Origin of the sequence: Massilia sp. IC2-477 (genome assembly GCF_020707265.1) — a bacterium.
GTDB lineage: Bacteria > Pseudomonadota > Gammaproteobacteria > Burkholderiales > Burkholderiaceae_D > Telluria.
This window is the reverse complement of sequence record NZ_JAJFEQ010000011.1, coordinates 1-57,310: the sequence shown is the minus strand read 5'-3', so window position 1 is coordinate 57,310 and position 57,310 is coordinate 1. Positions and strand designations below refer to the sequence as shown.

Annotated in this window: 48 protein-coding genes and 2 rRNA genes (1 of these 50 cut by a window edge); 17 read left to right on the top strand and 33 right to left on the bottom strand. The window is 65.3% G+C overall.

Going from position 1 to position 57,310, the window contains the following annotated elements; genetic code table 11:
• From LK542_RS20205 to LK542_RS20160, 10 genes are all read right to left on the bottom strand, one after another.
• A protein-coding gene (locus LK542_RS20205) for an NAD-glutamate dehydrogenase domain-containing protein (RefSeq protein WP_227813348.1) crosses the window boundary here: on the bottom strand, positions 1-3,609 show its 5' portion. 1,098 nt of this gene lie to the left of the window's left edge; only the first 3,609 of its 4,707 coding nucleotides appear in the window; the start codon lies at positions 3,607-3,609; the stop codon falls past the left edge of the window.
• A gap of 188 nt (positions 3,610-3,797) precedes the next feature.
• Positions 3,798-5,141 carry an N-succinylarginine dihydrolase gene (gene astB, locus LK542_RS20200; protein ID WP_227813347.1) on the bottom strand — a complete coding sequence of 448 codons (1,344 nt, stop codon included), beginning with the start codon at positions 5,139-5,141 and terminating at the stop codon, positions 3,798-3,800.
• A 3-nt stretch (positions 5,142-5,144) separates the two neighbouring features.
• Positions 5,145-6,626: a succinylglutamate-semialdehyde dehydrogenase gene (gene astD, locus LK542_RS20195; RefSeq protein ID WP_227813346.1), complete on the bottom strand. Its 1,482-nt coding sequence runs from the start codon at positions 6,624-6,626 to the stop codon at positions 5,145-5,147.
• The gene (gene astA, locus LK542_RS20190) at positions 6,619-7,653 is read right to left on the bottom strand and encodes an arginine N-succinyltransferase (RefSeq protein WP_227803469.1); all 1,035 of its coding nucleotides are present in this window, start codon (positions 7,651-7,653) and stop codon (positions 6,619-6,621) included. Before astA ends, astD begins: the two co-directional genes overlap by 8 nt.
• A gap of 11 nt (positions 7,654-7,664) precedes the next feature.
• Positions 7,665-8,693 (bottom strand): arginine N-succinyltransferase, encoded by a 1,029-nt coding sequence (locus LK542_RS20185; RefSeq protein ID WP_227803470.1) that lies wholly within the window; start codon positions 8,691-8,693, stop codon positions 7,665-7,667.
• A 91-nt stretch (positions 8,694-8,784) separates the two neighbouring features.
• The gene (gene astC / locus LK542_RS20180; RefSeq protein ID WP_227813345.1) at positions 8,785-10,026 is read right to left on the bottom strand and encodes an acetylornithine/succinylornithine family transaminase; all 1,242 of its coding nucleotides are present in this window, start codon (positions 10,024-10,026) and stop codon (positions 8,785-8,787) included.
• Positions 10,027-10,260: 234 nt separating this feature from the next.
• Complete coding sequence (locus tag LK542_RS20175; RefSeq protein WP_227813344.1) at positions 10,261-11,841, bottom strand: methyl-accepting chemotaxis protein; 1,581 nt, start codon at positions 11,839-11,841, stop codon at positions 10,261-10,263.
• A 76-nt stretch (positions 11,842-11,917) separates the two neighbouring features.
• The gene (locus LK542_RS20170) at positions 11,918-12,325 is read right to left on the bottom strand and encodes a hypothetical protein (protein ID WP_227813343.1); all 408 of its coding nucleotides are present in this window, start codon (positions 12,323-12,325) and stop codon (positions 11,918-11,920) included.
• A gap of 10 nt (positions 12,326-12,335) precedes the next feature.
• On the bottom strand, positions 12,336-13,574 hold the full coding sequence (locus LK542_RS20165; RefSeq protein ID WP_227813342.1) for a hypothetical protein: 1,239 nt from the start codon (positions 13,572-13,574) through the stop codon (positions 12,336-12,338).
• Between the two features lie 314 nt (positions 13,575-13,888).
• Positions 13,889-14,830, bottom strand: coding sequence for a GlxA family transcriptional regulator (locus LK542_RS20160; protein ID WP_227813341.1), 942 nt, complete (start codon positions 14,828-14,830; stop codon positions 13,889-13,891).
• A gap of 174 nt (positions 14,831-15,004) precedes the next feature.
• Between LK542_RS20160 and LK542_RS20155 the strand changes: the two genes are divergently transcribed.
• From LK542_RS20155 to LK542_RS20140, 4 genes are all read left to right on the top strand, one after another.
• A complete protein-coding gene (locus LK542_RS20155; protein ID WP_227803473.1) occupies positions 15,005-15,424 on the top strand; it encodes a MarR family winged helix-turn-helix transcriptional regulator in 420 nt (139 codons plus the stop codon).
• Positions 15,421-15,702: a hypothetical protein gene (locus LK542_RS20150; RefSeq protein WP_227813340.1), complete on the top strand. Its 282-nt coding sequence runs from the start codon at positions 15,421-15,423 to the stop codon at positions 15,700-15,702. Before LK542_RS20155 ends, LK542_RS20150 begins: the two co-directional genes overlap by 4 nt.
• 58 nt (positions 15,703-15,760) lie before the next feature.
• Positions 15,761-16,594 carry an HDOD domain-containing protein gene (locus LK542_RS20145; RefSeq protein WP_227803475.1) on the top strand — a complete coding sequence of 278 codons (834 nt, stop codon included), beginning with the start codon at positions 15,761-15,763 and terminating at the stop codon, positions 16,592-16,594.
• A 420-nt stretch (positions 16,595-17,014) separates the two neighbouring features.
• Positions 17,015-18,433, top strand: coding sequence for an FAD-binding oxidoreductase (locus tag LK542_RS20140; RefSeq protein WP_227813339.1), 1,419 nt, complete (start codon positions 17,015-17,017; stop codon positions 18,431-18,433).
• Positions 18,434-18,644: 211 nt separating this feature from the next.
• On the opposite strand, the gene secF is transcribed toward LK542_RS20140, so the two are convergent.
• The 5 genes from secF to queA all read right to left on the bottom strand — a co-directional run bounded on the left by secF (position 18,645) and on the right by queA (position 24,473).
• Positions 18,645-19,667 carry a protein translocase subunit SecF gene (gene secF / locus LK542_RS20135; protein WP_227813338.1) on the bottom strand — a complete coding sequence of 341 codons (1,023 nt, stop codon included), beginning with the start codon at positions 19,665-19,667 and terminating at the stop codon, positions 18,645-18,647.
• Positions 19,668-19,669: 2 nt separating this feature from the next.
• The gene (gene secD, locus LK542_RS20130; RefSeq protein ID WP_227813337.1) at positions 19,670-21,559 is read right to left on the bottom strand and encodes a protein translocase subunit SecD; all 1,890 of its coding nucleotides are present in this window, start codon (positions 21,557-21,559) and stop codon (positions 19,670-19,672) included.
• 60 nt (positions 21,560-21,619) lie between these two features.
• Positions 21,620-21,952, bottom strand: coding sequence for a preprotein translocase subunit YajC (gene yajC, locus LK542_RS20125; protein WP_227803478.1), 333 nt, complete (start codon positions 21,950-21,952; stop codon positions 21,620-21,622).
• Between the two features lie 349 nt (positions 21,953-22,301).
• Positions 22,302-23,441, bottom strand: coding sequence for a tRNA guanosine(34) transglycosylase Tgt (tgt, locus tag LK542_RS20120; protein ID WP_227803479.1), 1,140 nt, complete (start codon positions 23,439-23,441; stop codon positions 22,302-22,304).
• A gap of 9 nt (positions 23,442-23,450) precedes the next feature.
• A complete protein-coding gene (gene queA / locus LK542_RS20115) occupies positions 23,451-24,473 on the bottom strand; it encodes a tRNA preQ1(34) S-adenosylmethionine ribosyltransferase-isomerase QueA (protein WP_227813336.1) in 1,023 nt (340 codons plus the stop codon).
• A 105-nt stretch (positions 24,474-24,578) separates the two neighbouring features.
• Here queA and recG point away from each other — a divergent pair, with 105 nt between their 5' ends.
• The 4 genes from recG to LK542_RS20095 all read left to right on the top strand — a co-directional run bounded on the left by recG (position 24,579) and on the right by LK542_RS20095 (position 28,972).
• Positions 24,579-26,642 carry an ATP-dependent DNA helicase RecG gene (gene recG / locus LK542_RS20110; protein WP_227813335.1) on the top strand — a complete coding sequence of 688 codons (2,064 nt, stop codon included), beginning with the start codon at positions 24,579-24,581 and terminating at the stop codon, positions 26,640-26,642.
• A 115-nt stretch (positions 26,643-26,757) separates the two neighbouring features.
• A complete protein-coding gene (locus LK542_RS20105) occupies positions 26,758-27,222 on the top strand; it encodes a carboxymuconolactone decarboxylase family protein (RefSeq protein ID WP_227813333.1) in 465 nt (154 codons plus the stop codon).
• Between the two features lie 24 nt (positions 27,223-27,246).
• On the top strand, positions 27,247-28,146 hold the full coding sequence (locus tag LK542_RS20100) for an RNA polymerase sigma-70 factor (protein ID WP_227813331.1): 900 nt from the start codon (positions 27,247-27,249) through the stop codon (positions 28,144-28,146).
• 79 nt (positions 28,147-28,225) lie between these two features.
• Positions 28,226-28,972, top strand: a complete 747-nt coding sequence (locus LK542_RS20095; protein ID WP_227813329.1) for a tetratricopeptide repeat protein — start codon at positions 28,226-28,228, stop codon at positions 28,970-28,972.
• Positions 28,973-28,984: 12 nt separating this feature from the next.
• On the opposite strand, the gene LK542_RS20090 is transcribed toward LK542_RS20095, so the two are convergent.
• The 5 genes from LK542_RS20090 to pyrC form a co-directional block, all read right to left on the bottom strand.
• Positions 28,985-29,353: a glyoxalase superfamily protein gene (locus LK542_RS20090; protein ID WP_227813328.1), complete on the bottom strand. Its 369-nt coding sequence runs from the start codon at positions 29,351-29,353 to the stop codon at positions 28,985-28,987.
• Positions 29,353-29,688, bottom strand: a complete 336-nt coding sequence (locus LK542_RS20085) for a hypothetical protein (protein WP_227813326.1) — start codon at positions 29,686-29,688, stop codon at positions 29,353-29,355. Before LK542_RS20085 ends, LK542_RS20090 begins: the two co-directional genes overlap by 1 nt.
• A 65-nt stretch (positions 29,689-29,753) precedes the next feature.
• Positions 29,754-30,767, bottom strand: a complete 1,014-nt coding sequence (locus LK542_RS20080; protein WP_227813325.1) for a Gfo/Idh/MocA family protein — start codon at positions 30,765-30,767, stop codon at positions 29,754-29,756.
• 13 nt (positions 30,768-30,780) lie between these two features.
• A complete protein-coding gene (locus LK542_RS20075) occupies positions 30,781-31,572 on the bottom strand; it encodes a DUF3025 domain-containing protein (protein ID WP_227813323.1) in 792 nt (263 codons plus the stop codon).
• A gap of 8 nt (positions 31,573-31,580) precedes the next feature.
• On the bottom strand, positions 31,581-32,633 hold the full coding sequence (gene pyrC, locus LK542_RS20070) for a dihydroorotase (protein ID WP_227803490.1): 1,053 nt from the start codon (positions 32,631-32,633) through the stop codon (positions 31,581-31,583).
• A gap of 273 nt (positions 32,634-32,906) precedes the next feature.
• Here pyrC and LK542_RS20065 point away from each other — a divergent pair, with 273 nt between their 5' ends.
• The gene (locus LK542_RS20065; protein WP_227803491.1) at positions 32,907-33,971 is read left to right on the top strand and encodes an NF038122 family metalloprotease; all 1,065 of its coding nucleotides are present in this window, start codon (positions 32,907-32,909) and stop codon (positions 33,969-33,971) included.
• A gap of 50 nt (positions 33,972-34,021) precedes the next feature.
• Here the strand turns inward: LK542_RS20065 and LK542_RS20060 are convergent, their stop codons facing one another.
• Entirely contained in the window at positions 34,022-34,747 is a 726-nt protein-coding gene (locus tag LK542_RS20060) for an amino acid ABC transporter ATP-binding protein (RefSeq protein ID WP_227813322.1), read from the bottom strand.
• Positions 34,748-34,968: 221 nt separating this feature from the next.
• Here LK542_RS20060 and LK542_RS20055 point away from each other — a divergent pair, with 221 nt between their 5' ends.
• The 3 genes from LK542_RS20055 (at position 34,969) to LK542_RS20045 (ending at position 38,738) form a co-directional block, all read left to right on the top strand.
• Positions 34,969-36,231 carry a dicarboxylate/amino acid:cation symporter gene (locus LK542_RS20055; protein ID WP_227813321.1) on the top strand — a complete coding sequence of 421 codons (1,263 nt, stop codon included), beginning with the start codon at positions 34,969-34,971 and terminating at the stop codon, positions 36,229-36,231.
• Between the two features lie 80 nt (positions 36,232-36,311).
• Positions 36,312-37,598 carry an amidohydrolase family protein gene (locus LK542_RS20050; protein WP_227813319.1) on the top strand — a complete coding sequence of 429 codons (1,287 nt, stop codon included), beginning with the start codon at positions 36,312-36,314 and terminating at the stop codon, positions 37,596-37,598.
• Between the two features lie 60 nt (positions 37,599-37,658).
• A complete protein-coding gene (locus LK542_RS20045) occupies positions 37,659-38,738 on the top strand; it encodes a type II asparaginase (protein WP_227813318.1) in 1,080 nt (359 codons plus the stop codon).
• A 111-nt stretch (positions 38,739-38,849) separates the two neighbouring features.
• Here LK542_RS20045 and LK542_RS20040 read toward each other — a convergent pair whose 3' ends face one another.
• Positions 38,850-40,697: an ABC transporter ATP-binding protein/permease gene (locus LK542_RS20040; protein WP_227813317.1), complete on the bottom strand. Its 1,848-nt coding sequence runs from the start codon at positions 40,695-40,697 to the stop codon at positions 38,850-38,852.
• 62 nt (positions 40,698-40,759) lie between these two features.
• Between LK542_RS20040 and LK542_RS20035 the strand changes: the two genes are divergently transcribed.
• Positions 40,760-41,209: an acyl-CoA thioesterase gene (locus tag LK542_RS20035; RefSeq protein ID WP_227803497.1), complete on the top strand. Its 450-nt coding sequence runs from the start codon at positions 40,760-40,762 to the stop codon at positions 41,207-41,209.
• 2 nt (positions 41,210-41,211) lie between these two features.
• Positions 41,212-42,789, top strand: coding sequence for an alkaline phosphatase (locus tag LK542_RS20030; RefSeq protein WP_227813316.1), 1,578 nt, complete (start codon positions 41,212-41,214; stop codon positions 42,787-42,789).
• Positions 42,790-42,793: 4 nt separating this feature from the next.
• Here LK542_RS20030 and LK542_RS20025 read toward each other — a convergent pair whose 3' ends face one another.
• The 4 genes from LK542_RS20025 to LK542_RS20010 all read right to left on the bottom strand — a co-directional run bounded on the left by LK542_RS20025 (position 42,794) and on the right by LK542_RS20010 (position 49,633).
• Positions 42,794-44,476 (bottom strand): long-chain-fatty-acid--CoA ligase, encoded by a 1,683-nt coding sequence (locus LK542_RS20025; RefSeq protein ID WP_227813315.1) that lies wholly within the window; start codon positions 44,474-44,476, stop codon positions 42,794-42,796.
• A gap of 108 nt (positions 44,477-44,584) precedes the next feature.
• Positions 44,585-46,273, bottom strand: a complete 1,689-nt coding sequence (locus LK542_RS20020) for a long-chain-fatty-acid--CoA ligase (RefSeq protein WP_227813313.1) — start codon at positions 46,271-46,273, stop codon at positions 44,585-44,587.
• A 143-nt stretch (positions 46,274-46,416) separates the two neighbouring features.
• Positions 46,417-47,505 (bottom strand): aminopeptidase, encoded by a 1,089-nt coding sequence (locus LK542_RS20015; RefSeq protein WP_227813421.1) that lies wholly within the window; start codon positions 47,503-47,505, stop codon positions 46,417-46,419.
• 25 nt (positions 47,506-47,530) lie between these two features.
• On the bottom strand, positions 47,531-49,633 hold the full coding sequence (locus tag LK542_RS20010; protein WP_227813312.1) for a molybdopterin-dependent oxidoreductase: 2,103 nt from the start codon (positions 49,631-49,633) through the stop codon (positions 47,531-47,533).
• A 149-nt stretch (positions 49,634-49,782) separates the two neighbouring features.
• Here LK542_RS20010 and LK542_RS20005 point away from each other — a divergent pair, with 149 nt between their 5' ends.
• A complete protein-coding gene (locus LK542_RS20005) occupies positions 49,783-50,976 on the top strand; it encodes a M20 aminoacylase family protein (RefSeq protein WP_227813310.1) in 1,194 nt (397 codons plus the stop codon).
• Between the two features lie 106 nt (positions 50,977-51,082).
• Here LK542_RS20005 and LK542_RS20000 read toward each other — a convergent pair whose 3' ends face one another.
• Entirely contained in the window at positions 51,083-51,976 is an 894-nt protein-coding gene (locus LK542_RS20000; RefSeq protein WP_227813309.1) for an NAD(P)-dependent oxidoreductase, read from the bottom strand.
• Positions 51,976-52,674 carry a suppressor of fused domain protein gene (locus tag LK542_RS19995; RefSeq protein WP_227813308.1) on the bottom strand — a complete coding sequence of 233 codons (699 nt, stop codon included), beginning with the start codon at positions 52,672-52,674 and terminating at the stop codon, positions 51,976-51,978. Before LK542_RS19995 ends, LK542_RS20000 begins: the two co-directional genes overlap by 1 nt.
• A 142-nt stretch (positions 52,675-52,816) precedes the next feature.
• On the opposite strand from LK542_RS19995, the gene LK542_RS19990 reads away from it, so the two are divergent.
• Positions 52,817-53,368: an acyloxyacyl hydrolase gene (locus LK542_RS19990; protein ID WP_227803505.1), complete on the top strand. Its 552-nt coding sequence runs from the start codon at positions 52,817-52,819 to the stop codon at positions 53,366-53,368.
• Between the two features lie 98 nt (positions 53,369-53,466).
• The gene (locus tag LK542_RS19985) at positions 53,467-54,915 is read left to right on the top strand and encodes a DHA2 family efflux MFS transporter permease subunit (protein WP_227803506.1); all 1,449 of its coding nucleotides are present in this window, start codon (positions 53,467-53,469) and stop codon (positions 54,913-54,915) included.
• Positions 54,916-54,921: 6 nt separating this feature from the next.
• Here LK542_RS19985 and LK542_RS19980 read toward each other — a convergent pair whose 3' ends face one another.
• From LK542_RS19980 to LK542_RS19960, 5 genes are all read right to left on the bottom strand, one after another.
• Complete coding sequence (locus tag LK542_RS19980; protein ID WP_227813307.1) at positions 54,922-55,926, bottom strand: retropepsin-like aspartic protease; 1,005 nt, start codon at positions 55,924-55,926, stop codon at positions 54,922-54,924.
• Positions 55,927-55,997: 71 nt separating this feature from the next.
• Positions 55,998-56,507, bottom strand: a complete 510-nt coding sequence (locus LK542_RS19975; RefSeq protein ID WP_227813306.1) for a hypothetical protein — start codon at positions 56,505-56,507, stop codon at positions 55,998-56,000.
• Between the two features lie 48 nt (positions 56,508-56,555).
• Entirely contained in the window at positions 56,556-56,843 is a 288-nt protein-coding gene (locus tag LK542_RS19970; RefSeq protein WP_227813304.1) for a hypothetical protein, read from the bottom strand.
• A 117-nt stretch (positions 56,844-56,960) separates the two neighbouring features.
• A 5S ribosomal RNA gene (gene rrf / locus LK542_RS19965) occupies positions 56,961-57,073 on the bottom strand.
• A gap of 132 nt (positions 57,074-57,205) precedes the next feature.
• A 23S ribosomal RNA gene (locus LK542_RS19960) occupies positions 57,206-57,310 on the bottom strand; the annotation flags it as partial.

Here is a 57,310-nt window from a genome sequence, read left to right as displayed (position 1 = left end):
GGCCTGCGCCTGCGCTTCGCGGGTCAGGAGGTGGGTCTGCAGCGTGTTGTCGCGCAGGACCAGGTCTTCCACCGCACCGGTCATCTCGTTCAGCACGCGGTTACGGTCGGCTTCCGGCAGTTCGCCAGCGTTGACTTCGGTGTCCAGCCAGATCTTGATGTTGACTTCGTGGTCCGAGCAGTCCACACCTGCCGAGTTGTCGATCGCATCGGTGAAGATGCGGCCGCCGGCGAGCGCGAATTCGATACGGCCGGCCTGGGTCGCGCCCAGGTTGCCGCCTTCCGCCACCACCTTGCAGCGCAGTTCGTTGCCGTTGACGCGGATGCGGTCGTTGGCGCGGTCCTTCACCTGGGCGTGGGTCTCGTTCGAGGACTTGATGTAGGTACCGATGCCGCCGTTGTAGAACAGGTCCACCGGCGCCAGCAGGATGCGGTGCATCAGCTCTTCCGGCGACAGCGAGGTTTCCTTGATGTCCAGGGCGGCGCGGACTTCCGGGGTCAGCTCGATCGAGCGCGCGGTACGCGGGTACACGCCGCCGCCCTGCGAGATCAGACTTTTATCGTAGTCTTCCCACGACGACCTTGGAAGCGCGAACATGCGCTCGCGTTCCTTGAACGACACTGCGACATCCGGAGTCGGGTCCAGGAAGATGTGGCGGTGGTCAAAGGCTGCCACCAGCTTGAGCTGGCGCGACAGCAGCACGCCGTTGCCGAACACGTCGCCCGACATGTCGCCCACGCCGACCATGGTCACCGGGGTGCTGCTCATGTCGTGGCCCAGTTCGTAGAAGTGGCGCTTGACGGCTTCGAACGCGCCCTTGGCGGTGATGCCCATCTTCTTGTGGTCGTAGCCGTTCGAGCCGCCCGAGGCAAACGCGTCGCCCAGCCAGAAGCCGCGCTTGACGGCGATGCTGTTGGCGATGTCCGAGAAGGTCGCGGTGCCCTTGTCGGCGGCCACCACCAGGTAGGGGTCGTCCTGGTCGTGGCGCACGGTGTTCTCCGGCGGGACGATGGCGCCGCGCACGCGGTTGTCGGTCACTTCCAGCAGGCTGGCGATGAATTCGCGGTAGCAGGCTTCGCCTTCCGCCGCCACCACTTCACGCGGGGCGCCGCTCGGCATCTGCTTGCACACGAAACCGCCCTTCGAGCCGGCCGGCACGATGACGGCGTTCTTGACCATCTGCGCCTTCACCAGGCCCAGCACTTCGGTGCGGTAGTCTTCCATGCGGTCCGACCAGCGCAGGCCGCCACGGGCGACCGGGCCGCCGCGCAGGTGCACGCCTTCGAAGCGGCGCGAGAACACGTAGATCTCGCGGTACGGACGCGGCTCCGGCGCCAGCGCCAGGTTGCTGGTGTCGACCTTGAAGATGATCTTTTCGCCGTCGTTTTGGAAGTAGTTGGTGCGCACGGTGGCCAGGGCCAGGTCCACCAGGGCCGCCATGATTTCTTCGGTGTCGGCGTGGTTCACGGTCGACAGGCCGGCTTTCAATGCTGCCAGCTTGGCGGTGCCGGTGCTGTGCTCGGAGTCGCCCAGCTTCGGATCGAAGCGCAGCAGGAAGCCGGTGACGAATTCCTTCACCAGGGCCGGCTGGGTGCGCAGGGTCTCGGCCATGTAGCGCACCGAGAACTTGGAGCCGAGCTGGCGCCAGTAGCTGATGTAGGCGCGCACCAGCTGCACTTCGCGCAGCGACAGGCCGCCTTCGATGGTAAGGCCGTTCATGCGGCCGTCTTCGGCCTCGTTGTTGAACAGCGCGGTGAACAGCTCTTCGGCCACCGGGATGATGCCCGGCTTGACCAGCTTGGCGCCGCTCTCGTCGTCCACGGCCAGCGCGGTCACGTTGTGGATGCTGCCGTCCGGGTTCTTGATGCTCCAGGTCTGCTCGCGGTCGACCGCGATGCCGGCGTTCTGCAGGGCCGGCAGGATGCGCGACAGCGAAGGCACGGTCTCGCCCGAGTACATGCGGATCGAGGCGTCGATGCCGTTGGCGTCGTCGCCCGGCTCCACGCGCACGGCCACGCGGTCTTTCAGGCCGTTCTTGAGCACGGCCTGCAGGTCGCGGAAGGCGGTTTCCGGCGCGGTGTTGGTGACGAAACTGACCGGCAGGTTGGCGCCGAGTTTACGCAGGCTGCTGCGCATGCCGGCGTCTTCGATGGTGTTGGAGATGGCCGCGAAGCGGTCGTGCCAGCCATCCAGCACGGCCAGCAGCGGCTGCTGGATGTCGGTTTCCAGGTCGAGCGGGTAGCGGGCGGCCTGGGCGATCAGGTAGACACGCGCCAGCGGGCCGTCGGCCACCAGGGTCTGCACGCGCACCTCGCGTGCGCCCGAGCTGTCCTTCAGGGCGGCGGCCAGGCTGGACGCCACGGCGGCGCTGTAGCGCTCGCGCGGCAGGTAGACCAGCACGTTCAGGTGGCGCGCATACACGTCGCGGCGCGCGAACACTTTCGGGCGCGGCTGCTTGTACAGCGAGACCACCGACGAGCACACCTGGGCCAGCCATTCCGGGTCGGCTTCCAGCGCTTCGGTGCGCGGCAGCGACTCGAGGATCTCGACGAACTTCTCGGCGCGGAAGCCTTCCTGGCGCACGCCGGCGATCGACAGCACCTTGGCCACGCGGCCGCGTGCGAACGGCAGGCGCGCCAGCGGGGTCGCGGTGGCGGCGCGGGTGAACAGGCCGACGAAGCAGTGCTCGCCCAGGATCTTGCCCTGGGCATCGGTATTGCGCACGCCGATGAAGTCGAGCGGCTGGTCGCGGTGCAGGGTGCCTTCGACGTCGGCCTTCACGATCGACAGGGTGTCGGCGCGGCGCGACAGGGTTTCGAAGTCGCCCGGGATGTTGGCCAGGCAGGTGCCGTAGACCGGGTGGGTGGTGTCGGCCAGCACGCCGATGCGGCTCGGGATGTCGCGTTCGAGTTCGCGCACGCCTTCCTTCACCATGTAGTAGGCGTAGCCGAAGGGCTCGAAGCCTTCGTTCTTGGCCCACTCGAGGAAGGCGGCCACTTCCTGGCCTTCCGGAGTGCCGGCCTGGGCGGCGGCTGCAGCCACCGCGGTCATGCGGTCGGCCATCTTGACGGCGTCGCGGTGCACGGTGGCGGCGTCGTTGGCAACCATGCGGATGCGCGCGGTCAGGGCATCCAGTTCGGAGAATTCGAGCTCGTCGCTCATCAGGATCAGCACGATCGATTCCAGTGGCGCGCCGGCTTCGCCGACGGCGCTTGCCAGGCCGTTCGCGTCACGGCGCACCGGCAGCACGGCGTTCATCACGCCGCTGGCGGTCTGGCGCTCCTTGCGCAGGGCCATAACAAAGGAATCGACCAGGTAAGGCATGTCCTCGTTCAGGATCAGCAGGGCAGTCGCCATGCCGCCGCGGCCGTCCGAATAGCGCATCGTGGCGATCTGGCAGCCGGCGCCGCTGCGCTGGGCCAGTTGCGAGAATCCCTCCCACAGCACGGGCGCCAGGCTGCGCGGCGCGGTGCCGGCCAGGTCTTCGTCGTCGAGGGAACCGAGCCAGGCGCTGATCAGGCTACTCACCTGCGCATTGGCGCCGGCGGGCTGGTTTGCGTTGACCAGGGTAAGCGTCTGGTTGCGCAAATCTTGAGACATGTCGTTCATGTTACTTCTCCAAAGTTTGTGTGCCCGGGGCGCTCTAGCTTATGGCTTCGCGCCGCCCTGGCTTTATATGGACGGGGGTGTCCCGTCCGAATTCCGCGTGCGCCTTTTATTACGGGGCGCGACAATCCGTTATTAGAACATGCCCTTCGCAGCGGGTCACCCGCCATGCATGTGCGTGTGCAGCAGGCTTACGACAGGTCGTAAAGACCCGGCAGGCCGAGGATGCGTTCCAGTTCCTCGAGGGCGGCTGCGCATTCGATCGCCAGCTGCGGGTCGGCCAGGTCCTTCGGCTCGATCCGGTCGCGGTAGTGCTTCTCGACCCAGGCCACCAGCTGCGCATACAGGGTTTCGGTCATGATCACGCCGCCGTGCATGGCCTGCGCCTCGTCCTCGGTGAGGGCGACGCGCAGGCGCAGGCAGGCCGGCCCGCCGCCGTTGCGCATGCTCTGGCGCAGGTCGAACTCGATCAGCTCGTCGATCGGGCCGCTGCCCGCCACTGTCTCCGCCAGGAAGCGCGCGACTGCCGCATTCTCGCGGCATTCGTGCGGCACCACCAGCGCCATGCGGCCGTCCGGTCTGGTGAGCAGCTGGCTGTTGAACAGGTAGCTGGCCACGGCGTCGGCCACCGGCACTTCGCTCGAGGCCACCCGCACCGGCGCCAGGTCGGTGTCGACGCTGGCCATGGCGCGGCGCAGCGCATCCAGGGTCAGGGCTTCGTCGAAGAAGGCCTGCTCGTGGTAGAACAGGACGTTGCCGTTGCCGACCGCGATCACGTCGTTGTGGAACACGCCCTGGTCGATCACGTCCGGGTTCTGCGAGGCGAACACGGTGCGCGCCGGGTCCAGGCCGTGCAGGCGCGCCACCGCCTGCGAGGCTTCCAGGGTCTGGCGCGCCGGGTATTTCTTCGGGCTCGGGGCCGACGGGTCGAACTCGGCGCGGCCGTAGACGAAGAACTCGACGCCGGGGGCGCCGTGGGCGCTGGCAAAGCGCGTGTGATTGGCCGCACCCTCGTCGCCGAAGGCCGGCACCGGCGGCAGCGCGTCATGCACCACGAAGCGGCTCGAATCGGCGAAAATGGCGCGCAGGATGCGCGTGGCCTGCACGTACTCTTCCGAGCGGTGCAGCTTGTTGTTCAGGTTGGCCGGCGTGAAGTGCACGCGCGCATCCAGCGTGTCGCTCGACGGGCTGACGGTGGCCGCGTTGGCGGTCCACATCGGCGCGGCCGAATAGGCACAGGCCAGGATCACCGGCGCTTCGCGCCAGGCGCGCGCCAGCACGTCGGCATCGGTTCCGGAAAAGCCGATGCGGCGCAGCAGGCGGAAGTTGGGACGCGCCTGCGGCGGCATCACCGCCTGGGCAAAGCCGCGCGCCGCCAGCTCGCGCATCTTGGCCAGGCCCTGCAAGGCGGCCTGGCGCGGGTTGGAGGCGCTCCGCACGTTGCTGAACGAAGCGACGTTGCCGAACGAAAGGCCGGCGTAGTTGTGGGATGGGCCGACGAGGCCGTCGAAGTTGTATTCGCGAGCGATACGCATAGTTTAAAAGGTCAGGCCCGGCGACAGCTTGGCCGGCAGTTCGAGTTCCGCCGTCTCGATCGAGGCGACCGGGTAGGCGCAGTAATCGGCGGCGTAATAGGCGCTCGGGCGATGGTTGCCCGACTTGCCGACGCCGCCAAACGGGGCCGAGCTGGCCGCGCCGGTGGTCGGGCGGTTCCAGTTGACGATGCCGGCGCGAGCGCGCACCGAGAAGCGCTTCCACAGCGCTTCCGACGGCGACAGCAGCGCCGCGGCCAGGCCGTACTCGGTGGCGTTGGCTACGCGCAGGGCTTCATCGAAATCCTTTACGCGGATCACCTGCAACAGCGGGCCGAACCACTCTTCGTCCGGGATGCCTTGCGCGTCGGTGGTGTCGACGATGCCGGCCGTGACGAAGCCTGCGTTCGGGTCGAGCTGCTTCATCGGCAACAGCACCTTGCCGCCTTTCGCGGCCATGTCGGCCTGCGCCTGCACCAGGCGGGCGGCGACGGCTGCGGAGACTACAGGTCCCATGAAGGGCTGCGGCTCGGCCTTCGACGGGCCCACCTGCAGGGTCGATGCGACCTGCACCAGGCGCTCGAGGAAGGCCTGGGCCTGCGGCGAATCCTGGATGATCAGGCGGCGCGCGCAGGTGCAGCGCTGGCCGGCCGAGATAAAGGCCGACATCACGGCGTGGTGCACGGCGGCGTCGAGCAGCTTCGGATCGCTCGGGATATCCCATACCACCAGCGGGTTGTTGCCGCCCATTTCCAGCGCCAGCATCTTGCCCGGCTTGCCGCCGAACTGCTTGTGCAGGGCCATGCCGGTCTGGCTGCTGCCGGTGAACAGGATGCCGTCGATATCCGGCTGCTGGCCGAGGGCCACGCCGGTGTCGCGGCCGCCGTTGACCAGGTTCAGCACGCCCTTGGGCAGGCCGGCCTGCTCCCACAGCTGCACGGTTTTCACGGCGGTGCGCGGCGCATATTCGCTCGGCTTGAACACCACGGTGTTCCCGGCGATCAGGGCCGGCACGATGTGGCCGTTCGGCAGGTGGCCGGGGAAGTTATACGGGCCATAGACGGCGAACACGCCGTGCGGGCGGTGGCGCAGCACGGCATTGCCGTCGGCGACCTTGGAAGCAAGCTCGCCGGTGCGGGCACCATAGGACTGGACCGAGATGTCGATCTTGTTCGCCATGGTCGTCACTTCGGTACGCGCTTCCCACAGCGGCTTGCCCACTTCTTCGGCGATGATGGACGCCAGTTCCTCGCTGTGCTCCTTGAGCAGGTCGCGAAAGCGGGTGCAGATGGCGATGCGTTCTTCCAGCGGCGTCAGGGCCCAGGCTTCGAAGGCATCGCGGGCCGCCGTGGCTGCGCGCGCAACGTCTTCCTCAGTGGAGGCATTGCTGGTCCAGGTCTGCTTGCCGGTCGACGGATCGATGGTGGCCAGCTCCGGGCCGCTGCCGGCGAGCCACTCGCCGCCGATGTAGTTCGAGAGATTAGGCATTCGCGTTCTTCCTTGTGTTGAGGGGCAGCGTGCGTACTTCGTCGCCCGCCTGCACGTGCAGCTGCGACAGCTCCTGGGCCGACAGTGCGATGCGGGCGGCGCCGGGCACGCCGCGGGTCAGGATCATGCGGAAATCGGTCAGTTTGGTGTTCGACACCAGCAGGTGCTCGGTTTCGCCCTCGCCGTGTCCTTCTTCGGCGATAGCCAAGACGCTGTCGCGCACTGCGCGCAGCTCGGACACGCGGCCCTGCAGCACCGGGCCGGCGTCGAAAATGTCGACGTAGCCTTCGTAGTGCATGCCCTCGTTTTCCAACAGCTTGCGCGCCGGCTGGGTCGAGGTGTGGACCTTGCCGATCACTTCGCGCGCCGACTCCGGCAGGTAGTCGACGTACAGCGGCTGGCGCGGCATCAGTTCGGCGATGAAGGACTTCTTGCCGATCGCGGTCAGGCCGTCGACGTGGTCGAAATCCATCTTGAAGAAGTGACGGCCCAGGCCTTCATAGAAGGGCGATACGCCGTTCTCGTCCTGGAAGCCGCGCATCTCGGCGATGATCTTCTCGGTGAACAGCTGCTGGAACTGGGCGATGAACAGGAAGCGGCTCTTGGAGAGCCACTTGCCGTTGAAGCCGGCGCGGTACTGGGGCAGCAGGAACAGCGAGCACAGTTCGGAGGCACCGGTCAGGTCGTTCGACAGGTACAGGGTCTCCATGCGCGTGAACACGTTCAGTTCGCGGCTGCAGTGCACCAGGGTGCCGATGCGGTAGTTGTAGAACGGCTCGGTGAGGCCGACCGCGCCCTTGATCGCGCACACGCCGGCGATACTGCGGTCGCCCGTGTGCTCGAGCACGAACATGTAGTCGCGCTGCTCGGGCGGGATGCTTTCGTCGAACGAAGCCACCGCGGTGGCGACGCGGTCGCCCAGCATCTTGCGGTCGGGTTTCAGCGTGGTCATGCCGCTGCCGGCCTGGCGCGCCATCTCGATCAGGGCGTCCAGGTCGTCGGTTTTTACTGCACGGATTACGAGCATCGGTTCCTCTCTCAGATGCGCACGCAGGTAACGCTGTCGCCGGCGGACACGCCCAGCGCTTGCTGGGCGTCGCGCGACAGGCAGATGGCCTGCGCCGAATCGACCGGCGGACAGGACGTGATGACGGCGCGGAAGTTCGCTTCGCTGGTGGCCACCGCATACGTGACCAGCTCGTCGGAACCGGCGGCGCGGCCGGCGTTCTCGACCTGGCGCAACTGCGACGCGCAGACGGAGCGCAGCGCGTTCTTGTGGGCCTGCAGGATCGGGCCGCCATCGAAAATGTCGATGTACTCGTCGGCCTCGAAGCCTTCTTCCGTCAGCAGGTTGAAGGCCAGCTGGCCGCTCGGGTGGATCTGGCCGAGCGCTGCCTGGGCGTCGCCCGGCAGCAGCGGCACGTAGACCGGGTAGTGCGGCATCAGCTCGACGATCAGGGTGCGGTTGCGGGCGCCGTCGATGACGCGCTCGGCGTCGAGGAAGTCCATCTTGAAGAACTTGCGGCCCAGCGCGTTCCAGAACGGCGACTGGCCCTCGCCATCGGTGACACCGGCCAGCGGCACGAAGAAGCGGTCGCCGAAGCGCTGCGGCGCCAGCACGGCGTACAGCAGGCGCGCGCGCGACAGCAGCGCGGCTTCGAGGCCGGCGCTGTCGCGGTTGCGGATGTAGAAGCCCGACAGGTGCGAATACGCGGTCAGTTCCGAGCACAGGGTCAGCGCGTGCACGCTGTGGCTGATGTTCAGGTCGCGCGACACCTGCTGGATCACGTCGTTGCGGAAGGCGAAATAGGTGCCGTTCGAGCCGGCCGAGGCGTGGATCGACGAGGTGCCGACCACCTCATGCGTGCGCAGGTCTTCCAGCACGAACTGGTAGGACTCCTCGCTCGGGATGTCGACGTGGGCGGCGAACGAGGCGATCGAGCGCTCGACCGCCGCGACGATGGCCTCGCGCGTGCGCGGCAGCGTGTGCACGCCGGGGATCGACACCGCCCCCAGTGCCTCGAGGGCGCCGATATCTCCGCGCTCTACCGGACGAACTACATACATGCGAACTCCCTAAGATGGAGCAAACGGTTCAACTCAAAACGGCAAAGCCGGCCGCACCCGAAGGATTGGCCGGCCGCAGGCAGGCTGGGGATCAGCCCGCGATGAAGGCTTCGACGGCTTCGCGCATCAGGCGGTCGGCTTGCGCGATCTGCTCGTCCGACACGATCAGCGCCGGCGCCAGGCGCACCACGTCCGGACCGGCGATCAGCAGCATCAGGCCGAGCTTTTCGCAGACCTTGGTGTAGTCCTTGGAACGGCCCTTGTATTCGCCGGCCATCGGCAGGCCGATCAGGAGGCCCTGGCCGCGCGGCTTGCCGAACAGCTGCGGGTACTCGCCGGCCAGCTTTTCGAGGTTGGCGAAGATCTTGCTGCTCGCTTCCTTCACGCGCGCCAGGAAGCTTGGCTGGTTGATGGTCTCGACCACCTTCAGGCCGACGGTGGCCGCCAGCGGGTTGCCGCCATAGGTGGTGCCGTGCGAGCCGACGTTGAAGTGCTTGCCGATTTCCTCGGTGGTCAGCATGGCGCCGATCGGGTAGCCGTTGCCCAGGGCCTTGGCCGAGGTCAGGATGTCCGGGGTGACGCCGGTATCCATGTAGGCGTAGAAGGCGCCGGTACGGCCCACGCCCGACTGCACTTCGTCGAACACCAGCAGGGCGCCGGTCTGGTCGCAGAGTTCGCGCAGCGCCTTCAGGAAGGCGTGGTCGCCCGGGATCACGCCGCCTTCGCCCTGGATCGGCTCGACGATCACGGCCGCGACGTCATCTAGGATGGCGGCGCGCGCGGCTTCGATGTCGTTGTACGGGATGTGGTTGATTTCCTGCGGCAGCGGCTCGAAGCCTTCGGTGTACTTCGGCTGGCCGCCCACCGAAACGGTGAACAGGGTGCGGCCGTGGAAGGACGACAGGAAGGACACGATGCGCGACTTGTGCGGACCGAACTTGGTGTGGGCGTACTTGCGAGCCAGCTTCAGGGCTGCTTCGTTGGCTTCGGCGCCCGAGTTGCAGAAGAAGGCGCGGTCGGCGAAGGTGGCTTCGGTCAGGGCCAGGCCCAGGCGCAGCACCGGCTCGTTGGTGTAGCCGTTACCCAGGTGCCAGACCTTGTTGGCCTGCTCGGTCAGGGCAGCGACGATCTGCGGATTGCAGTGGCCCAGGCTGGAGACGGCGATGCCCGAGGTGAAGTCCAGATACTGCTTGCCTTCCTGGTCCCACAGGTCCAGGCCCGCGGCGCGCACCGGCACCATCGCGGCCGGGGCGTAGGTCGGGACGAGGACTTCGTCGAAGGTCTGCCGAGTGACAGGCCGCGTGGTGACACCCGAATCAAGCTTTGCGTTCATGGCTTCTTCCTCATCTATAAGTCGGTTGTGCAGGGCGAAACGCCGCGCAGGATCGAGCCATTATAGAAACGCTACCTGACAAGTTCTTGCAGAAGTGCGACAGCCATTTTCATTTTTGGTCGGGGGAAACGTGCACGCGCCGCACGGGCGTACGGCGCAGGAGGCCAGGCATGCTTGTCATTATCACCACATCAGCAGAAAGCGGCGGGAGCGAGGCCTCCCGCCGCCGCCGCTTCAGCGGGCGGGAGCGCCCAGTACCAGGCGGGCGTCCGCACGGGCATGGCGCGCCGGCGCCACTGATGTGCCGAGCTTGAACACCGCGAGCGCAGTGGCCAGGTGGGATGTCTGCTCGGTCAGCGATTCGGCTGCGGCCGACGCTTCCTCGACCAGGGCCGCGTTCTGCTGGGTCATCTGGTCCACGCTGCCGATCGCGCCGCCGATCTGTTCGATGCCGCTGCGCTGGCGCTGGCCCGCTTCGCTGATCTCGGCCATGATCGTCTGCACCTTGCTCACCGCAGCGACGATCTGGTCCATCGTGGCGCCGGCCTCGTCGACCAGCGCGGTGCCCGCATCGACCTTTGCCACCGAATCGCCGATCAGCTCCTTGATTTCCCGGGCGGCCGCCGCGCTGCGCTGGGCCAGGTTGCGCACCTCGCTTGCCACCACCGCAAAGCCACGTCCCTGCTCGCCTGCGCGCGCCGCTTCCACCGCCGCATTCAGCGCCAGGATATTGGTCTGGAACGCGATGCCATCGATCACCGAGATGATCTCGACGATCTTGCGGGACGAGGCATTGATGGCGCCCATGGTGCTCACGACGCTGCCCACCACTTCGCCGCCGCGCAGCGCAATGCCGCTGGCTTCGACGACCAGCGCATTGGCCTCGTCGGCATTGTCCGCATTGGTACGCACGGTCTCGGTGAGCGATTCCATGGCGCGCGTGGTGTTCTCCACGCTGCCGGCCTGGGCTTCGGTCCGGCTGGCCAGGTCGGCATTACCGCTGGCGATCTCGCTGCTGGCGACGGCAATGGTGTCGGCCGACTCCTTGATGCCGGCCACCATGCCGGCCAGGCGCTCGCGCATGTCGCGCAGTGCAGCCAGCAGGCTTTGCTGGTCGCCGGCGTCGGTCCGGATCTCCATCGACAGGTCGCCGGCCGCCACGGCGCGGGTGATGTCGCGCGCATATTCCGGCTCGCCGCCCAGCTGCTGCCAGATGGTGCGCACCACGAACCACGACACCAGCGCCAGTGCGCCGACCACCAGCAGGGCGGCGCCGACCATGGCGATCAGCACGCTCCGGACACTGTCCGCGCTGCGCGCAATGCCGGCCTTGAACTGGCGCTGGGCGCTCTCGCCGAAACGGGCCACATCCTTGTTCAGGGCAGCCAGTCCGTCCTGCATGCGCGCCACGGTGGCCTGGGGGTCGCCCTGCTCCAGCTCGAGCATGATCTTGGTGGCCGACAGGGCCGGGGCATAGTAGGCGTCGAAGGACTTCGCCAGACCCTGGCCGGTGGCGGCCATGCCTTCGAGTTGTGCGAGCGCGGCGATGCGGGCGCGTACCTTGGCGGCCTGCGCATCGAACTGGGCGATACGCGCCTTGTCGCCTTCGGCGACAGCGTCGCGCAGGCCGTTGGTGATGGCTTCGATATCGGCCGGCAGCGCCTTGGCCGTATCGAGCACGGGATAATCGGTGTCTTCGGTGGTATGGATGGAATCCAGGGCACCCGTCGCGAAGCTGGCACTTGCCGCGACTCCAAGTCCAAAGATGATGGCCGAGATGACCGGCAATGCCCAGATCCTGCGCTTGATGCTCATGTGTTCGCTTCCTGAAATGCCGCCCAGCCCGCGGCGAACCGGGGGCTGGGCGGACTAGCCGCTGGCTAGGGGTGGATTACGGAGCCGTATAGACAGCCTTGACGCTGCCGTCCAGTGCGCTCTTCTCGATATAGCCGATGAGTTTCGGGTCGGCGGCGACGGCCTTCTTGACGGCGGCGCTGTCGCCGACTTCCTTCGGCATCGTGGCTTTGCCGGTGAACACCAGCTTCGACCACAGCGACTTCACCTGGGCCGGTTCACGCTCGGTCACCTTCTTGTAGAACTCGCCGCGGACGGCGGCGCCTTCCGACTGGTCAACCGGCGTCAGGGCGCCCTGCTTGCCGAGAAAGACCTGTGCGACCTGGTCCTTGCTCATCGTTGCCTCGGCGGCCTTCGGGTTGACGATCACGACGACTTCGGCCATGGCCGGCAGGGCCAGCGCGAAGCTGAGGGCGGCGATACTTGCCTGAATCACTTGTTTCATTGGGTGCTCCTTAGAAGACGAAGTCGACAGCGACGGTGCCGACCAGCACCGGGCCCTTGAAGCCCGGTTGCGCCTGCACGAACAGGCCTTTGCCTTGCGGCTTGATGCGGTCGACCTGGAACTTGATGTCGGCTGAGCTGGCGAAGTCCCAGCGCAGGCCCAGCGTGTCGGTGGACTGCGACTGGCCGAGTGCATTCGCGCGCAGGCTGTCCACGGTGCCGCGCAGCGAACGCACGGTCGGGGTGCAGGCCGCGGCGGCGCCGGTGGCACAAGCGGTCGGCAAGGTATTGACGAAGCTGCTCTTCGACGACAGCTTGGCGTGGGTGTAGTAAGGCAGCAGCTTGCCGATGCGGTAGCCGGCCATCGCGTACCAGGAGTCGGTGGCATCCGAAATGCCCGGCAGCTTGCGCTTGGCGTATTCGGTCTGGGCGACGATGTTGTTCCAGTCCATGCTCAGGCCGACCGAGGTAAAGGTGCCCTTCTTTTTCTTGTTCTCGACCAGGCGCGCGATGTCGTTCAGCTGGCTGATCCTGAAGGTGTTGCCGGCGTTGTCGAAGGTCGAGACCAGGGTGTTGAGCGAGGCGGAATCGTCAATGGTCACCTTGGCTTCGGTGCGGCCGAAACGCAGGGTGAAGGGGCCACGCTCGGCGCTCAGGTTGAGCGCGCGCACGTCGCTGGCATCCGCGTGTGCGCCGCCGGTGATGGTCGCCTTGCTGCGGCCAGCCGCGAGCTGGGCGGTGAAGGTCGTGCCGGCGAATTCCTGGGCCCAGGTCAGGTCGACACCGTCGACGCTGTTGAGCGGCACCTGCGAATACACTTCCGAAGGCGGACGGACGAAGGTGTTGGCGTAGCCGACATTGCGGTAGTCCGAAATCATGAAAGCCGGCAGGCCCATGCGGCCGGCGCGCACGCTCAGCTGGTCAGACAGCTTGAACTTGGCAAAGGCCCAGCTCAGTTCGGCGCCGAAGTTGTCTTCGCCGTCCTTGCGCACCAGGCCCTGGCCGGTCAGCGACAGCCAGTCGTTGACCGCGTAGTCGGCCTGCAGGCCGAGGTTCGAGTCGACGCCGGTACGCGGATCCTTGCGAACGCCGCTGGACTGATTCGGGCGGGCGAACTCGGCCTTGTCTTCATCCGAGACGGTCAGGGCGCCGGTACCGAAGCCGCTGATACGGGCGCCGGAGGTCTGGGCATGGGCGGACGCGATGGCTAAGGGCAGGACCAGCGCGGCGAAAATGGTATTTTTTTTCATGTTTCGATCTGCATTCAGGTTGAGAGAGTTGCTCGGCAAATCCCGGACAAGATGGAAATTGACGGATTTGCTGATATAAATTGTAGTGATGCATTATTTATTTCCCTAGAACAAAATTCCTAAATGCTTGATGTAAATCAAAATTCATGAACAAGCTGTTGTTCTGAAAACACGCATTGTCAAATGTGTCGTCAAATCCGTTAATTTTTCTGGAAATGTGACAGTTCAGCCTGAACATGGCAGCTGCCATGACAAGCAATAAAAGGTTGGAAATGGAACAGTGCCGCACGTACGATCGTGCGGGGTCGGGCGCCTTATTCGGCCAGGCGGCGCCGGCGCTCTTCGCGGGGTGTGTTGCCGAACAGTGCGCCGAAAGCTGTCGAGAAGTGCGATCCCGAGGAGAATCCACACATCAGCCCAACCTGCACGATCGAATGATTGGTGTCGCGCAGCAGTTTGCGTCCACGCTGCAGGCGCAGTTCGAGGTAGTAGCGCGATGGCAGGCTGCCGAGGTATTGCTTGAACAGGCGCTCCAGCTGGCGCCGCGAAATCCCGGCCAGGCCGGCGATCTCGTCGGTGGACAGGGGTTCTTCGATGTTGGCTTCCATCAGGGCCACTGCCTCGGTCAGCTTCGGCTGCAGGGTGCCGAACCTGGCCTGCAGCGCCACCCGCTGGCGCTCGTCCTTGCCGCGCACCCGGTCCACGCACAGGATTTCCTTCACCTGCGCCTGGACCGTGGCGCCGAAGATCGTCTCGACCAGGGTCAGGGCGAAGTCGATGCTGGCCGCACCGCCGCAGCAGGTCAGGCGGTTGCGGTCGAATTCGTAGAGGTTGGGGGTGAACAGGGCCTGCTCGGCCAGCGCGTTGGTGTCCGGATACAGCGCCCAGGGCAGCGCGGTGCGCACGCCGTGCAGCGCGCCGGCGTCGGCCAGCCACAAGACGCCGGCGCCGACCCCGCCCCAGAACGGCGCCGCGCGGCAGCGCTCGACCAGGGCGCGGCAGTTGGCGGGCTTCAGGGCGGCCTCGGCCTCGTCCGCCACCAGCAGCACCAGGTGCCAGTGACGACCGGCGTCGGCGCTGAACTTGTCGGGGCTGCGCACGTCGACGTGCAGCAGCTCCGGGCCCAGCAGCTTGGCCGCGAGGCGCAGCGGCTGGACCAGGCCGGACCAGGTCAGCATGTCCGGCTCGCCCGCATTCACCAGCAGCACACGCAGCGGCCGTTCCTGTGCCAGTTGGGACAGGTCAGCAGGCTGCATCGGGGCGGATTCGGGCGGGTCGCATGGCCCGACATCATACCGGAGAACATCGGAGACCATTTCCCGCCGTTCCGTCCGCCGCACATGCCGATCCGGCAAAACCGCGGTGGCCAGCTATAATCCTGCCCCATGGGGGAACGATATTTAAAGAGTGTCCGGCTGCTGGCCGAGTGCATGCAAGGCTTCGAGCGTTTTTCCGGCGAGTCCGTGCGCCAGCACGGCTTGACGCACGCGCAGTTCGATATCATTGCCACGCTGGGCAACACGCCCGGCATGAGCTACAAGGAACTCGGCGAGCGCACCCTGATCACCAAGGGCACGCTCACCGGCGTGATCGAACGGCTGGAGCAGAAAGGCCTGGTGCTGCGCGAACAGAGCAGCGACGACAAGCGCTCCTTCTTCGTGCGCTTGAGCCCCGCGGGCGAAGGGGTGTTCGCCGATGTGTTCCCGAAGGTGGTCGCGCACGGCAAGCAATTGTTCGCACAGTATGGCGAGGCCGACTTCGACGCGCTGGAAAGCGTGCTGCGCAGATTGCGTGACCAGATCGCCGCCGGCGTTCCTCCCCACTCTCCACAAGCAAAGGAATTGCCTTGAAAACATCCCTGATCGAAGGCAAAAAGCCTGCCCATTTTGACAAGCACATCATCGGCAACATCCTGCTGGACATCGCTCCGCTGGACGAAGTCAGGCAGGAAGCCATGCTGATCGGCGTGCGCAACGAAGCCGGCGAGATCTACCGCCTCATCGGCGCGACCAAGCTCAACAGCTTCATGAACGCGACCGAAGAGCTGCTCGACCTCGGCCTGGTCGACGAACTGCAGGATACCGAAGAACAAAGGGAAGGCTGCGACGCCATCTTCGGCGAAGCCTAAAATAGCCCCTAAGCAACTTCCGCATTGCCGGACGTGGCGATAGGGGTATAATTTTTGGATGGACCGACTCACTGCCCTCAAGAGCATCGCCGCCGAGGCAAGCCGTGGCGAACTCAGCTTTCCAACGAACGTCGACGCGACGCTCAAGCTGCAGCGCGCGCTGGGCGAGCCCGACTGCCATACCGAGATGGCGGCGCGCCTGGTGCAGGCCGAGCCCCTGCTGGCGGCGCGCACCGTGGCGATCGCCAACTCGGTGGCCTACAACCGCGCCGGCCACGACGTCACCAACGTCCGCGCGGCCGTGCAGCGGGTCGGTTTCCGCACCCTCGGGGCGCTGGCCGCTTCCGTCATCGTGCGCCAGCTGGCCAGCGAAATCGCAGACCCCGACCTGCGCGCCAAGGCCGACGCCCTGTGGATCCACTCGGCCCACGTGGCCGCGCTGGCCCAGGTGATCGCGCGCCGCGTCTCCTTTGTCGACCCGGAAACCGCGATGTTCGCGGGCATCGTGCACGAGGTCGGCGGCTTCTACCTGCTCTCGCGCGCCGAGGAATTCCCTGGCCTGGCGGACGACTGCGCCGAGGAATGGATCGAACATGGCCAGGTGGCGATCGGCCGCGGCGTGCTGCTCAAGCTGGGCGTGCCGGTGCCGGTGATGGGCGCCATCGAGGCGCTGTGGAACGGCATGCGCGCGCTGCCGCCGGAAACCCTGGGCGACACCCTGCTGCTGGCCAAGGATCTGGCCCCCTTCCCTTCTCCGCTGCGCATCCGCCCTGGCGCCAGCACGCTCGACTCGGCCGCCACCATCGACTTCACCATCGGCGAAGGCACCCTGGCCCAAGTGCTGGCGGAATCGGCCGACGAAGTAAAGAGCCTGACCACCGCCCTGCTCTAGCGTGACCATTTGACCAACAGGTCAAAAAAAATGCCCGCTCGATGGGAGCGGGCAAAGTCCAAAACTAGGGATGTCCTGAAAGAGACGCTTTCACTATAGGGGTTCGATGAGCCTGCTTCGGTGCGCTGACTCACACAAAGCGCAATGCCGGGATATTTTCGCGGAGGCGAAAAAAAACCCGCTCGGTGAGGAGCGGGTGAAGTCCAAAACTAGGGATGTCCTGAAAGAGACGGTTCCACTATAGGGCCTGCGCCGGGTGCGCTCCGTGCGCTGATTCACTTACAGCATTCTCTTCCTGATCTTTTTTTGGCCCCGTACGATACCCGGGGTATCGGGCCATGCTACCGCCGGCGCTTGTCCTTGGCGGTGCGGGGCAGCTCGGGGCAAGCTGCAGGTCCGACAACTTTCTCCAATCCGCACATGCATCCTTCGCGCCGCCGCTTCCTCGTCCAGGCCATGGCCGGGGCTGGCCTCTTGAGCCTGTCGCCGCTACCGGCCGTGGCCGCGCCCGGCATCCTGATCCCGAATGTCACCGGGCTGTACCCGGTGGAAGTGGCGCGCGTCGCGGCGCCTGCCTCGACCGAGGAGGTGGCGCAGGCCGTGCGCGACTGGCCGGGACGGATCGCAGTCGGCGGCGGTCGCTACAGCATGGGCAGCCAGGTCGCGATCCGGGGCGGACTGCACCTCGACATGCGTGGCATGAACCGGCTCCTGCTCCTCGATCCGCAGGCGAAGACAGCCCGGGTCCAGGCCGGGATGCGCTGGCGCGAGCTGCAGGACGCGCTCGATCCGCTCGGCCTGGCCGTGCACACCATGCAGAGCTTTGCGAATTTCACTGTCGGCGGCGCGGTCTCCGTGAACGCACACGGACGCTATGTCGGCAACGGGCCGGTGGTGAATTCGGTCCGCGCGCTGCAGCTGGTGCTGGCGGACGGTTCGGTGGTGGAAGCGACGCGCAGCCGGAATGCCGAGCTGTTTCGTGCGGCCGTGGGTGGCTATGGCGCCGTCGGCATCATCACCGAAGTGGAACTCGACCTGGCCCGCAACACCCGCATCGAACGCCAGGTCGAGGAGGTTTCGCTGGACGACTATCCCGCCTGGTTCCGGCGCATGGCCGATCAAGGCGACTGCGTCTTCCACAACGCCGACCTGCTGCCGCCGCTGTTCGATGCGCCGGTGGCGGTGTCCTGGCGCCGCAGCACGAAGGCGCTGACGGAAACCGCCCGCCTGGTGCCGCGCGGCCAGTCCTACGGGCTGGAACAGAACGCGCTGTTCGCCATGACTGAGCTGCCGCGCGGCGACCTGCTGCGCAGTAAACTGATCCATCCGCTGCTGCTGGCGCGCCCGGCCGTGAAGTGGCGCAACCACGAAGCCAGCCTCGACGTCGGAGAGCTGGAACCGCGCACCCGCAGCATCTCGACCTATGTGCTGCAGGAATATTTCATCCCGGTGCGGCACTTCGCCGCCTATGCGCGTGCGATGGCGGCCGTGATCCGCAAGCACGGAGCCCGGGTCTTGAACGTGTCGGTGCGCCATTCCCCGGCCGATAGCACTGCGCTGCTGCCATGGGCGAAGGAAGAGGTGTTTTCCTTCGTTGTCTATTACAAGCAGCGCACCCACGCCGAGGCGCAACGCCGCGCCGGCGACTGGACCCGCGAGATGATCGAGACCGCCCTGGCCTTCGGCGGCCGCTACTACCTGCCCTACCAGCTGCATGCCACCCGCAGCCAGTTCGAACGTGCCTACCCGGAAGCACAGCAATTGCGGGAAATCAAACGCAGGGTCGACCCAGGCGGGCGCTTGTCCAATGCATTGTGGGCAGCCTACCTCCAGCCGTGAATCGGGCAAAAAAAAACCCGCTCCGGTTGGGGAGCGGGTGAAGTCCAAAACTAGGGATGTCCTGAAAGAGACAGGTCCACTATAGGAGTCGGGCCCAGCCTACTCTGTGCGTTACCACACATAAACAGCCAAATTGTCACATTCCTTGATCTGGATGTAAAAAATGCCGCCACGGCAGGGGCCGGGCGGCATTTTTTGACACGGTCGGGTTTCAGACCACGGCGCCGTCGGTCTCGTCTTTTTCCTTGATCGGCTTGATCAGGTCTTCGCGCTTGACGCCCAGCCACATGGCCAGGGCCGCGGCGACGAACACCGAGGAATAAATACCGAAGCAAATGCCGATGGTCAGCGCCATGGCGAAATAATGCAGCGCGTGGCCGCCGAAGAACAGCATCGACAGCACCATCATCTGGGTCGAACCGTGGGTGATGATGGTACGCGAGATGGTGCTGGTGATCGCATGGTCGATCACCTGCTCCACGCTCATCTTGCGCTGCTTGCGGAACATTTCACGGATTCGGTCGAAGATGACGACCGATTCGTTGACTGAGTAGCCCAGCACCGCCAGGATCGCCGCCAGCACCGTCAGCGAGAATTCCCACTCGAAGAAGGCGAAGAAGCCCAGGATGATGACCACGTCGTGCAGGTTCGCGATGATGGCCGAGACGGCGAATTTCCATTCGAAGCGCACCGCCAGGTAGACGACCACACCGATGATCACCATCAGCAGGGCGTTCAGGCCGTTCTGGGCCAGCTCGTCGCCGACCGCTGCGCCGACGGCTTCGACGCGCTGCAGGCTCACCAGTTCCTGGCCGGCCGCGCTGACGCAGCTGGTGCGGTTGACCTGCTGGCCCTTGTCGGTGGTCACCTGGGTGACCTTCGGCGTGCCCTGCTCCGAGGCGCAGACGGCGTTGAAGGCGCGGGTCGAGGTGCCGGCCGCGGCCTGGCCTTCGACGATCGGCAGGCGCAGCAGCACGCTCTGGGCGGTGCCGAAGCTGGTCACCTCAGGCGCCTCGAAGCCGTTTGCACGCAGCGTGGTGCGGATCTTTTCCTGGTCGGCGGCGTGCGGATACTGCAGTTCCATCACGGTGCCGCCGGTGAACTCGACCGAGAAATGCAGGCCCTTGGTCACCAGGAAGAACACCGCCGCCAGGAAGGTCACCACCGAGATCGCATTGAGGATCAGGGCGTGACGCATGAACGGGATGTCCCGTTTGATCTTGAAAAATTCCATCTTTATTCCTGAGTCGCTTGTTGCTGATTAGGCGTAAAACCTTCTTTCCAGACCGTGCCGATCGAGATGTGGCTCAGCTTCTTCTTGCGGCCGTACCAGAGGTTGATCAGGCCACGGGCCACGAACACGGCCGAGAACATCGAGGTCAGGATGCCCAGGCAGTGCACCACGGCGAAGCCGCGGATCGCACCGGAACCGAAGATCAGGAGCGCCAGGCCGACGATCAGGGTGGTGACGTTGGAGTCGAAAATCGTGTCCCAGGCGTGCTTGAAGCCGGCGTTGATCGCCACCTGCGGCGCCGCGCCCGCGCGCAATTCCTCTCGGATGCGCTCGTTGATCAGGACGTTGGCGTCAATCGCCATACCGAGCGCCAGCGCGATTGCCGCGATACCCGGCAGGGTCAGTGTGATCTGCATCAGCGACAGCAGCGCCAGCAGGAACAGCACGTTGGCCGCCAGCGCCAGTGCGCTGAAGAAGCCGACCAGGTGGTAGTAGAGGATCATGAAGACCGCGATCGCCACGAAGCCCCAGACGGTCGAGTGCAGGCCGCGCGAGATGTTCTCGGCGCCCAGCTGCGGGCCGATCACGCGTTCCTCGATGAATTCCATCGGCGCCGACAGCGCGCCCGAGCGCAGCAGCAGCGCCAGCTCGTTGGCGTCTTCCGAGGTGCCCATGTTGGTGATCTGGAAGGTCGAACCCAGTTCGCTCTGGATGGTCGGGGCCGACAGTACGCTGTACTTGCCTTTTTCCTTCAGCAGGATCGCCATACGCTTGCCGACGTTGTCGCGGGTAGCCTGGCGGATGCGGCGGCCGCCGTCGCCGTTCAGGTCGAGGGAAACGGCCGGCTGCTGGTTCTGGTCGAAGCTGGCGACGGCGCTCGAGATGTAGTCGCCGGTCAGGATGATGTCCTTCGACACCACGACCGGGGCGCCGCGGCCTTCGGTGAACAGTTCCGAGTTCAGCGGGATGGCAGCGGTCAGCTCGGTGCCCGGGGTCACGGTCGAATCGACCATGCGCAGTTCGAGGGTGGCGGTGCGGCCGATGATGTCCTTGGCGCGCGCCACGTCCTGCACGCCCGGCAGCTGGACGATGATGCGGTCGGCGCCCTGCTGCTGGATCAGCGGCTCGGTGGTGCCCAGTTCATTGATACGCTTGGACAGGGTGGCGATGTTCTGCTTGACGCCGTCTTCCACGGTGCGCTTGAGCGCGTCCGGCTTGAGGGTGACGACCAGCTTCATCTCGGTGCCGTCGGCGGTCTCGGCAAACGCCAGGTCCTGGTATTGCGAAGCCAGCGCGCTGCGGCCCGCGGCGCGGGTCTGGGCGTCGCGGAAGCGCACTTCGATGCTGTCGCCAACGCGCTCGATGCCGGCGTGGCGGATGTTCTTGTCGCGCAGCTGGCTGCGCACGGCAGCCTGCACGCCCTTCACCTTGGTGTCGAGCACGGCCTTGCCGTCGACCTGCAGCAGGAAGTGGACGCCGCCACGCAGGTCCAGGCCCAGGTTCATCGGCTTGGCGCCGATTTTTTCCATCCAGGTCGGGGTGTTCTTCACCAGGTTGACGGTGACGATGTAATCGGGATTTTCGCGGTCGCGGTTGAGGTCGCGTTCGAGCGCCAGCTTGGCCTTGAACTGGGCGTCGGTGCTGGCGAAACGGGCGCGCACCGAGGTGCTGTTGCCGGTGCCTTCGAGGCCGACCGCGGTGGCCGGAACACCGTTGCGCTTGAGCGCATCTTCGACCAGGCCGACGGTGGCGCTGGTGATATTGACCGTCGACTTACCGGTGGTGACCTGCAGTGCCGGCGACTCGCCGAAGTAGTTCGGCGCCGTGTACAGCGCGCCCAGCAGGAGCGCGACGGCGATCAGTAGATATTTCCAGACGGGGTAGCGATTCATAGTGTTCCAGCGTTCAATGTTAGGCACGGTGCGGCCCGGGGGCCGCGTGTGCTTACTGGCTTACAGGGCCTTCAGGGTGCCTTTCGGGAGCAGCGTCACCACTGCATTCTTCTGGACCACGATCTCGGTGCCGGTAGCGATTTCCAGCGTCACGTAGGTGTCGGCCACCTTGACCACGCGGCCGAGGATGCCGCCGGCAGTCGCCACTTCGTCGCCCTTGGTCAACGCATCCATCATCGCCTTCAGCTCGCGCTGGCGCTTTTGCTGAGGACGGATCATGAGGAAGTACATGACCACGAACATCAGGATCAGCGGCAGGAAAGTAGTCAGGCTACCCATCAGGCCAGGATCGGCTGCGGCGGTGGTTTGCGCGTACGCGTTGGAAATGAACACAAGGACTCCGATTGTGAGGATTAAAAAATAAGCGGTGTATTCTAGCACCGGCCATGGGGCCGGGGACAATCTGGGGGTATGTAGGTTTGCAATTCTGGATTGCAAGATGTTGCAGGAAAAATAATCGAAGGTAGCTGCTCTTCAAAGTAAATTGGGTTCCCGCCTTCGCGGGAAGTCGTAGGCGCCGGGGGCGCGTACGACGAATCAAGTGCAGTCGCAGAGAACATAGTCCCATTTGACCACGTACCTCAGCACGTCGTTCCCGCCACTGGCGGCAACGACTTCCCGCGCAGGCGGGAACCCAAGTTTCCCAGCTCAGCAGTTAGCGCTCGCTTACACTATAAGCCGCTCACACCCCGCGCGACCGATCCGCCCTGAACTGAATCCTGAACTCATTGAACCGGTCCGCATCGATCGCATCCCGCATCTCCTGCATGATCTTCAGGTAGAAGTGCAGGTTGTGGATGGTATTGAGCCGCGCCCCCAGGATCTCGTTCGAGCGGTGCAGGTGGTGCAGGTAGGCGCGCGAGAAGTTCTTGCAGCAGTAGCAGTCGCAGCTCTCGTCCAGCGGCGCCGTATCATCTTTATAACGGGCATTCTTGATCTTGACGTCGCCAAAGCGGGTAAACAGCCAGCCATTGCGGGCGTTACGGGTCGGCATCACGCAGTCGAACATGTCGACGCCATTGGCCACGCCCTCGACCAGGTCTTCCGGCGTGCCGACGCCCATCAGGTAGTGCGGCTTGTTTTCCGGCAGGCGCGGGCCGACGTGGGCCAGGATGCGCTGCATGTCTTCCTTCGGCTCGCCCACCGACAGGCCGCCGATCGCCAGGCCCGGGAAGTTGATGTCTTCCAGTCCGGCGAGCGACTCGTCGCGCAGGTGCTCGTACATGCCGCCCTGGACGATGCCGAACAGCGCGTTCGGGTTCTCGCCGCGGTTGAACTCGTTCATCGAGCGCTGGGCCCAGCGCAGCGACATGCGCATCGACTTGGCCGCTTCTTCGCTTGTCGCCGGACGGCCGTCGATCTCGTACGGGGTGCATTCGTCGAACTGCATCACGATGTCCGAGTTCAGCGAGCGCTGGATCTGCATCGACACTTCGGGCGACAGGAACTGGCGCGAACCGTCGATCGGCGAGGCGAACTTGACGCCCTCTTCGGTGATCTTGCGCATGGCGCCCAGCGAGAACACCTGGAAGCCGCCCGAGTCGGTCAGGATCGGACCGTCCCAGCCCATGAACTTGTGCAGGCCGCCGAATTTATCGAGCACCGCCGTGCCCGGGCGCAGCCACAGGTGGAAGGTATTGCCCAGGATGATCTGCGAGCCCACTTCGCGCAGTTCGATCGGATCCATCGCCTTGACCGAGCCGTAGGTCCCGACCGGCATGAAGATCGGGGTTTCGATGGTGCCGTGGTTGAGCTTCAGGCGGCCGCGGCGCGCGTGCGACAGGCCGCTGGTGTCTTTTTTAAGAAGGGTAAATTCGAGCATCGGTATTCTTTAGCGTGAACGCGTGGTCAGCAGCATGGCGTCGCCATAGCTGAAGAAGCGGTATTCATTGGCGATCGCATGCTGGTAAGCCTTGCGGATCTCGTCATAGCCGGCAAAGGCCGACACCAGCATCATGAGGGTCGACTTCGGCAGGTGGAAGTTGGTGATCAGGCGGGTGACGGTCTTGAAGGTGTAGCCCGGCGTGATGAACAGCGCCGTGTCGTCGCTGCCCGCCTTCAGCTCGCCCGACTGCGAGGCCGATTCCAGCGCGCGCAGGGAGGTCGTGCCGACCGCCACCACGTCGCGGCCTGCCGCTTTCGCGGCGCGCACCGCGTCCACCGTCGCCGCGGGAATCGTGTACCACTCGGAGTGCATCTTGTGCGCCGACAGATCTTCGACCCGCACCGGCTGGAAGGTGCCGGCGCCCACGTGCAGGGTCACGTAGGCGAGCTTGATGCCCTTCTCGGCCAGGCGGTCGAGCAGCGGCTGGTCAAAATGCAGGCCGGCGGTCGGCGCGGCTACCGCGCCCGGCTCTTTCGAGTACACGGTCTGGTAACGCTGCTCGTCGAATTCGTCGGCATTGTGCTCGATGTAGGGCGGCAGCGGCAGGCGGCCGTGGGCTTCGATCAGTTCGAACACGTCGCCTTCGAAATGCAGGGTGAAGAATTCGCCGGCACGCTCGCCGGTGGTCACGTCGAAAGCGTCGGCCAGGCGGATGCGGTTGCCCGGCTTGGGCGACTTCGAGGCCCGTACCTGCGCCAGTACGGTGCGGTTGTCCAGCACGCGTTCGACCAGCACTTCGACCTGGCCACCGGTTTCCTTGACGCCGAAGAAGCGCGCCTTCAGCACCCGGGTATTGTTCATGACCAGCAGGTCGCCCGGCTGCAGCTGGTCGATGATGTCCGCGAAATGGCGGTCGGTGATCTGGTCGCCATCGAGCTGCAACAGGCGCGAAGCGCTCCGGTCAGGCAGCGGATGCTGCGCGATGCGCTCTGGCGGCAAGTCGAAATCGAAATCGGAAAGCGAGTACATTGTCTTCAATTCTGGGAAAATGGATGCTGCCAGCCTTACAATAGGGGCTGCAGAGCGTGCGGCGAACCCTCTATTTTACGCCAGCATCTGCTTAAATGCCGCAATATGCCCGCCACCAAGACGACTTCCGCCCCCAAAACCATTGAATCCAAGCTCGCCCGGCTGGGTTTACGCACCGACATGGACTTGGTGCTGCACCTGCCGATGCGCTACGAGGACGAGACCAAGGTGGTCACGATCCGCGAAGCGTCCATGCGCGGGCTGCAGACCTGGCAGGTCGAGGGGGTCGTGGTCAAGAATGAAATTACCTACAAGCCGCGGCGCCAGCTCCTGGTGCAGATCGCCGACGAGACGGGCGAGCTGCAGCTGCGCTTCATGAATTTCTACGGCAGCCAGGTCAAGCAATTGTCCGAAGGCGTGAGGGTGCGTGCCCGCGGCGAGCTGAAGCACGGATTCTTCGGCGCCGAAATGGTCCACCCCACGTATAAAGTGATCAACGAGGGCGCACCGCTGCCTACCGCGCTCACGCCCGTGTATCCGGCCGGCGAAGGACTGTCCCAGACCATCCTGCGGCGCGCGATCAACGACGCCATGAAGCGGGTCGACTGGCGCGACACCCTGCCCAACGCGTTCTTGACTCGCCTGCAGCTGTGGGACTTCGAGCCCTCGGTGCGTCTGCTGCACTACCCGCCGGCCGACGTCGACGAATACGCGCTGACCGAACGCAGCCACCCGGCCTGGACCCGCATGAAGTTCGACGAGCTGCTGGCGCAGCAACTGTCGCTGAAGCGCGCCCAGCGTGCGCGCCGCGAAAAGGGCGCGCCAACGCTGCGCGCGGTGGGCGAGCTGTCCGCCGCTTTCCTCGCCGCCCTGCCCTTCCAGCTCACCGGCGCCCAGCAGCGCGTGGTGAAGGAGATCGGCGCCGACCTGCGCGAAGGCTATCCGATGCAGCGCCTGCTGCAGGGCGACGTCGGCAGCGGCAAGACCGTGGTGTCGGCCCTCGCTGCCGCCCAGGCCATCGACAGCGGCTACCAGGCGGCGCTGATGGCGCCGACCGAGATCCTGGCCGAGCAACACTTCCGCAAGATCGCGGCCTGGATGGAGCCGCTCGGCGTGAAGGTGGCCTGGCTGACGGGCAGCCTGAAAAAGAAGGAAAAGGATGCGGCCAAGGAGCTGATCGAATCGGGCGAAGCGAAACTCGTGATCGGCACCCACGCCCTGATCCAGGACACGGTGCAGTTCGCGAAGCTGGGCCTGGTGATCGTCGACGAGCAGCACCGCTTCGGCGTCGGCCAGCGCCTCACCCTGCGCAACAAGGGCAGCGACGGCCTGGTGCCGCACCAGCTCATGATGTCGGCCACGCCGATCCCGCGCACCCTGGCCATGACCTATTACGCCGACCTGGAAGTCTCGGTGATCGACGAACTGCCGCCCGGCCGCAGCCCGATCGTCACCCGTGCCATCGACCAGAACCGGCGCGAGGAAGTGATCGAGCGCGTGCACGCGGCCGCGCAGGAAGGCCGCCAGGTCTACTGGGTCTGCCCGCTGATCGAGGAATCCGAGGTGCTGCAGCTGCAGACCGCCACCGAAACCTACGAAACCCTGGCCGAGGCCCTGCCCGATTTGCAGGTAGGCCTGGTGCACGGGCGCCTCAAGCCCGCCGAGAAACAGGTGATCATGGACGCCTTCATCGCGGGCGAGATCCATGTGCTGGTGGCGACCACCGTGATCGAGGTCGGGGTCGATGTGCCGAACGCCTCCCTGATGGTGATCGAGCATGCCGAGCGCTTCGGCCTGTCGCAGCTGCACCAGCTGCGCGGCCGCGTGGGCCGCGGCTCGGCGGCGAGCGTGTGCCTGCTCCTGTATCAGAGCCCGCTGGGCCAGGTCGCCAAGCAGCGCCTGCTGACGATGCGCGAGACCACCGACGGCTTCGAGATCGCGCGGCGCGACCTGGAGATCCGCGGGCCCGGCGAATTTTTAGGGGCGCGCCAGTCGGGCGAGGCGATGCTGCGCTTCGCCGACCTGGAAGCCGACCAGTGGATCGTGGACAAGGCGCGCGACGTGGCGCAGTACCTGCTGGACAACGGCGACCGGCCCGAGTACATGGCGATCGTCGACGCTCACCTGACGCGCTGGCTGGGCGGGCGCGAAGAGTTCCTGAAGGTGTAGCATGGTCGGGGCAAGCGAAAAATTTTGCCCGACCTGTCACAGCCCGCCGCGCCAGGCCGTCTAAGAGGTATGGGAAGCGCAACGGGCGCTTCCGTTTTCCGAAGGAAGGCCTACCATGACGCATACCGCACGTCTCCCCTTTTACTCCCTCGCGCCGAAGTCGCTGCAGGCCATGATCGCGCTGTCGAAGTCGGTCAGCCAGGGCACGCTTGGCGAAAAGCTCGTCGAGCTGGTCAACCTGCGGGTCTCGCAGCTCAACGGCTGCGGCGTCTGCGTCGATATGCACTGGCGCTTCCTGCTGAAGGCCGGCGCCGATCCACGCCACCTGAACGCGGTGGCCGGCTGGCGCGAAGCCCCCTTCTTCAACGCCCGCGAGCGCGCCGCGCTGGGCTGGGCCGATGCCCTCAACCGGCTCCCGCAGCACGACGATACGGATGCCGCATACGATGCGCTGCGTGAACACTTCAGCGACAGCGAGATCGTGGAGCTCAGCTACGCTATTGCAGCCATCCGTGGCTGGAATGTGCTGAACCTGTCGCTGCGCAACCAGATCCCGGAACAACCCGCGCCTGGTTTCTGAACCCCCTCTCCGCCCTCGCCCGCCATGACCAGTCAACCCGCCTCTCGCCACGATGCCCTGTTCGCCGCGCTGCGTCCGCGGCTGTTCTCGATCGCCTACCGCATGCTGGGCGTGCGCGCCGATGCCGAGGACGTCGTCCAGGATGCCTGGCTGCGCTGGCATGGCAGCGACAGGGAGCAGGTGCATTCCGCCGAGGCCTGGCTGGTCACCACCGTGACGCGCCTGGCTATCGACCGGCTGCGCAGCAGCAAGGCGGATCGTGAAGCCTACGTCGGCTGGTGGCTGCCCGAGCCACTGGTCGAACTGGACGACAACACGCCGGAACGCGCGCTGGAACTGGCTGGCGAGGCGTCGGTCGCCTTCCTGTGGGTGCTGGAACGCCTGTCGCCCGATGAGCGCGCGGCTTTCCTGATGCGCCAGGTATTCGAGTCGGACTATGCGGATATCGCCCAGGTGCTGGAGAAATCGGAAGCCGCCTGTCGCCAGCTGGTGCACCGCGCCCAGGCGCGCATCCGCCAGGAGCGGCCGCGCTTCACCGTGCCCGGCGAATCACACCGCGCCCTGCTGGCGACCTTCATGCAGGCGGCCGCCAGCGGCGACCTGGCAGCCATGCGCGGCCTGATGTCGGACGACGTACAGCTGGTGTCGGACGGCGGCGGCAAGGTGCGCTCCTTCATGCGGATCCTGCATGGAGCCGGCAGGGTGGCAGGGGTGTTCTGGTCCGTGGAGCACCAGCACCCGGGACGGGTTGCCTACCGTCCGGCACTGATCAACGGGGAACCGGGCCTGCTGCGCTATGTCGAGGGCCGGCTGGAATCCGCGCAGTCTTTCATTGTCGATGCAGGACGGATCGTGGCCGTCTTCGTCATGCGCAACCCGGACAAGCTCACCGGCGCGCCGCAGATGCTCGATGTGTCCAATTGACGCGCCGCGTGACAATCCGTGAGAAACCACGACGAGAATCCCGGTTATCGTGGCACTTTGTCCTCGACCTGCCACCGCCATGCCTTTCCTCGGACTCGGACTGCACCTGATCGTCGCCATCTTCTTCGCCGTCCATGCCGTGCGCACGGGGCGCCCGATGTACTGGCTGATGATCCTGTTCGCCTTCCCCCTGCTCGGCAGCATCGTCTATTTCGCGGCCGTCTTCCTGCCGCATTCGCGCCTCGAGCGCCAGGCCAGGCTGGCCGGACACGCGCTGCAGCGCAAGCTCGATCCGGGCCGCGACGTGCGCGAAGCCAGGGCCGCCTTCGACCTGACGCCGACCGCACACAACCAGATGCGCCTGGCCGCTGCGCTGCTCGAGAGCGGCCAGACGGCGGAAGCGGTGGCCCAGTACGACGCCTGCCTGCAGGGTCCGTTCGCGAACGATCCCGAAGTGATCCTGGGCGCGGCGCGCGCCAAGTCCATGCACGGCCAGCCGGAAGCGGCGATCAGCCTGCTCGCGCCGCTGCAGGTAAAGCAGCCTGGCTACCGCGCGGAAGAAGTCGGCCTGGTGCTGGGGCGCGCCTACGACGCTACTGGACGCCAGGTGGAAGCCGGCGCCCAGTTCACGGCGGCTGCGGAGCGCTTCGGCAGCATCGAGGCACGGGTCGAGCTGGCCTTGTGGGCGCTGGCCAACGGCGACGATGCGGTAGCCCAGCGCGAGCTGAAGGAGATCGAACACGCGCGCCGCCACATGACGAAGTACACGCTGGACCTGCACCGCGAACTGTTCCGCAGGCTCGATGCCGCGACCGGCGCGCGTTGACGCCGTCTTCGATCAGGTACTGATCGCGTTGGTGAAGGTCAGCCGGTTTCCGAACGGATCCCTGACCGACATGTCGCGCGAGCCCCAGGGGGTGTCGCCGATGTCCGGCCTGGCGTAGCCGTAGTCCTTTGCTCGCAACTCCGCATGGTAGGCGTCGATGTCGTCGACCTCGATGCGCATCGCCGCGCCGGGGCAGCAGTCGCCGTGGTGTTCGCTCAGGTGCAGGATGCAGCCGCCGCGCGAGACCTGCAGGTAGAGCGGCAGGCCGGGCTCGAAGCGGTGTTCCCAATCCACCTGGAAGCCCAGGAAGCCGACGTAGAATTCACGCGCCTTGGCTTCATCGAAGATGCGCAGGATGGGGGTGATTGCGCGCAGCTGCATCACTCGTCCCGGGTCAGTTCGACACCGTCCACCGTCATTTTCCACTTGCCGCCCTCGCGGTGCGGCGGCTTGCTGACCACGAAGGTGGTCGTCACGAAGCTCACGCCGGCCTCGAAATGATTGCCCTTGAAGCGCTGCAGGTCGATGCTGAGATTGACCTGATCGTTCGGACGCCCGCGCTTGTATTCGACCTTGCCCTCCTTCGAGAGCGACAGCTGCATGTCCTTGCCCTGCCAGTTGCCGACGTAGGCCATCTTGTCGGCCGGGACCGGGGCGGCCCAGGCACTACCGGCGAGCAGGCCGGCCGCGAGGATGAGGGAAGCAAGGATACGCATGGAGACTCCGCTGGAAAGGTGATGGATGCCGCTCCAGTATTCGCACAGCCGTCGCGCTTGTCAATTCAGGCGGCATGGGCCGGGCGCACACTCCTGCGGTCGCTGTCGTAGGACAAGCCGATCTGGCGCCGGATCTCGTCCATCACGCCCATCAGCGCCAGCGTTTCCTCCAGGCGCATGGCCGGGCTTTCCAGCAGGCCGGCCTTGAGGCAGCGCTGCGCTTCCATGATCTCGTGCACGTAGCCGTTGCCGAGATAGGGCGTGTCGACCGTGCGCGTGCTCCCGTCCTCGAGCGTCACGCTCACGCTCTTCGCGCGGTGGAACATCGTGTTCATGCGTACGTGGCCGCGCGTGCCCGACACCGTCAGCTCGCAGGGCGTGCGGGCCTGGAAGGAACAGCTGCAGACCGACATGCCGCCGCCTTCGTGGCGCAGGGTGAAGCCGGTCTGCACGTCGACGCCGGTGGCGCCCAGCTCGGCCTGCGCCTTGATGCCGGATACGGGGCCCAGCAGCGCGGTGGCGATCGAGAGCGGATAGATACCCAGGTCGAGCAGCGCCCCGCCGCCGAGTTCCGCATTGAAGACGCGGTGTTCGGGGCCGAAGCTTGCCGTGAAACCGAAGTCGGCCACCACCTGGCGCACCTCGCCGATCTCGCCTGATGCCACGATGCGGCGCACTTCGTCGAAGGCCGGCAGGAAGCGCGTCCACATCGCCTCCATCAGGAACAGGCGGCGCGAACGCGCCAGCGTGACCACCTGCTCGGCTTCGCGCAGGTTCATGGTGAATGGTTTCTCGACCAGCACGCCCTTGCCGGCGCGTAGCGCCATCAGGGCATTGTCGGCGTGCTGCGGATGCGGCGTGGCGACGTAGACCAGGTCGATGCCTGCGGCGTCGGCCAGCGCCTGGTAGTCGCCATAGGCTGCCGCGGCGCCAAACTCCTGGGCAAAGGCCTGCGCCTTCTCCAAGCTGCGCGAGGCCACCGCCGCCAGCCGCGCGCCCGGCACATCCTTCAGTGCGGTAGCGAAGGCGCGCGCGATCTTGCCGGTGCCGAGGATGCCCCAGCGTACGTCGTTTGCCATCCGGCTTGTCCTTTCAGTACTGTCGTTTTGGACGGAACACCGTCGTGTCGAGATAAAAATCCTGGTCCTGCCCCGGCCACCAGCCCGGCACGCCGAGCACCGGCAGCGGCGTGAAGTTCGATGTGGCCAGTCCCTGTTCGGCCAGCTCGGCCGCCACCCGGGCGTCGAGCCAGGCGCGCTGCGCTTCGAGCGACAGCGCCATCACATCATCGCCCACGAAGATGACACGCGTATGCGCGGTGATGGCCTTGCGTGGCGCTACCAGCTTCTCCATCAGCGCGTGGCCAAACAGCCAGAGTCGCACATCGTGCTCGAACATGGCGCGCTTTTCATGCAGCGCCTCGCACCAGCGGTGAGCGCGCAGCGCGTCCACCAGTTCGCGCCCGGGGGCGCCCTCGCGCACCACCAACAGCGCGGCATTCTCGTCGAAGATGGTGGCGGCGTCGCGCGCCGGACCGCGCGACTTGCCGATGCCGGCCTGGGCGATCTGGGCCGCCTGCAGGGCGTTCAGCTGGCGCTTGATGAGCGGGAAGGTCTGCCATACCAGCCCGTTGAAGAAATCATGCAGGTTGTCGCGCGTCGGCACCTGGCCGGTGGCGCCGATGAATTCCTCGTAGGCGCGGCCCTCCGGCAGCGCGCTTTGCGGCACGAAGCGCAGCGGCAAACCGGCGTCATTGCACAGGCCGAGCGCATCGGCGCTGCGGTTAAAGGCGGCAAGGAACTCCTCGCCACCCAAGCCCAGCCGATCGTAGGCCGGCCGTACCGCGTCGTACCACGGGCGCGACCAGTCGATCTGCGACAGCATCGGGACGCTCAGTCCACCATCTTCCAGTTGATGGTCTCGCCGGCGTTGAGCGGCACCAGCTGGTGTTCGCCGAAGGGCACGGTCTCCGGCAGGGTCCAGGCTTCGCGCTTGAGCGTGATGGTCCCTTCGTTGACCGGCAGGCCGTAGAAGGCCGGGCCGTTCAGGCTGGCGAAGGCTTCGAGCTTGTCGAGCGCACCCGCCTGGGCGAAGGCTTCGGTGTACATCTCCATGGCGTGGAGCGCGGTGTAGCAGCCGGCGCAGCCGCAGGCCGCGTACTTGGTGTGCACCGCATGCGGCGCCGAGTCGGTGCCGAGGAAGAAGCGCTCGTCGCCGCTGGTGGCGGCGGTCACCAGCGCCAGGCGGTGTTCCTCGCGCTTGAGCACCGGCAGGCAGTAGTAGTGCGGGCGGATGCCGCCTCGGAAGATCTCGTTGCGGTTGTACAGCAGGTGGTGGGCGGTGATGGTAGCCGCGATCGGACCTTCGGCTTCGGCCACGTACTGGGCCGCTTCCTTGGTGGTGATGTGTTCGAACACCACGTTCAGGGCCGGCATGGCGCTGCGCAGCGGGCGCATGACGCGCTCGATGAACACGGCCTCGCGGTCGAACAGGTCGATGTCGTTGTCCGTCACTTCGCCGTGCACTAGCAGCGGCATGCCGACTTCCTGCATCACTTCGAGCGTTTTATAGCACTTCTTGAGGTCGGTGACGCCGGCATCCGAATTGGTTGTGGCGCCGGCCGGGTACAGCTTGACCGCATGGACAAAACCGGAATCCATCGCGCGCCGGATCTCGTCCGGGTCGGTGTTGTCGGTCAGGTACAGCGTCATCAGGGGTTCGAAGCGCATCCCTTCCGGCAGCGCCGCCAGGATGCGTTCGCGGTAGGCGCTGGCCGCCGCGGTCGTGGTCACCGGCGGCTTCAGGTTCGGCATCACGATCGCGCGCGCGAACTGGCGCGCGCTGTGCGGCAGTACGCTGCTCAGTGCCGCGCCGTCGCGCAGGTGCAGGTGCCAGTCGTCGGGGCGGGTGATGGTGATGGTGTCGGGGGTTTCGATGATGGACATGGCGGCTCTCGGATTGCGGATGCCGACATTTTACCGGAGCCACAGCAGGAGTCGCACGCTCGGTGGTCCACATGTATATACAAGGCAAGCATTCTATCCTGACGGAAAATTTTACAGTGCACGACGCTGATTACCGCCCAGAAAAATTTTTCTCTTAATAAACAACGGCTTAAATTTCTGGCTTGAAACTTGCTTGTAGAAAAGCAGCCGCTCCAGTGGCATGGCGGATGTCGCCAAGAATAATTATTTGAAATATCACGGAAATAGAGACTCATGAAAACCCTGAAAAACCTGCTGAAGATCGTTCCGCTGCTGGCATGCGCCTACGCAGGCTCGGCACAGGCACTGACGATCAACTTCACCTATGACCCTGCCATGGACGCACGCGCGCTGGCCGGCTTCCAGACCGCTGCCAACCGCTGGCAGAGCGTCCTGCATGATAACGTGCAGGTCAACCTGAACATCGCTTTCGCGGCGCTCGCTCCCAACGTGCTCGGCTCGACCAGTTCGCGCCAGGGCACCCTCAGCTACGCGGGCTTCCGCCAGGCCCTGATCCGCGATGCCAAGACCAGCACGGATTTCCAGGCCATTGCCAACCTGCCCGCAGGCCCGTGCCTGAGCGTCATGATGAACGGCACCAACGTCAACCCGGCCGGCGCCGGCAGCGCCGCCACCTTCGTCGACAACGACTGCGACGCGAACAACCGCGCCGTTACCGCGACCTGGGCGAATTTCCGCGCCCTGGGCCTGATTCCGGACAGCGACAAGGGCTCTGACGGTTCGATCTCGTTCAGCACCGGTTTCGCCTCGATCTTCGACTTCGACCCGACCGACGGCATTGGCGCCGGCCTGATCGACTTCACCGGCGTGGCCGCCCACGAGATCGGCCATGCGCTCGGTTTCATCAGCGGTGTCGACATCCTCGACCAGGTCTACACCCGCACCGACCTGGATGATTCAGCGTTCACCCTGGTCGCTCCGGCCGACCTGTACCGCTGCTCGCCGGCGAGCAAGGCTGCCGGCGCCGACATCGACTGGTCCGCGGATGCACGCGACAAGTTCTTCTCCCTGGATAACTGCACCACTACGCTGTCGATCTTCTCGAACGGCCGCGCCAACGGCGACGGCCAGCAGGCCAGCCACTGGAAGGACAACCGCGGCATCGGCCTGCTGGACCCGACCGCGGGCCGTGGCGAACTGCTGGCCATCAGCCAGATGGACCTGATGATGTTCGACGCCATCGGCTGGGACGTTCCGGAACCGGCATCGATCGCCCTGTTCGCGCTGGGCGCAGCAGGCCTGGCCGGCGCGCGCCGCCGCAAGCAGAAGCAGGCGTGATCGCTTGAACGCGTGACCAGCAACGGCGCCCTCGGGCGCCGTTGTGCTTTCTAGTGGATGATCCGCGCCAGGAATTCGCGCGCCCGCTCCGACTGCGGGGCATTGAAGAACGCTTCCTTGGGGCTGTCCTCGACGATGGCGCCCTGGTCCATGAAGACGATCCGGTCCGCCACCTTGCGCGCAAAACCCATCTCGTGGGTCACCACCATCATGGTCATGCCTTCCTGCGCCAGCCCCACCATCACGTCCAGCACCTCGCCGATCATCTCGGGGTCGAGCGCGGACGTGGGCTCGTCGAACAGCATCGCCACCGGGTCCATCGACAGTGCGCGCGCGATCGCCACGCGCTGCTGCTGGCCGCCCGAGAGCTGGCCCGGGAACTTGTCCTGGTGCGCCAGCAGGCCGACGCGGTCCAGGTATTGCAGGCCGCGCTCGAGCGCCTCGCTCTTGCTGCGCCCCAGCACCTTGACCTGGGCCAGGGTCAGGTTGTCGCGTACCGACAGGTGCGGGAACAGCTCGAAGTTCTGGAACACCATGCCGATGCGCGCGCGCAGCTGCGACAGCTTGGTCTTCGGGTCGCCCACCGCGATGCCGTCGACCGTGATCCGCCCCTCTTGGAAGGGTTCGAGGCCGTTGACGGTCTTGATCAGGGTCGACTTGCCGGAGCCGGACGGCCCGCACACCACCACCACGTCGCCGCGTGCGACGCGGGTGCTGCAATCGCGCAGCACCTGGAAGCTGCCGTACCACTTGCTGACGTTCTCGATCTCGATCATCTGGTGCCTGTATGTGCGCCGCCCGCGACGGCGATTGTCCGCGCTGTTGCGCACGGTGTAAGCATGCTTGACAGCATTTCTAGCGACAAGGATACTTCGGAACTTGCCTTACCTACCAGAACGGCTCACCGTTCTCCCAACTCACTACCCAATAATTCGCCTTGCGACAGTGCAATCCCCTGCCGCGGGTTTATGCACAGGTCCACAAGACAGGAAGCATTATGGATAAAAAGAACCGCCTGACAACCTACATCCTGGTCGGCCTCGTGCTCGGGATCGTCGTCGGCTACGTGGCCAACACCAGCTTCGCCGACCCGGCAGGCTTCGCGGACACGATGGCACTGATCACGACCATGTTCCTCCGCCTGATCAAGATGATCATCGCGCCGCTGGTGTTCTCGACCCTGGTGGTCGGCATCGCCAAGATGGGCGACGCCAAGGAAGTGGGCCGCATCGGCGTCAAGGCGCTGGGCTGGTTCATCATCGCCTCGGTGATTTCGCTGTCGCTGGGCCTGGTCCTGGTCAACCTGTTCCGTCCGGGCGACGCGATGGCCCTGTCGGGCGCCGTGCCGCCGGTGGGCGCCTCCTCGGGCATCACCACTTCCAGCCTGACCCTGAAGGATTTCATCACCCACCTGATTCCGGTCTCGATCTTCGACGGCATGGCCAAGAACGAGATCCTGCAGATCGTCGTGTTCTCGATCTTCTTCGGCACCGCGGCGGCAGCCGTCGGCGCGCGCGCCACCCCGCTGATCGACGCGGTGGACGGTATCGCCCACATCATGCTGAAGGTCACCGGCTATGTCATGAACTTCGCGCCGGTCGCGGTGTTCGCGGCGGTGGCGGGCGTGATCGCCAAGAGCGGCCTGGGCGTGCTCTCGACCTACGGCATCTTCATGGCCGAGTTCTACCTCGGCATCATCCTGCTGTGGGTGGTGCTGATCCTGATCGGCGGCATCTTCCTCGGCCGCCGCGTGCTGCGCCTGATCTCCGAACTGAAGGAACCGACCATCCTGGCCTACACCTGCGCCTCGTCGGAAGCGGCCTTCCCGAAGACCCTGGAAGGCCTGGAGCGCTTCGGCGTCAAGAACCGCCTGGCCGCCTTCGTGCTGCCGATCGGCTATTCGTTCAACCTGGACGGCTCGATGATGTACTGCACCTTCGCGGCCGTCTTCATCGCCCAGGCCTACGGCATCGAGCTGGACCTGGCGACCCAGATGACCATGATGCTGGTGTTGATGCTGACCTCGAAGGGCATGGCCGGCGTGCCGCGCGCCTCGCTGGTCGTCATCGCCGCCACCCTGGCCCAGTTCAACATCCCGGAAGCCGGTCTCCTACTCCTGCTGGGCATCGACCACTTCCTGGACATGGCCCGTTCGGCCACCAACGTGATCGGCAACGGCATTGCCACCGCGGTGGTCGCCAAGTGGGAAGGCGACCTCGCCGACCCGAACAAGGACCCCGCAGTCGCACCGCTGCGTTGAACGTGCATCGATAGTGTCAGTACCGAAGGCCTTCCAGCAATGGAGGGCCTTTTTCATATAACCATAATGAGGAGCGAGACATGAAACAGCTGTATGCAGCAGCAAGCCTGCTATTGGTTGCTACCGGCGCCGGCGCCGCCACCCAGACCGTCGACTGCGGCCGCCTGCTGGACGTCAAGAGCGGCACCTGGCGCGAGCGCGTCAGCATCGTGGTGGAAAACGGCGTGATCAAGTCGGTCGGCCCGATGACGCAGGCGGCAGGGAACGTCGACCTGTCGCGCCACGCCTGCCTGCCCGGCCTGATCGACATGCACGTGCACCTGACCAGCGAAACCGCGCCGGTGGTCGACGCCTACCGCGACCGCCTCACTGCCGATCCGCAGGACATGGCCTTCCGCTCGGTCAAGTATGCCCAGCGCACCCTGATGGCGGGCTTTACCACGGTGCGCGACCTGGGCGCGGCCGATGGCCTGAACGTCTCGCTCAAGCGCGCCATCAATAGCGGCGAGATCCCGGGTCCGCGCATGTTCACCGCGGGTAAGTCGATCGCCACCACCGGCGGCCATGCCGACCCGACCAACAACCTGTCGCACTTCCTGAGCGAGAAAGTGGGACACCCCGGTCCGGAACAGGGCGTCATCGACAGCCCGGAAGAAGGCCGCCAGGCCGTGCGCCAGCGCTACAAGGAAGGCGCCGACCTGATCAAGATCACCGCCACCGGCGGCGTGCTGAGCCAGGCCGCCAACGGCCAGAACTCGCAATACACCGAGGACGAGCTGAAGGCCATCGTCAGCACCGCCAAGGACTACGGCTTCCGCGTCGCGGCCCACGCCCACGGCGCCGAAGGCATGAAGCGCGCCCTGCGCGCCGGCGTCGACTCGATCGAGCACGGCACCCTGATGGACGACGAAACCGTCGCCCTGTTCAAGAAGACCGGCCACTGGTACGTGCCCACCATCTCGGCCGGCCGCTACGTGGCCGACAAGGCCAAGATCGACGGCTACTATTCGGCCTTGGTGCGGCCGAAAGCCGCCGCCATCGGTCCGCAGCTGCAGGCCACCTTCGGCCGCGCCCACAAGGCCGGCGTGAAGATCGCCTTCGGCACCGACGCCGGCGTGTTCCCGCACGGCGAGAACGCCAAGGAGTTCGGCTACATGGTGGAAGCGGGCATGTCGCCGCTGGAGGCGATCCGCGCCGCCACCCTGCATGCCGCCACCCTGCTCGACCAGGCCCAGCGCCTCGGTTCGGTGGAGCCGGGCTTCGCCGCCGACATCGTCGCGGTCGAAGGCGATCCGCTGCGCGACGTGAAGCTGCTCGAGCAGGTCAAGTTTGTCATGAAGGACGGCGTCGTCTACAAGAAGCCGTAATTCATCTGTTACGGGCGGCCGCGCACTGCGGCCGCCTTTTTGTTTTTTGAAGGAGAAGTAATGCTGTTCCACCGTTCCAAGCGCGCCTTCGCGGCGCTGTTCGCCCTGCTGTTCCTGCTCGCCTCGGCGGCGCAGGCGCAAGGGACAAAGCTGCCCAACGTGACCATCCTCGCCACCGGCGGCACCATCGCCGGTACCGGCGCCACCAGCACCACCACGGTCGGCTACACCGCCGCCACCGTGGGGGTGCAGGCGCTGATCCAGGCGGTCCCGGAAATCACGAAGGTCGCCAAGGTCAGCGGCGAGCAGGTGTTCCAGATCGCCAGCGAAAACATGGGCAACGAGCACTGGCTGATCCTGGCCAAGCGCGTCAATGCCCTGCTGGCGCAGCCGGACGTGGACGGCATCGTCATCACCCACGGCACCGACACGCTGGAAGAAACGGCCTACTTCCTGAACCTGGTCGTCAAGAGCAAGAAGCCGGTGGTGGTGGTCGGCTCGATGCGCCCGTCCACCGCGCTGTCGGCCGACGGTCCGATCAACCTGTACAACGCGGTCAACCTGGCCGGCTCGCCATCCGCGGTCGGCAAGGGCGTGCTGGTGGCGATGAACGACCAGATCCACGCGGCGCGCGACGTCACCAAGTCGAACACCACCACCACCGACACCTTCCGCAGCTCGGAACTGGGCATGATCGGCTACATCCAGGGCGGCAAACCCTTCTTCTACCGTGAAGTCACGCGCAAGCACACGGTGGACACCGAGTTCGATGTGTCGAAACTGGACGCGCTGCCGCAGGTGGATGTGGCCTATGCGTATGCGAACGTGGGTGACGTGGCGGTCAAGGCGCTGGTGGCAAGCGGGGCCAAGGGCCTGGTGCACGCGGGCGTGGGCAATGGCAGCCTGCCGGCCAAGACCAAGCCGGCCTTGATCGCTGCGCGCGAACAGGGCATGGTCATCGTGCGCTCGGCGCGCGTGGGCCAGGGCATCGTGGCGCGCAACGGCGAGGCGAACGACGACCAGCTGGACTTCGTGGTGTCGGATACGCTCAGCCCGCAGAAGGCACGCATTCTGCTGATGCTGGCGCTGACCAAGACGAACAGCACGAAGGAGATCCAGCGGATGTTCTATACCTACTGATCTGCTGTTGGCTGACCGCGTGGGCAGGAAACCTGCCCACCCTACGGCAAACCGCTTTTTGTAGGGTGGGCGGCTCCGCCGCCCACGCGGTCAAGCGGCACAGGCAGTCTCCTACTTCGCAATCTCCAGCGGCGGCGACGCCAGCTCCTCATCCGGCCGCGCCAGCTGCCGTTCCCACATCTGCTGATACAGCCCCCGCGCCGCCAACAGGGACTGGTGCGTGCCGCGTTCCACGATGCGCCCGTGGTCCAGCACGATGATCTGCTGCGCGTCCGCGATGGTCGACAGGCGGTGCGCGATCACCAGGGTGGTGCGGTCCTTCGCGATTTCCTTCAGTTGCGCCTGGATCGCCTGCTCCGACTTCGAATCCAGCGCCGACGTCGCCTCGTCAAAGATCAGGATCGCCGGATTCTTCAGCAGCGTGCGCGCGATCGCCACGCGCTGCTTCTCGCCACCCGACAGCTTCAAACCGCGCTCGCCCACCATGGTCTGGTAGCCATCCGGCAGGCTCTCGATGAAGTCGTGGATCGAGGCCGCCCGCGCCGCCGCCACGATATCTTCATGCGAAGCGCCGGGACGTCCATACGCGATGTTGTACTCGATGGTGTCATTGAACAGCACCGTATCCTGTGGCACGATGCCGATTGCTGCGCGCAATGAGGCCTGGGTGATGTCGCGCAGGTCCTGGCCGTCGATGCGGATCGCGCCCCCATTCACGTCATAGAAGCGGAACAGCAGGCGCGACAGGGTCGACTTGCCCGAACCGCTGTGCCCCACCACCGCGGTCGTGGTGCCGGCCGGGATGGCAAAGTCGACATCGAACAGGATCTGGCGCTTGGCTTCGTAGCTGAATCCCACGTGCGAGAACTCGACCTGCGCGCCGCGCGTGACCAGAGGCTGGGCGCCCTTGGAATCGGCCACTTCGCGGTTCTGGTCGAGCAGCGAGAACAGGCGCTCCATGTCGGCCAGGCTCTGCTTGATCTCGCGGTAGATCACGCCCAGGAAGTTGAGCGGGATGTACAGCTGGATCATGAAGGAGTTCACCAGCACCAGGTCGCCCAGGGTCATGGTCCCGGCGATCACGCCTTCGGTGGCGCGCCACAGGATGAGCGTGACGGCGGTGGCGATGATCAGGGACTGGCCGGTGTTCAGGAACGACAGCGAGGTCTGCGAACGCACCGCCGCGTTCTCATAGCTCTGCAGGCCCTGGTCGTAGCGCTTCGCTTCGTACTCTTCGTTGCCGAAGTATTTCACCGTTTCGTAGTTGAGCAGCGAATCGATGGCCTTGGTATTGGCCTTCGAGTCCAGCTCGTTCATGGTGCGCCGGAAGTGGGTGCGCCATTCGGTCACGATCACGGTGAAAGCGATGTAGCTGGCCAGCGCCACGCCTGTGATGATGGTGAACCAGATGTCGTAGTTGAGCACCAGGTAGCCGAGCACCAGCGTGATCTCGACCAGGGTTGGCAGCACGTTGAAGAGCGAATATGAGATCAGCGAATTCACGCCGCGCGTGCCACGCTCGATGTCGCGCGTCATGCCGCCTGTTTGCCGGTTCAGGTGGAAGCGCAGAGACAGCGCGTGCAGGTGACGGAAGACTTTCAGCGCGATGGTCCGCACCGCGCGCTGGGTCACGCGTGCGAACAGGAATTCGCGCAGCTCGGTAAACACGGTGGTGGACAGGCGCAGCAGGCCGTAGGCGACGAGCGCGCCCAGCGGCAGCACCAGCAGCGCGTGCGGGTCTTTCGGGTCGATGGCGAGCTGGTCGATCAGCCGCTTGAGCACCAGCGGCACGCCGACGTTGGCCATCTTGGCGCCAATCAGTGCGCCAAGCGCGGCCAGCACGCGCCACTTGTAGACCCACAGGTAAGGGAACAGGGTACGCAGGGTGGCCCAGTCGTTGCGCGGCACGCCTTTCGCATCGGGAGGCAGGGGAACACTTGAAGCGGGAGTACGTCGCATGGCAGGGCTGGGGGATTTATGGTTCAATTCGGGACGATTGTAGCTTTTACCGAGAAAACAAGATGACCACGCCACAAAACGCCCCCGCCACCCCTAACACCACGTCGACCCGCCTGCCCCAGGGCAAGATGCCGGAACTGCGCGTGATGCCCGCGCCGTCCGATGCCAACGTGTACGGCGACGTGTTCGGCGGCTGGATCATGGCACAGGTCGACGTCGCCGGCTCGCTGCCGGCCACCCGCCGCGCCAACGGCCGCGTGGCGACCATCGCCGTGAATTCCTTCCTGTTCAAGCAGCCGGTGTTCGTGGGCGACCTGCTGTCCTTTTATGCCGACATTGTCCGTGTCGGCAATACCTCGATCACCGTGTGCGTCGAAGTCTATGCCGAACGCAACCGCCTGCAGGCCGACGTCGTGAAGGTGACCGAGGCGACCCTGACCTATGTCGCCACGGGTCCGGACCGCAAGCCGCGCCAGCTGCCGCCGCTCGACTCGCTGATCTCGCACCAGTAAGGATGAGCTCGCGCCGGCTGTTCCTGCTCGATGCGGCGCGGCTGTCTGCCGCGCTCGCGAGCAGCAGCCTGAGCGCCTGCGCCGCATCCGCTAAGGGTCCCTACCCGTTCAGCCTCGGCGTCGCGTCGGGTTCTCCCCTGCCCGATTCGGTCATCCTGTGGACGCGCATCCTGAGCGATCCGCTGAAAGAGCAGAGCACACCGCCGGTCGCCATGACAGTGCGCTGGGAAGTCGCGGGGGACGAGGCCTTTCGCAGTATCGCGGCGAAAGGCACGGCGGTGGCCGCGCCGGAACTCGCCCACAGCGTCCACGTGGACGTGAAGGGTCTCGTACCCGGCCGCTGGTACTGGTACCGCTTCATGCTGGGCGACGCCGTCAGCCCGGTCGGCCGCACCCGTACCGCGCCCGCGCGCGAGGACATGCCGGGCCGCCTGAAGGTGGCGGTGGCCTCGTGCCAGCACTGGGAATTCGGCAGCTACGCCGCGCACCGCCACATCGCAGCGAGCAGCCCCGACCTGGTCGCTTTCCTGGGCGACTACATCTACGAATGGGGTCCCTACCAGCTGCGCCATCCGTCGCGCGCGGTGCGCACCGACGAATCCTTCACGCTGGCGGAGTACCGCCGGCGCTACGCGCAATACAAGAGCGACCCGGACCTGCAGGCGGCGCATCATGCCGCGCCCTGGATCGTGACCTGGGACGACCACGAGGTGGCCAACGACTACGGCGGCCTGCGCGACGAACGCCTGGCCCAGGATTTCGCTGCGCGCCGCGCCGCCGCCTACCAGGCCTTCTACGAGCACATGCCGCTGCGCCTGCCGAAAGTGGCGCGCGACGGCTTCACTTCTGTCGAAATGTTCCAGCGCTACGACTGGGGGCGCCTCGCGCGCTTCCACGTGCTGGACGATCGCCAGTACCGCTCGCCCCAGGCCTGCCCCAAATCGGGCACCCGCGGCGGCTCGAACGCCGTGTTTGCGCGCGCCTGCGAAGCGCTGCGCGACCCGCGCCGCAGCATGCTGGGAACGGAACAAGAAGCCTGGCTGGAATCCGGGCTCGCGACTTCGCGGGCAAAGTGGAACATCCTGGCGCAGCAGACCCTGATGGCGCAGTCGAGCAGCGTCCCCATCGTCAAACCCGATGACGGACGCTTCTGGACCGATGGCTGGGACGGCTATCCGGCGGCGCGCCGGCGCCTGCTCGATACGCTCGTCAAGCACGGCGCCCACAACCCGCTGGTGCTGGGCGGCGACGTGCACACCTTCTACGCGACGTCGCTGTTGCCGGATTTTTCAAAGCCGGTGTCGAAGCAGAACCCGGTGGTGGCAACGGAATTCGTGGGCACCTCGGTGACCTCGAGCTCGCGCCCGCAGGCCCGCACCGAGGAACACGTGGCCAAGAATTCGCACATGCTGTACGGGCGCAGCGACCGGCGCGGCTATATGCTGCTGGACGTGACGCCGAAGGAGACCGTGACGCACTTCCTGGGCCTGGATGACGTGCAGAATGCAAAATCGGCCATCGCGGAACTGGCTGCGTTCCGCGTGGCCGATGGGGTGGCAGGCGCCGAGCGCCTGGCCTGAGGCCTCAGGCCGACTGTTTTTCGTCGCGCAGCTCGCGGCGCAGGATCTTGCCCACATTCGTCTTCGGCAGCGTCTCGCGGAATTCCACGAACTTCGGCCGCTTGTAGCCAGTCAGCTGCTCCTTGCAGAAGGCCATCACCTGCTCGCTGGTGAGCGCCGGATCCTTCCTGACGATGTAGAGCTTGACCGCTTCGCCCGAGTGCTGGTCCGGCACGCCGACGCAGGCCACTTCCAGCACGCCCGGCAGAGCCGCGACCACGCCTTCGATCTCGTTCGGATACACGTTGAAGCCCGAGACCAGGATCATGTCCTTCTTGCGGTCGACGATGCGGGTATAGCCCTCTTCGTTCATGATGCCGACGTCGCCGGTCTTGAAGAAGCCGTCCGGCGTCATGACCTTGGCGGTTTCGTCGTCACGCTGCCAGTAGCCGGCCATCACCTGCGGGCCGCGCACGGCGATCTCGCCGGCGGTGCCGAACGGGACCGCGTTGCCCGCTTCGTCCAGGATGCGGATCTCGGTCGAGGGCAGCGGCAGGCCGATGGTGCCGGTGAAGTCGGTAATGTCGCAGCGGTTGGCGGTGACCACCGGCGAGGTCTCGGACAGGCCGTAGCCTTCCACGATCGGGGTGCCGGTAATTTGCAGCCACTTGTCGGCCACCGCCTTCTGCACCGCCATGCCGCCGCCCGGGCACACCAGCAGGCCCGAGAAATCGAGCTTGGCGAAGTCGGGGTTGTTCACCAGGCCGTTGTACAGGGTGTTCACGGCCGGGAAGATGTTGATGCGGTAGTCGCCCAGCTCCTTGATGAAGCCGGCGATGTCGCGCGGGTTCGGGATCAGGAGGTTCATGCCGCCCACGCGCAGGCCGAGCAGCGCGCACACGGTCAGCGCATAGATGTGGTACAGCGGCAGCGCGCACACGAACTGCGGCTGCTCGCCTGCCTTGATCTTGCTGAGGGTCGGCGCGAACCAGGCTTCGTTCTGCAGCACGTTGGCGATCACGTGCTTGTGCAGCAGCACCGCGCCTTTCGACACGCCCGTGGTGCCGCCGGTGTACTGCAGGAAGGCGATGTCGTCGTGGCCGATGGCGACGGGACGCAGGGTAGCGCCCGAGGCGTCCGCCAGCATGCGCTTGAAGCCGATCGATCCCGGTAGGGAGAAGGCCGGCACCATCTTCTTGACCTTGCGTACCACCAGGTTGACCAGCATGCCCTTGACGCCGCCCAGCAGGTCGCCCATGGTGGCCACCACCACGTGCTTGACCTGGGTCTTGTCGATCACCTGTTCCAGCGTGTGCGCGAAGTTCTCCAGCACCACGATGGCTTCCGCGCCCGAATCGGTCAGCTGGTGCTGCAGCTCGCGCGGGGTGTAGAGCGGGTTGACGTTGACGATCACGTAGCCGGCGCGCAGCACGGCGGCCATCGCCACCGGGTACTGCAGCACGTTCGGCAGCATGATGGCGACGCGTGCGCCCGGTTGCAGGCCCTTGGCCTGGAGCCAGGCCGCCATGCGGCCGGACAGGCGCTCCAGCTCGGCGAAAGTCAGGGTCTTGCCCATGCACGCGTAGGCCTTGCGGTCGGCGTACTTGCGGAACGCCTCCTCCAGCAGATGCGTCAGGGAGCGGTACTGCGTCGGGTCGATCTCCGCAGGTACGCCTTCCTCATACGACTTGAGCCAAAACTTGTCCATCCGTGCCTCACCTTCCGTGTTCTTGCTGTGTCCATAAAAAACGCGAAGCCGCCCGGGACAGGGCGGCTTTTCGCGGGCCGGCATACGGCGCCGGCCGTCATGCTGTGGTCAGGCGGTGGTTTTTTCCGCCTGCTTCTCGTCCCGCAATGCGCGGCGCAGGATCTTGCCGACGTTGGTCTTCGGCAGCTCGTCGCGGAACTCGATGTACTTCGGTTTCTTGTAGCCGGTGAACTGCTGCTTGCAGTAGTCCATCAGCTGCTCGGCGGAGAGGTTCGGGTCCTTGCGCACCACGAACACCTTCACCGCTTCGCCGGAATGCTCGTCCGGCACCCCGATCACGGCGCATTCCAGCACGCCCGGGTGGCCGGCGATCACGCCTTCCAGTTCGTTCGGGTAGACGTTGAAGCCCGAGACCAGGATCATGTCCTTCTTGCGGTCGACGATCTTCACGTAGCCGTCCGCGTCCATGACGCCGACGTCGCCCGACTTGAAGAAGCCGTCCGGGGTCATGACCTTGGCGGTTTCTTCCGGGCGGTTCCAGTAGCCGGCCATCACCTGCGGGCCGCGGATCGCGATCTCGCCGATCTGGCCGATGCCCATCGGCTTGCCTTCGTCGTCCAGGATCGCGATGTCGGTGGACGGGATCGGCAGGCCGATGGTGCCGGTGAATTCCTTCACGTCGGCGCGGTTGCAGGTGGCGACCGGCGCGGTCTCCGACAGGCCGTAGCCTTCGATGATCGCGGTGCCGGTGATCTGCTTCCACTTGTCGTTGACGGCCTTCTGCACCGCCATGCCGCCGCCGTTCGAGACCTTCAGGCCCGAGAAGTCCACGGTGCCGATGTCCGGGTGGTTGACCAGCGCGTTGTACAGCGTGTTCACCGCCGGCAGCATGTTGATCTTGTACTTGCCCAGCTCCTTGATGAAGCCCGGGATGTCGCGCGGGTTCACGATCAGGATGTTCAGGGCGCCGGTGCGCATGCCCCACATCGCGCAGGCCGTCAGCGCGAAGATGTGGTACAGCGGCAGCGCGCACACGATCACGGTCTGCTCGTTCGACTGCCCCATCGCCGGCGCCGACCAGGCTTCGGTCTGCAGCACGTTGGCGATCACGTTGCGGTGCGTGAGGGTGGCGCCTTTCGACACGCCGGTGGTGCCGCCGGTGTACTGCAGGAAGGCGACGTCAAGGGACTTCAGCTCGACCTTGGAGAACGGCATCTTCGCGCCCTGCGACAGGGCTTCCTTGAAGCGCACCATGTTCGGCAGCGAGAACTCCGGCACCATCTTCTTGACACTGCGGACCACGAAGTTGACCAGCATGCCCTTGGCGCCGCCCAGCATCTCGCCCATGCTCGCCACCACCACGTGCTTGAGCGGGGTCTTGCCCATCACCTGCTGCACGGTGTGCGCGAAGTTCTCGAGCACGATGATCGCTTCGCTGCCCGAGTCCTTGATCTGGTGCTCGAGCTCGCGCGGTGTGTACAGCGGGTTGACGTTGACCACGGTGTAGCCGGCGCGCAGCACGGCCGCGATCGCGATCGGGTACTGCAGCACGTTCGGCATCATGATGGCCACGCGCGCGCCACGCTCCATGCCGCGGCTTTGCAGCCAGGCCGCCAGCTTCTTCGAGTAGGCATTCAGTTCGCCGTAGGTCAGGAACTTGTCCATACAAACGTACGCATTGCGGTCGGCGTACTTGCTGAACGATTCTTCCAGCATGTGCACGAGCGACCCGTACTGATCGGGATTGATCTCGCTTGGAACGTTCGGGGGGTACGACTTCAGCCAGAGTTTGTCCATCGGATGCCCTTTTTGTCTCGAATTTATCGTTGTGGGGGCGCGCGAAGCTTGCGCCTTTGCTATCGCCTGATGGTGATGCTATCGGGCAGCGGCAATGCGCGCAAGTTCTTTTAAGTCGATTGGAACGTGTCCTCTACCCAAGCCTATTTACTCAATCCCGCCACCTCGCCCATGGTGCGCTGCACCACCAGCGGCGCGGTCGGGGCTGGCGCCGCGAGCTTCTTCAGCACCCGGTGCCGGTCCGCCTTGTCGAGCTTGGCGATCCGGTTGACCGACTTGTAGAACGCAGGCCAGGTGCGCTCCTTGTTCAGCAGGGCGCGGAAGGCCGGAACGAAGTCGTTGTAGGTGGCGATCGAGGCCAGGTGGGCGTTCGAGAGCGGCTCGGCGAAGAAGCGGTCGTAGCCCGCATAACCGCCCCAGTTCGCCTTCAGCACCTGGTAGTCGTCCTTCAGCGCCATGAACAGCCGCGTCTTGGTAGCGCGCTTCTCTTCACGGCTGGCGGCGCTCGCGTAGAGCTTCTCCAGCTCGCCGCGGTAGCGCACCAGTAGCGCCATGAAGTCCTTCTTACGCGCGCTGTAGCGATCGAAGGCTTCGCGCATCGCCGGGTTGCCGAAACGCTCCAGCCAGCCTTCGACGCCGGCCTGCTCGACCGCGCTGGCGAAGGATTCGTTGAACTTGGAGTCGCCCGGCACGTACACCACCTGGTGCGCCAGTTCGTGGAAGATCAGGCGCGCCAGCTCCGCATCCGGATAGTTGATGAAGGTCGAGATCAGGGGATCGCTGAACCAGCCCAGGGTCGAGTAGGCGCTGACGCCGCCCACTTCGACATCATGGCCCTCGGCACGCAACTGCTTGGCATAGGCCTGGGCCTCGTCCTTGCTGTAGTAGCCGCGGTAGTTCACGCAGCCGGCTACCGGGAAGCACCACTGCATGGGTTTCAGCGACAGCTCGGGCGTGGCGACCACGTTCCACAGCACATAGGGACGCTTGATGTTGGTGAAATTGGTGTAGCTGCCGTTGTCGGGCAGTTTCAGTTCCTGGATCGCGTAGCGGCGGATCTGGCGCGCCGCCTCCAGGCGGTGGCGCAGGGTCGGTTTCGTCGCGGGATCGGCCAGCCAGTCATCGATCGGACGGGAATCCGTCAGCAGTTCGAGCTGGCCTTGGGCGGCCTGGGAGTAGTAGGAAAGGGATGAGCAGCTTGACAACATCAGGGCCGCGGCTGCTGCGGCCATCAGGGGCCGGAAGGCCGTGGAAAATCTAGAGGGTTTCATCTCGCGTTGCGGGGGCAAGTTTTTCAACCTGCACCAGGGTGTCGTAGAAAGTAGGCGCCCTGCCCATGTCGGTCAATCGCTGGCTGGTCACTTCGTTGGCGTTCTTGCCATCGGTGGAGAGTTTTTTCCACCAGATCGACAAGCCCACCACCAGCCCTTCGCGCGCCTTGTCGGTAACGCGTGCACGGGCAACGAATGAGCCGCGGTCGTTATAAATGCGTGCCATGTCACCGTGCGCAATGCCGCGGCGGGCGGCATCGTTCGGGTGGATGTCGAGGTGCGGCTCGCCCTCGGTTGCACGCAAGCTCTGTACATTGACAAAGGTTGAGTTGAGGAAGTTCCTTGCCGGAGGCGAGATCATCGCCAGCGGGTACTTCCGCGCCAGCTCCGGGTTGGAAGCGGGCGATTCATACGGCGGGATATAGGCCGGGACGGGATCGAGCCCGTCGGCCGCCATGCTGCTCGAATAAAATTCGCACTTGCCCGACGGGGTCGGGAAGCCGCCTTCGGCAAAGGGCGCGTCCGGCATGTTCAGTTTCTGCCAGCCCTTCTTCTTCAGGGTGTCCCAGTCGAAGTGCACCGCGCGCTCGTGGCGTTTATCGAAGGCCTGGGCCGCCAGTTCGTCGTCGGTCTCGCGGAAGCACGGGTCGTCGAAGCCCATGCGCGCGGCCAGCAGGCGGAAGAACTCGGTGTTCGGCCTGGCTTCGCCGATCGCTTCGATCGCGGCGTTGTTGGCCATCATGTACAGGTGACCGTAGGCCAGGTGCGCATCGACGTGTTCGAGCTGGGTGGTGGCCGGCAGCAGGATGTCGGCATAGTCGGCACTGTCGGTCTGGAAGTGTTCCAGCACCACGGTGAACAGGTCTTCGCGTTCGAAGCCCTTCTGCACCTTCGCTGAATCAGGGGCGATCGCCAGCGGGTTGGCGTTGTAGACGATGACGGCTTCGATCTTCGGGCCGAATTCGGGCGAAGCGTCCTTCAGCAGGTCGTCGCCGATGGTGGTCATGTTGATGGTGCGGGGCATGCGGCCGTTCAGCAGGTCCGGGCGCTGCAGGACCGGGCGGTTGGCCGGGAAGGAACCGGAGGTCGACAGCTGCACGCCGCCGGCGGCGTGGCGCCAGGCGCCGACGAGCGCCGGCAGGCAGGCGATATTGCGCACCGCCATGCCGCCGCCGCGCACGCGCTGCAGGCCGTAGTTCATGCGGATCGCGGCGCCTTCGCCGCTCCTTGCGGTCTGGCCGTAGATGCGTGCCAGTTCGATGACTTCCTCGGCCGTGATCCCGCAGGTTGCGGCGGTGCGTTCCGGTGTCCACTCCAGCGCGCGCTGTTTCAGTTCTGCGTAGCCGAGGGTGTACTTTTCCACGTAGTCGTGGTCGATCAGGTCTTCCTTGATCAGCACGTGCATCATGCCCAGCGCCAGCGCGGCGTCCGTACCGGGCAGCAAGGCAATGTGCTGGTGGCACTTCTCGGCCGTCAGCGAGCGATACGGGTCGATCGCGATCAGCTTCGCGCCGCGGCGCTTGGCTTCCTGGACCCGCATCCACAGGTGCAGGTTGGAGGCGATTGGATTGCCGCCCCAGATCAGGATCACTTTCGCGTTCTGGAACTGTTCGATGTCGGTGCCGATCGAGCCGCCGATGGTGTACTTGTAGCCGGTCGCGCCGGCCGTGGCGCAGATGGTACGGTCGAGCAGCGAGGCGCCGAGCTTGTTGAAGAAGCGCAAAGACATCGAGTCGCCCTGCACCAGTCCCATCGTGCCGGCATAGCTGTACGGGAGAATGGCTTGCGGGTCGCGCGCGGCGATCTCACCCAGGCGCCCTGCAATCTCGTCGATTGCCTCGTCCCAGGTAATGCGTTCGAACTTGCCCTCGCCCTTGCGGCCCACGCGGCGCATCGGGTACAGCACGCGGTCCGGGTGGTAGGTGCGTTCCACGTAGCGCGACACCTTGGTGCACAGCACACCGGCCGTCGTCGGATGCTCCGGATCGCCCTTTACTTCCGTGGCCACGCCATTGTCGACGGTGACGAGGATGGCGCAGGTATCGGGGCAATCGTGGGGGCAGGCGGCGCGGACTTGTGTGACTGTCATGAGTGCTGGAGTCGAGAGAAATACTTCGTGAAACCAATACTTTATACGATCTTGACGCAGTCCGTCCCCTCCTCTTTTACTGCCTGTTTGAGGCAGGCTACAATGGTTCTAAACGTGCAATGCAAGCATGACAAAAAAGGGAGAGAGCGATGAAACTCGTGGAACCAATCCTGGCGCAGCAATCGCAATTACAGGAGATCCGGCGCGACCTGCATGCGCATCCGGAACTGTGCTACGAAGAGCAACGCACCGCCGACGTGGTGGCGGCAAAGCTGACAGAATGGGGCATCCCGATCGTGCGCGGTCTGGGCGTGACCGGCGTGGTCGGCATTGTCAAGAATGGCTCTTCGCCCCGTGCGATCGGCCTGCGCGCCGACATGGATGCGCTGCCCATGCAAGAGATCAATGGCTTCGCACACGCGTCGCGCCATCCGGGCAAGATGCACGCCTGCGGCCATGACGGCCATACCGCGATGCTGCTCGGCGCCGCGCATCACCTGTCGCAGCACCGCAACTTCGACGGCACCGTGTACCTGATCTTCCAGCCGGCCGAGGAAGGCGGCGGCGGCGCGCGCCGCATGATGGACGATGGCCTGTTCGAGCAGTTCCCGATGGAAGCCGTGTACGGCATGCACAACTGGCCCGGCATCCCGGAAGGGCACTTCGGGGTCGTGCCGGGGCCGATGATGGCTTCCAGTAACGAGTTCCGCGTCGTCGTGCGCGGCAAGGGCGCCCACGCTGCGCAGCCGCATCGCGGCATCGATCCGGTGATGGTGGCGGTACAGATCGCGCAAGCCTGGCAGACCATCGTCTCGCGCGAAAAGAATCCGCTGGAGTCGGCGGTGCTGTCGATCACCCAGATCCACGCCGGCAGCGCTACCAACGTCATCCCCGACGAAGCGGAACTGGTGGGTACCGTGCGCACCTTCTCCACGGCCGTGCTGGACCTGATCCAGCGCCGCATGGAAGAGATCGCCACTGGCGTGGCGGCGGCCTTCAATGCCTCGGTCGACTTCAAATTCAAGCGCAATTACCCGCCGCTCATCAACCATCCGGAGCAGACGGCGTTTGCGATCGAGGCGATGCGCGCGGTGGTGGGGGCGGAATGCGTGGACACGCAGGTCGAGCCGACCATGGGCGCGGAGGATTTCGCCTTCATGCTGCAGGAAAAGCCGGGGTGCTATGTGTTCATCGGCAACGGCGAAGGCGCGCACCGGGCCGGCGGACATGGGCTGGGGCCGTGCCAGCTGCATAACACGAGTTATGACTTCAATGACAATCTATTGCCGATTGGGGCGAGTTATTGGGTGCGGCTTGTAGAGATGAGCTTACCGGCGGCGTGATTTCGTAGGGTGGGCGGGTCTTCCGCCCACGCGGTCAACGTTCCCCGGCACGGCCGCGATATATCCAGTTGAGGCGATCGCCGCGTGGGCGGGAAACCCGCCCACCCTACGGAAGCTGGTCCGCCGCCTTCCCTAGCCGGATCCCCGGATTCATCTGCTCGAGCGCCAGCAAAGCCGCCGAGTGATCCGCTGTCGGCAATACCCCTTCGATCGCCTCATACTGCCGCGTCACCAGCGTCGTCACCGGCAGCGTCAATCCCGCGCCCTGCGCCGCCGCCAGCACATTGCGCAAATCCTTCAGCTGGCTCTTCACCTGCCCGCCCGGCACGAAATTGCGCTCCAGCATGCGCTGCCCGTGCACCTCGAGAATCCGGCTGCCCGCAAAGCCGCCGCGGATGGCTTCGCGCACCGCGCTCGGGTCGGCCCCGGCCGCCTGCGCCAGCAGCAGCGCTTCGGCCACCACGTTCAGCGTGGCGCCGACGATCAGCTGGTTGCACAGCTTGGCCACTTGCCCGCTGCCCACCGGACCGACGAGTTGCGGGCGGCCCATCACTTCCAGAATTTTTACCACCTGGTCAAAATCCGCCGCTGCGCCGCCAGCCATGATCGCCAGCTGCCCGGCCTCGGCGCCGCCGACGCCGCCCGACACCGGCGCGTCCATGAAGCGGCAGCCGCCGGCGACAAGGCGCGCGTGGAAGGCCAGCGCTTCGTCCTGCCGCGTCGAGCTCATGTCGATCCACAGCGTGCCCGCATCGAGCGCGGGCAGCGCGGCATCGATGAGTTCGCCCACCACCGGCCCCGCCTCGAGCATGGAAATCACGAGCTGCGCTCCCTGCACCGCCTGCGCCAGGTCCGCCACCGGCTCGGCGCCGGTCCCGCGCAAGGCGTCGGCCTTGGCAAACGTGCGGTTCCAGGCGCGCACCCTAAAGCCGGCCTGCGCCAGGCGCGTGGCCATCGGCCTTCCCATCAGGCCGATGCCGAGGAAGGCGATGGTCGTCATCAGAACAGTCCGAGGAACTTCTTGACCGTGTTCTTGCGGCCCGGGACCACGAGGTCGGTCACGCCCTTGTCGTTGAAGCCGTCGAGCAGGGCCGGGAAGCCCTTGCGCTTGACCAGGTTCAGCTCGGCTTCGTAGAGCGGCACCACGCAGTGGAAATAGATGTCCTTGCCGTCACGCTCGAGCGAAGCGAACGCATCCGGTGCGGAAGCCGGCGGCAGCAGGATGGCGCCGGTGAACTCCACGCCTTTGGCGTAGGGCTTGGCCGGGCTGCCGTTCGGCACCGTGTGGCCCAGGCCCAGCCAGGTGGCGTGCTGGTGCGGGTAGTGCGCCAGGTGGCGCAGCAGGGCCACCGGCCAGTACCAGCGCTCGTCCTGCACCGATTGCTCGTCGAGCTTCCAGTCCGTCGGCAATGCCATCATCAGTTCGGCAAACGGTGGCGCGCCTTCCGGCACGGTCATCGGGTGGCTGCTCATGCCCGAGGTCACCAGGCGCAGGAAGGGATAGCGCTCGTTGGCCGGCACCACGTGGATATCGACCTGCACCGGATCGGCGATGGTGTCGTGGAAGACGGTGTCGATCCGCCCCAGGTGTGCGGCGATGTGCTCGGCCACAGGGTCGTGCGGCAGGACGGTGGGCGCTACCTGCTGCTGGGTCGGCGCGGCAAGCGGATACAGGGGAGTGCTGGTCGGTTCGGTCATGCGGATCGAGAGATAAGTGATGCGTTCTGCGGGGCGTCTATGATACCTGCGCGGCAGCGCAAGGTGGCGGGCAGCGCCGAATTGTTCACGCTAGTACAATAGCGCACTGCACAATATTTCTGTCTTGCTAAGAAAGAAAATCATGTCCAACCTGAACAAACTTGCCGCCGCCCTCGTCGCCGCCTTCTGCGCCCAGGCCGCTCATGCCCAAGCCCTCGGCGGCTGGGCCGACTCGGCCTCGATCGAATTCGGCACCAACCCCGAGCAGCGCATGGTGCGCCTGGCTGTCCAGAACGACTGGGACCAGCGCTGGTTCGCGCGCAGTGGCTACCACCTGTCGGGCTATTGGGAAACCAACGTCGCCCTGTGGCGCCTGAGCGCCTACCAGAACGTCCCGGGCCGCAAGAAGAACATCGCCGTGGTCGGCTTCACCCCGGTGTTCCGCTACCAGAGCGACAGCAAGCTCGGCCTGTACGGCGAGATCGGCGTCGGCGTCAACCTGTTCTCCAAGCTGTACAAGAACGAAGACAAGGAACTGTCGACCGCCTTCCAGTTCGGCGACCACATCGGCGTCGGCTACACCACCGCCAAGTGGGACTACAGCCTGAAGTTCCAGCACTACTCGAACGCCAGCATCAAGAGCCCGAACGCGGGCGCCAACTGGATCGTCGCCAAGGCGGCCTACCGCTTCTAAGAGGCTTTCCTCAGCGCAGCAGGGCGAGCCCCTGCTGCGATCCATGTCAAAATCGGGCCGAGGCGGGCCACCCGGCCTGCCAGTAACACGAGGCCCGATTGACTGACCCCAGCACCATCAAGCGCTACCTGCCGTGGCTTGTCGCGACTGCCCTGTTCATGGAGCAGCTCGACGCCACCATCGTCAATACCGCCATTCCGAGCATCGCGGCCAGCCTGCAGGTGACGCCGCTGAGCCTGAAATCGGTGGTCACCAGCTACATCCTCGGCCTGGCCGTCGGCATCCCGCTCAGCGGCTGGATGGCGGACCGCTTCGGCACCCGGCGCGTCTTCTTCATCGCCATCTCGGTGTTCACCATCGCCTCGGTCCTGTGCGGCCTGTCCATCAACGCCCACATGATGACGGCGGCGCGCCTGCTGCAGGGCCTGGGCGGGGCCATGATGATGCCGGTCGGGCGCCTGGCCATCGTGCGCACCTTCCCCAAGAACGAGCTGCTGGGCGCGATGAACTTCGTGATCATTCCCGCCCTTATCGGGCCGCTGCTGGGGCCGACGGTGGGCGGGCTGATCGTGCACTGGACCTCGTGGCGCGTGATCTTCTTTGTCAACGTCCCGGTCGGCCTCGCAGCGCTCTACCTAGTGTGGAAGCACATGCCCGACTACCATGGCGCAGAGAAGCGCCCGCTCGACGTCGTCGGCCTGATCCTGTTCAGCAGCGGCACTGCGATCCTGTCCTGGGTGCTGGAAGTGTTCGGCGAGCACAGCCTCGACTACCTCACGGCCGGCCTGCTGCTGGCGCTGTCCGTCGCCCTGCTGGGCGGCTATGCCTGGCACGCGCTGCGCATCAAGCATCCACTGCTGCGGCTGACCCTGTTCAAGGTGCGCACCTTCCGCATTTCGGTGGCCGGCGGTTTCCTCACGCGCCTGGGCGTGGGCGGCCTGCCCTTCCTGCTGCCGCTGCTGTACCAGCTGGGGCTGGGGCTGCCGGCCTGGCAGTCGGGCCTCTTGATGATGCCGTCGGCGCTGGCCGCGATGGGCATGAAGATGTTCGCGCCGCGGCTGCTGGCGCGCTTCGGCTACCGCAACATCCTGACCGCCAATACCGTGTGCATCGGCCTGACCATCGCACTGTTCACCCTGGTGGGTCCGGGCACACCCTTCTACCTCATCGTTGCGATCAGCCTGGCGCAGGGCTTCTTCAATTCGCTGCAGTTCTCGAGCATGAACACCCTGGCGTATGCCGACATCGAACCGCAGGATTCGAGCATGGCCAGTACCATGTCGAGTTCGTTCCAGCAGCTGTCGATGAGCTTCGGCCTGGCGGCAGGCTCGATCGTGACGGCCTGGTTCCTCGGCCCCGTGGCCCAGGACAACCGGGAGGCTGTGTCGCAGGCCCTGCACCACGGCTTCGCGACGCTGGCCGCGATGACGCTGCTGTCCTCGGTGGTGTTCTGGCGCCTGCGCCGCAACGACGGCGACAGCATCAGCCGCGGCCAGGAAAAGGTGAAGGAAACGGCGCCCGTCGAACAGCAGATGAGCGGCAGCTGATGTGCTTCAGTCCAGGGGCTGCGGAATCACGTCTACTTTGCCGCGTTTCATCACCCGCGGCGCGGTGATCGGCGAGAAGTAGATCTTCTGCTGGCTCATCGCGATATAGACGCGGTGGCGGTGCAGGAAGTCGGCGCCGAGCACCAGGAGCTCGCCCGATTGCGGCAAGTCCATCAGGCGCAGGTCGAAGTCCTTCACCTCCAGGCTGCCGATGAACAGCTGCGGCACGGGCACTTTCCATACGGGTTTGTCCGCCTTGTCCCCGGGCAGTGGGTCTTCACGCACGGCTCCGGGGGACTCGGGGCTCAAGCCCAGCCGCGCCCCGGCCGCCCTGGGCAGGTAGGACTGCGGAGTGGAGGTGGACAGCAGGGCCGTAACGCGCTGACCGCCGATGTGCAGGTTGAACACCACCCGCGCATCGCGCTTCCAGGGGTCGCCCATGCTCATCACCGCGACCGCCTGCGGATCCCAGTAGGCCAGGTGATCGCGGAAGCACCCGTCCGGCTGGAACAGCTTGAGGTAGCCGGCATCGAGAGCCACTTCCAGGTCCTGCTTCAGCAGGGTAGCGGCGCCGATCCGCACGCCGTAGGTATCGTCCAGGAAGTCTTCGACGAAGAACTCGCCGTTCTTGCCCTTTGTCAGACCGAAGGAGAAATCCCTGATCGGGGCAATCATGATGTCACGCACGATATCGACGCCCGTATCGTTGCGCGCGTCGGCGGCAAAGAGCTTGCTCGTCGTGGTGCGCACGGGGATACCGAGCCGGTCCAGCACTTTTTTGTTGAACACGATCGATTCCGCGGAACCGGTGCTCAGCATCACAGGCACGCTGGCGCCGCCGATCGATGCCTGCGAAACAGGGCGCAGGTCGTCGGTAAAGCTCAGCGCAATGGTGGCCTGCTCCCCCATCCGGCAGCCGGCCGACGGCGATTGCGCGAAAGCAGCCTGCGACAGGACGAGGCCGACGCAGACGGTGTACCTGATCAGGGAGGTCGGCACGGAAGCTGTCATTGCAAGGTCTGGTAGTGGGTGTGCTGGCAGTATAAGTACACCCTTGCCGGTGTCGCCGGCGATATTAAAAATTACCCTTTCGCCATAAGACAAGCACCGCTCCGGGCGCCCTCGAGTGGAATCGGGCTTCCCGGCTTTTCAACGTGATAGTAGAGCGAGACGATCTTCCAGCCGTCCTCTTCGAGGTAGAGCTGGATGCTGTTGACGCCCGTGTAGTCGGCCTTCGCTGCCTTGGGATCGCGGCGAGTTTCGACGACGCTGTAGACGGTCGCGAAGCGGTCGTATTCCTTCACCTCGCGCCGCACTTCACACTCGTAGAAGCCATGCGGCCGCGGCTCGCGCTGTGAAGCGATGAAGTCCGACGCCTTCATGGCATGAAAGACCGGCTTGCCCTCGTGATAGATGCCGCCCACGACCATGGCGTCCTTGCGGAACAGCTGTTGCAGGCGCTCGACGTCGGCCGCGGCGCCGGGGGCGTGGCTGGACGCCTGCCACAGCTCGGCCACGGCGCCGGCGGGCGTCGTGGCTGCGGTGGCGATCAGCGGAGAGCAGACCAGGATGAGGGAAAGCAGGCGGCGCATGTGGAATCTCCGGGATGGGATCCCGGCAGTATAGCCGCCTCGGCAAGCCTAGTGCCGGCCTCTCCTTCCATGGTGGGACCATCCATGATGGCCGCGATGATGCGACCATTCGTGATGCCGGCCGTGGTGATGGCGCGGCCGGTCATAGAAACTGAAGCCGAAATCCAGCGTGACGGGAGGCCCGACGTAGGTCGGGTAGCCATAGGCGGGATAGCCATACGCCGGGTAGCCGGCGTCGTAGGCATATGGCGGTGCATATACGCACCCGCCCAGCCCGAAGGTCAGCAGTAATGCAGCGATAAAGCGTCGCAGCAGGCTTGTGTGTCGGATGTCCATGTGCGCTCCCCCAAGAAAGAAAGCAGCTCATTCAGTGTAGTCCGGCTCACAGCATTTGCAATCCACAAAGCAAAAAGCCCGCTCAGGCTTAACTGAGCGGGCTTTGCTGTATAACTAGCCTGACGATAACCTACTTTCACACTGGTTGCAGCACTATCATCGGCGCAAAGTCGTTTCACGGTCCTGTTCGGGATGGGAAGGGGTGGGACCGACTTGCTATGGTCATCAGGCTTTGACTTGTCTGAGCAGCCTTTCGGCTAACTCACAATCCGGGAAGAAGTATCGTTCTTTTTGTTCTTGGGGTAGCAGTATCAACAAACTGCAGCTGTATTCTTGACTCGTCTATAGCCTACCAAGGTTATAGGGACAAGCCGTACGGGCAATTAGTACTGGTTAGCTTAATGCATTACTGCACTTCCACACCCAGCCTATCAACGTCCTGGTCTCGAACGACCCTTCAAGGAGCT

Bases quoted from the DNA above. Each gene is read 5' to 3' on its own strand.
- recG (WP_227813335.1), top strand. From the start codon at position 24,579: ATGCCCGCCACCAAGACGACTTCCGCCCCCAAAACCATTGAATCCAAG.
- LK542_RS20095 (WP_227813329.1), top strand. From the start codon at position 28,226: ATGCCTTTCCTCGGACTCGGACTGCACCTGATCGTCGCCATCTTCTTC.
- LK542_RS20030 (WP_227813316.1), top strand. From the start codon at position 41,212: ATGAGCTCGCGCCGGCTGTTCCTGCTCGATGCGGCGCGGCTGTCTGCC.
- LK542_RS20000 (WP_227813309.1), bottom strand. From the start codon at position 51,976: ATGACGACCATCGCCTTCCTCGGCATCGGCCTGATGGGAAGGCCGATG.
- LK542_RS20005 (WP_227813310.1), top strand. From the start codon at position 49,783: ATGAAACTCGTGGAACCAATCCTGGCGCAGCAATCGCAATTACAGGAG.
- LK542_RS20145 (WP_227803475.1), top strand. From the start codon at position 15,761: ATGGACCGACTCACTGCCCTCAAGAGCATCGCCGCCGAGGCAAGCCGT.
- astB (WP_227813347.1), bottom strand. From the start codon at position 5,141: ATGCGTATCGCTCGCGAATACAACTTCGACGGCCTCGTCGGCCCATCC.
- LK542_RS20155 (WP_227803473.1), top strand. From the start codon at position 15,005: ATGCAAGGCTTCGAGCGTTTTTCCGGCGAGTCCGTGCGCCAGCACGGC.
- astA (WP_227803469.1), bottom strand. From the start codon at position 7,653: ATGCTCGTAATCCGTGCAGTAAAAACCGACGACCTGGACGCCCTGATC.
- LK542_RS20080 (WP_227813325.1), bottom strand. From the start codon at position 30,767: ATGGCAAACGACGTACGCTGGGGCATCCTCGGCACCGGCAAGATCGCG.
- LK542_RS20020 (WP_227813313.1), bottom strand. From the start codon at position 46,273: ATGGACAAACTCTGGCTGAAGTCGTACCCCCCGAACGTTCCAAGCGAG.
- LK542_RS20060 (WP_227813322.1), bottom strand. From the start codon at position 34,747: ATGATCGAGATCGAGAACGTCAGCAAGTGGTACGGCAGCTTCCAGGTG.
- LK542_RS20065 (WP_227803491.1), top strand. From the start codon at position 32,907: ATGAAAACCCTGAAAAACCTGCTGAAGATCGTTCCGCTGCTGGCATGC.
- LK542_RS19990 (WP_227803505.1), top strand. From the start codon at position 52,817: ATGTCCAACCTGAACAAACTTGCCGCCGCCCTCGTCGCCGCCTTCTGC.
- LK542_RS20170 (WP_227813343.1), bottom strand. From the start codon at position 12,325: ATGAAACAAGTGATTCAGGCAAGTATCGCCGCCCTCAGCTTCGCGCTG.
- LK542_RS19995 (WP_227813308.1), bottom strand. From the start codon at position 52,674: ATGACCGAACCGACCAGCACTCCCCTGTATCCGCTTGCCGCGCCGACC.
- astD (WP_227813346.1), bottom strand. From the start codon at position 6,626: ATGCCTAATCTCTCGAACTACATCGGCGGCGAGTGGCTCGCCGGCAGC.
- LK542_RS20105 (WP_227813333.1), top strand. From the start codon at position 26,758: ATGACGCATACCGCACGTCTCCCCTTTTACTCCCTCGCGCCGAAGTCG.
- LK542_RS20025 (WP_227813315.1), bottom strand. From the start codon at position 44,476: ATGGACAAGTTTTGGCTCAAGTCGTATGAGGAAGGCGTACCTGCGGAG.
- astC (WP_227813345.1), bottom strand. From the start codon at position 10,026: ATGAACGCAAAGCTTGATTCGGGTGTCACCACGCGGCCTGTCACTCGG.
- LK542_RS20100 (WP_227813331.1), top strand. From the start codon at position 27,247: ATGACCAGTCAACCCGCCTCTCGCCACGATGCCCTGTTCGCCGCGCTG.
- LK542_RS19975 (WP_227813306.1), bottom strand. From the start codon at position 56,507: ATGCGCCGCCTGCTTTCCCTCATCCTGGTCTGCTCTCCGCTGATCGCC.
- LK542_RS20010 (WP_227813312.1), bottom strand. From the start codon at position 49,633: ATGACAGTCACACAAGTCCGCGCCGCCTGCCCCCACGATTGCCCCGAT.
- LK542_RS19980 (WP_227813307.1), bottom strand. From the start codon at position 55,926: ATGACAGCTTCCGTGCCGACCTCCCTGATCAGGTACACCGTCTGCGTC.
- LK542_RS20085 (WP_227813326.1), bottom strand. From the start codon at position 29,688: ATGCGTATCCTTGCTTCCCTCATCCTCGCGGCCGGCCTGCTCGCCGGT.
- LK542_RS20075 (WP_227813323.1), bottom strand. From the start codon at position 31,572: ATGCTGTCGCAGATCGACTGGTCGCGCCCGTGGTACGACGCGGTACGG.
- LK542_RS20015 (WP_227813421.1), bottom strand. From the start codon at position 47,505: ATGGCCGCAGCAGCCGCGGCCCTGATGTTGTCAAGCTGCTCATCCCTT.
- LK542_RS20160 (WP_227813341.1), bottom strand. From the start codon at position 14,830: ATGCAGCCTGCTGACCTGTCCCAACTGGCACAGGAACGGCCGCTGCGT.
- LK542_RS20050 (WP_227813319.1), top strand. From the start codon at position 36,312: ATGAAACAGCTGTATGCAGCAGCAAGCCTGCTATTGGTTGCTACCGGC.
- LK542_RS19970 (WP_227813304.1), bottom strand. From the start codon at position 56,843: ATGGACATCCGACACACAAGCCTGCTGCGACGCTTTATCGCTGCATTA.
- pyrC (WP_227803490.1), bottom strand. From the start codon at position 32,633: ATGTCCATCATCGAAACCCCCGACACCATCACCATCACCCGCCCCGAC.
- LK542_RS20165 (WP_227813342.1), bottom strand. From the start codon at position 13,574: ATGAAAAAAAATACCATTTTCGCCGCGCTGGTCCTGCCCTTAGCCATC.
- LK542_RS20140 (WP_227813339.1), top strand. From the start codon at position 17,015: ATGCATCCTTCGCGCCGCCGCTTCCTCGTCCAGGCCATGGCCGGGGCT.
- LK542_RS20035 (WP_227803497.1), top strand. From the start codon at position 40,760: ATGACCACGCCACAAAACGCCCCCGCCACCCCTAACACCACGTCGACC.
- tgt (WP_227803479.1), bottom strand. From the start codon at position 23,441: ATGCTCGAATTTACCCTTCTTAAAAAAGACACCAGCGGCCTGTCGCAC.
- LK542_RS20055 (WP_227813321.1), top strand. From the start codon at position 34,969: ATGGATAAAAAGAACCGCCTGACAACCTACATCCTGGTCGGCCTCGTG.
- LK542_RS20090 (WP_227813328.1), bottom strand. From the start codon at position 29,353: ATGCAGCTGCGCGCAATCACCCCCATCCTGCGCATCTTCGATGAAGCC.
- secF (WP_227813338.1), bottom strand. From the start codon at position 19,667: ATGGAATTTTTCAAGATCAAACGGGACATCCCGTTCATGCGTCACGCC.
- LK542_RS20045 (WP_227813318.1), top strand. From the start codon at position 37,659: ATGCTGTTCCACCGTTCCAAGCGCGCCTTCGCGGCGCTGTTCGCCCTG.
- secD (WP_227813337.1), bottom strand. From the start codon at position 21,559: ATGAATCGCTACCCCGTCTGGAAATATCTACTGATCGCCGTCGCGCTC.
- LK542_RS20175 (WP_227813344.1), bottom strand. From the start codon at position 11,841: ATGAGCATCAAGCGCAGGATCTGGGCATTGCCGGTCATCTCGGCCATC.
- queA (WP_227813336.1), bottom strand. From the start codon at position 24,473: ATGTACTCGCTTTCCGATTTCGATTTCGACTTGCCGCCAGAGCGCATC.
- LK542_RS20185 (WP_227803470.1), bottom strand. From the start codon at position 8,693: ATGTATGTAGTTCGTCCGGTAGAGCGCGGAGATATCGGCGCCCTCGAG.
- LK542_RS20040 (WP_227813317.1), bottom strand. From the start codon at position 40,697: ATGCGACGTACTCCCGCTTCAAGTGTTCCCCTGCCTCCCGATGCGAAA.